This window comes from Hydrogenophaga sp. T66, from assembly GCF_057219855.1.
On record NZ_JBXVVX010000002.1, the window covers coordinates 666,995 to 718,182 of the forward strand.

A 51,188-nucleotide genomic window follows, 5' to 3' on the forward strand; every position below is an offset into this window, starting at 1 on the left:
GGGAGCCACTTGAGGTCCTGGAAGCCGCGCGTGATGTAGCCGCCTTTTTCCCAGGCCGAGCCGGGATAGCCGAACGTGGCGTAGGCCATGTCGTTGTCGTAGAGCGAGGTGATGCACTGGCCACGCACCGTGCCGAAGAAAGGCTGGCCTTCCAGCGACTTCACCGCAGCGAGCTTTTTCTGGGCATCGGCCTTGCGGAAGTTGCCGCCGGCGGCCTGGTCGAGCGCGGCCACGCCGTCCTTGAGCATCTTGGCGGCGCCGGCGTCGCCCGCGGCCTTCCCGTCGAGGTCTTTGGCCAGCAGGGCATAGACCGCATCGGGCAGTTTTTCGTGCGGATACAGCACGCGGCCCATGGCCATGAGCGTTTCCCCCTCGGCCTTGCTCAGGGCCTTGAGCTCCAGCGCCCACACCGGCGAGGGGGCGAGGGTGGCGAGCACGGTGCCGGTGGCCAGCGTGCCCATCAGGATGCCGGAGCCCTTGAGGAAATCGCGGCGCGCCAGGGGTAACGCCAGCCTGGGGACCTCGCCGTGGTCGTCGTCGCAGCCGCCGGCGCTGGGGGGCACTGCCCCTTGGATGGGAATGACGCGCATGTTGTCTCCTGTATTCACCGCCCGCTCGTGGCGGCGGGCGTGCAGGCAGTATTTCACCCACCCCCGGGGGGCGGGTGATACGGCGCTGTTTACAGGGAAAACCCGCGGCCGGGACGAAGGCGTCGCGGGTGGCGCCCTCGGCGGGCTCAGGCGCGGAAGGCGTGCAGGTGCATGCCGTGGGCGGGATCGTGGTCTTGCAGCCAGGGCCGCTCGCGCAGGGCGTGCTCGATGACCGCCAGTCCGGCCTGGCGCCGTGCCCGAATGCCGTGGGTGCTGAAGTCGATGTCCTTGTAGGCATCGTCGCCGGGCAAATGCCCCAGGCCCAGCGTCACCACGTGGATGTCGGTGTCGGCTCCCTCTTTGAGATGGGCGGCAATGTCGCCACGCTGCCGGTGGTCGGCCCCGACGACTTCGGCCAGCAGCCGGATCCGCCGGCGCAACCCATGCAGCTGGCGGTGCCGCTCGATGTGGCTGGCCACCCGGCTGGCGAACTGGATGTCCTTCAGGCGCAGCGCGGCGGCCGGCAGCGAGCCGGGGTCCTCGCCGGCGGCGGGCCACAGGTGCACGGCGAAGACCAGCAGGTTGCGCCGCGGCAGATCGTCCAGCACGCACTCGATGGGCGTGTTGGAGTAGAGGCCACCGTCCCAGTAAGGCTGGCCGTCGATGCGGACGGCCTCAAAGGCTGGTGCCAGCGCGCCAGACGCCATGACGTGCTCCAGGTTCAGCTCGTCACGGCGGTTGTCGAAGTACCGCATCTGGCCACTGCGCACATTCACCGCACCGAGGCTCACCCGCATCGGTCCACTGGCCAGTCGCTCGGTGTCCACCAGCTCGGCCAGGGTGCGGCGCATCGGTGTCGTGTCGTACATGGCTGCGCCGGCCATCCACGCCAGCGGCCGCGGCGTGAAGAAGCCGGGCAGGCCACCCGTCATGATGGCCAGCGGACGCAACCAGGCCGCCAGCGGCGAGCCGCCAAGCCCGGGCAACGCCATGCGGTCCCAGAAGGCATCGATGCGGTCCATGCGCTCCTGCGGCGGCCCTCCCGCCACCAGTGCGGCGTGGATGGCGCCAATCGAGGTCCCCACCACCCAATCGGGTTCGATGCCGGCGCGGTGAAGGCCTTCCAGCACGCCGGCCTGAAAGGCGCCGAGCGCACCCCCGCCCTGGAAGACGAGGGCCACCTCGGGATGGGAATGATGATCGTGGGTTTTGGACATGAGTCGGCTCCACGACGCGTCCACCGCGCGCCGTGCCGACATGGTCGGGATCAGCGACCAGACTGCCTATCCGGCCGGGCGCCCAGCCCGGTCCCGGCGCCCCACCCCGCGGGAGGCCGGTCGCCTCAGACCAGCAGCAGCGCGGCGGCCACGGTGGCCACGCCCAGGCCGAGGTTGATGCTCACCCAGGTGCGGATCGAGGCGAGGGCGGCGGCGCCGGCCGTCGCGTCGGCGGCTTCCACCGCGCGGCTCAGCCGGCGAAACAGCGCAAAGCGGATGTGGCCAAAGATGGCCACCATCAGCACCCCGGTGACCGCCATCACCGTCCAGCCCAGCGGCATGTTGAAGGACAGACCGGCCTGCACCGTCTCCTTGGCCACGCGACCGATCATCCACAGGCCGGTGACCAGCACCAGACCGGCCGCCACGGTGACGCCGCCGAAGAAGCGCTTGAGCGCGCCGTGCATGAGCCGCAGGCGCAGCGCGGGCTCGAGCTCGGCGGCGGCGGGGCGCAGGCACCAGTGGGCGAAGGCCATGCCGCCGACCCAGAAGACGATGGCGATGACGTGGATGAGTTTGAGGATGGCGTACAGCATGGTCGTTCAGAGGTGAGGTGTGACAAAAGGTTCAAGACGGGGGCACGGCGGCGTTCAGGCGGCGCGCCCGGGGGGGTCAGACATCGGCCAGCACGCCATTGACGCGGCGCTGCAAGCGGTAGGGTGGCAGGCCCTGCAGCATGCGCCGCCCGTAGGCCTGGCGCAGCAGCCGGGGGTCGTAGCAGACCACCACGGCCTCGTCGGTCTCGCTGCGCAGGGCGCGGCCGGTCCACTGCAGCAGGCGGGCGCCCGTGGCAGGCACCACGAGGTCGCTGAACGGGTCACGGCCCTGGCTCTTGAGCCAGTCGGCGCGGGCCTGGCCCACCGGGTCGCTGGGCGAGGCAAAGGGCAGCTTGGTGATGAACACCCACTCGCACAGCTCGCCGGGCAGGTCCAGCCCCTCGCCAAAGGACTGCAGCCCGAACAGGATGGAGGACTCGCCCGCGGCCACGCGGTCGGCGTGGCGGCGCAACAGCAGGCCGCGCGCGGCCTCGCCTTGCACCAGCACGCGCTGTCGCAGGTCGGCGTGTTCCCCGCGCTCCAGCAGGGCCTGGGCCTGCGCCATCTGCGCCCGCGAGGTGAACAACACCAGCGCCCCACGCCGCACCCCCCGCAGGTCGGCCATCAGCGCCGCCAGCACCTCGCGCGTGTAGGCCTCCACGTCGCGCGGGTCGGCGGCGGTCTGCACCACCACCAGACGGCCCTGGCGCGCGTGGTCAAAGGGGCTGGCCACCTCGCGCGTGCGCACGGCCGGGTCCCAGGCCAGACCGGCTTCGTGCAGGAAATGCTGAAAGCCGCCGCACGTGACGAGCGAGGCGGAGGTGACGACCGCGCCGCGCACCTGCTTCCACAGGTGGTGGGCCAGCAGGCTGCCCGGCTGCAGCGGGCTGGCGTGGGCGGTGAGGGTGACCAGACCGTGCTGCACCCCGGCCTCCAGCCACTTGGCCAGCGGCGGCTCGCCCCCGGCGGGCGCGGAGAGCCACAGGCGGGCGGTTTCCTCGGCGTGTTGCAGGCGCGGCGCAAAGCCGCCGATGCGGCTGTACAGCTGGGCGCAGCGCGTGGCCTCGCCGGGCTCCTCGCGGGCGATGGCCTTGAGCTGCGCGGCCAGCGCCTCCGCCACCTTGAGCAGGGCAGCGGCCAGCGCCGCCACGCGGCCGACCGGCTCCTCCCAGCCGGCGGGCAGCACGCCACCGGCCAGGCGGCGCACGGTGGGCGGCGCGTCGGGCCGGCGCTCGCCCCAGCCCGGCAGGCCGCCGATGTCGGCCATGGCCAGCCGCGCGAGGTCGCCGATGGCGGTCTTGAGGTCGCGGGCCAGCGTGGCCACGTCGGCGGCCGGGTGGTGGGCGATGGCGCTGGCCACCTCGTCCACCGCGCGCGGCAGGCGGTCAAGCCAGCCGCTGCGCATCAGGTCCATCTGCGCCGTGAACTGGCCCTGCGCCACCGCGCCGAGGTGGTGGGCTTCGTCGAACACGAGGAAACAGTCCTGCGGCGCCGGCAACGCGTGCAGGCCGAGGGTGGACAGCAGCAGGTCGTGGTTGACGACAATGACCTGCGCCTGGGCGAGCCGGGCGCGGGCCTGGTAGTAGCTGCAGCCGTGGTAGGCCGGGCAGTGGCGGGCGGTGCAGGTGTGGCGCTCGGCCGCCACGGGGGCCCAGAGCGCCGCGTCGGGCGGCTCGTCCAGGCGGTCGCGGTCGCCGTCCCAGTCGCCCTGGTCGAGCGCTTGCGCCCAGGTGGTGTACTGGCGGGCGCGTTGCTGCCAGGTGTCGGCGCTGGCGGTGGGCGCGCCCTCGTCGACGCCGAACAGGTCGGCGTGGGCGGTTTGCGCGGCATCGTCCCCGGCGAGCTGATCGAGCTTGAGGCGGCAGACGTAGCGGCCGCGGCCTTTGGCCAGCGCGAAGGCGAAGGGCACCGGCAGCGCGCGGCTGAGCGCGGGCAGGTCCTTGCCGACGAGCTGCTCCTGCAAAGCCACGGTGGCGGTGGACAGGATGACGCGCTTGTTCTGCGCCAGCGCCAGCGGAATCACCGTGGCCGCGTAAGCGGCCGACTTGCCCACGCCGGTCCCGGCCTGCACGACCGCGATCCCGCGCGCCGGCCAGGCCGACTCGCCCGACACCGTCTCATCCCCCGGCTGCACACCGGCCAGCGTTTCGGCGATGAAGGCCGCCATCTCTCGCTGGCCCGCGCGGGCGCGAAAGCCCGGTGTGCGGGCGACGGCGTGATCGAAGGCGCCGAGCGCCAGGGCCTCACGCGCCAGCGCCCCGCGGCCTTCCCCGCCGGCGCCCTCACCGGTGTCGTCGGCGCGGGGGTCGGCAGGGTCAGCGGGGGGCAGCGGGGGCGGCGCGGTCATGGGCGCCGGATTGTCCCAGAGGCGCCGCACCGGCGCCCCGGGGGGCAGGTCAGGCCTTGCTCGGCGCGGGGCTGGCCCGATCGCGGGTCTTGTACAGCGAGTACAGCACGCCACCGGCAATCAGCGCGCCGGTCACCGACAGGGAGATCACCGGCGGGATCTTGCCGATGATGCCGACCAGGAAAATCTTGGAGCCGATGAACACCAGCACCAGGGCCAGCGCGTACTTGAGGTACTGGAAGCGGTGGATCATGGCGGCCAGCGCGAAGTACAGCGCGCGCAGGCCCAGGATGGCGAAGATGTTGCTGGTGTAGACGATGAACGGGTCGGTGGTGATGGCGAAGATCGCCGGCACGGAGTCCACCGCAAAGATCAGGTCGGCGAACTCGACCAGGATCAGCGCCAGGAACAGCGGCGTGGCCCAGCGCACGGTGCGGCCGGTGGCCGGGTCGGGCCGGTGCACGAAGAAGGCGTTGCCGTGCAGTTCGTTGGTCACGCGCATGCGCTTGCGCAGGAAGCCCAGCAGCGGGTTGTTGGCGATGTCGGGCATGTTGTCCGCGACCATCCACATCTTCACGCCGGTGATGACCAGGAAGGCGCCAAAGAGGTAGAGGATCCAGCTGAACTGGCTCACCAGCGTGGCGCCCAGCGCGATCATGATGGCGCGCAGCACGATCACGCCCAGGATGCCCCAGAACAGCACGCGGTGCTGGTACTGCCGCGGCACGGCGAAGTAGCTGAAGATCAGCGCGATCACGAAGACGTTGTCCATGGACAGCGACTTCTCGATGAGGAAACCGGTGTAGTACTCCATGCCGCGCTGCGCGCCCATGTACCACCACACCCAGGCGCCGAAGATCAGCGCGATGGTGATGTAGCCGGCCGACAGCAGCAGGCTTTCGCGCACGCCGATCTCACGCTCTTTGCGGTGCAGCACGCCGAGGTCCAGCGCCAGCAGGGTGACGACGATGCCGAGGAAAGCGAGCCACAGCCAGGTGGCGTGGCCCAGGAAGGGGATGTACAGGAAATTCAGGAGGGCTTCCATGGTGGGAGTCACTGAAAAGTGGAATGAAGCGGCGAGTGTCCTGAAGCCGGTCAAACCGCGCCATCAGCCGCGCCCGGAGCGTGGTTCCGGTTTTTTCGAAGGGCGTAGCATTCGGCCATGCACCCCGCCTTGCGCCGACGCCTGCCTTTTCTCGACTGGCCGCGCCCCTCCGCCGGACTGCTGCGCCAGGAGGCGCTGGCCGGGCTGACGGTCGGGCTGATGATCATTCCGCAAGGCGTGGCCTACGCCGCGCTGGCCGGCATGCCGCTGATCACCGGCATCTATGCCTCGCTGCTGCCGGCGCTGATCGCGGTGTTGTTCAGCGCCTCGCCCCGCCTGTCGGTCGGCCCCACGGCGCTGACCTGCCTGCTGGTGAGCGCGTCGCTCACCGGGCTGGCCGCCCCCGGCAGCGCCCAGTGGGTGCAGTTGGCGATGTGGCTGGCGCTGCTCAGCGGCCTGCTGCAGGTGGTGCTGGGACTGGTGCGCTTTGGCTGGTTGCTCAACCTGGTGAACGCGCCGGTGCTGATGGCCTTCACCCAGGCGGCGGCGGTGCTGATCATCGCCTCGCAGTTGCCCGCGTTGCTGGGCCTGGCGTCGTGGGACCGCGCGCTGGACCCGGCGGCGTGGCATCTGCCGGCCGCGGCTTTTGGGCTGGGGACGATCGCGGTCTTGCTGCTGGCGCGGCGGCTGGGGCCGAAGGTACCGGCGGTGCTCGCGGTGGTGGTGGCGGGCGCGGCGATCAGCCACGTCACCGGCTTTGAAGCGGCGGGCGGCGCGGTGATCGGCAACCTGCCGCAGGGCCTGCCGGCGCTGGTGTGGCCGGGCTGGCCGGGCTGGGACGTGCTGGCCCAGCTCCTGCTGCCCACGCTGGTGATCACGCTGGTGAGCTTCCTGGAAACGGCCAGCAGCGCGCAGGTCGACAGCGCCCAGCGCGGCGCACGCTGGGACCAGGACCAGGACCTGATCGGCCAGGGCCTGGCCAAACTCGCGTCCGGCTTCAGCGGCGCCTTCCCCACCAGTTCGTCGTTCTCCCGCTCGGCGCTCAACCTCTACGCCGGCGCCCGCACCGGCTGGGCGGGCGTGGCCAGCGTGGTGGTGGTGCTGGTGGCGCTGCTGCTGTTCACGCCGGCGCTGCACGCCGTGCCGCGCGCCGTGCTGGCGGCCATCGTGGTGCTGCCGGTCGCAGGCCTGCTGCAGCCGCGGGCGTTCCTGCGGCTGTGGCGGCTGTCGCGGGTGGAGGCCAGCATCGCGGCGGTCACCGCGGCGGTCACGGTCCTGTCGGCGCCGCGCCTGTACTGGGGGGTACTGGCCGGCGTGGTGATGTCGCTGGCGCACTTCCTCTACCTGCGCCTGCACCCGCGCATCATCGAAGTCGGCCTGCACCCCGACGGCAGCCTGCGCGACCGCCACCTCTGGCAACTGCCGCCGCTGGCCGAGGCGCTGTACGCGCTGCGCATGGACGCGGCGCTGGACTTCGGCTCGGCCGCCGCCTTCGAGCGGGCCATCGCCGACCACCTCGCCGCCCACCCCGACACCCGCGCCGTGATGCTGATCGCGCACCCGATGAACTGGACCGACGCCACCGGCGCCGACGCCTTCGGTCGCGTGCGGCAGCAGCTGCGCGCGCGCGGCGTCACGCTCCACCTGGTCGGGCTGAAGCTGCCGGTCGAGCGCGTGTGGCGCAGCGCCGGCCACCTGGAGCCGGGCGATGACCTGCGCCTGCACCGCACGGAAACCGAGGCGCTGCAGGCCCTGACCGCGGGGGGACCGGCGTGAACGGCCACCACGACCACGACCACGACCACGACCACGACCACGACCACGGGCACGGGCACGGGCATCGGCCGGCAGCGCCTGGCCCTTCAGGCGGTCGGGTCTGCGACGTGGCGCGCTTCGACGAAGGCAACCCACTGGCCGAGCGCGGCACGCGCGCGGTGCTGTGGATCACGCTGGCGACGATGGTGCTGGAGATCGGCGCGGGCTGGTGGTTCAACTCCATGGCGCTGCTGGCCGATGGCTGGCACATGGGGTCGCACGCGCTGGCCATCGGGCTGGCCAGCGTGGCCTACGCGGCGGCGCGGCGGCTGGCGCGCGACCGGCGCTTCGCTTTTGGTCCGTGGAAGATCGAGGTGCTCGCGGGGTTTGCGAGCGCGGTGGCGCTGCTGGGCGTGGCCGGGCTCATGGTGGCCGGCTCGGTCGAGCGGCTGATCGAGCCGCAGCCCATCCGGTACCGCGAGGCCATCGCGGTCGCGGTGCTGGGCCTGGTGGTGAACCTGGTGTGTGCGCTCATCCTGCACCGCGCGGGCGGCCACGGTCATCACGGCCACGACCATCATGGCCATGACCACCATCATCACCACCACCACGAAGACCTGAACCTCAAGGCGGCCTACCTCCACGTGGTGACGGACGCGGCGACCTCGGTGCTGGCGATCGTGGCCCTGCTGGGCGGCTGGCTGCTGGGTTGGGCCTGGCTCGACCCGGCGATGGGCATCGCGGGCGCCGTGCTGGTGGCGCTGTGGGCGCGCGGGCTGATCGGCCAGACGGCCACCGTGTTGCTCGACCGGGAGATGGACCACCCGGTGGTGGACGCGGCGCGCCACGCGGTCGAGGCGCAGGGCCACCGCGTGACTGACCTGCATGTCTGGCGCGTGGGCCGGCAGGCCTACGCGGGGGCGCTCACCGTGGTGCCCGCGACTCCGCAGACCACGGCCGACGAGGTCCGCGCCGCCCTGCGCGACCTGCCCGAACTCGCCCACGCCACGATCGAGCTGCGGCCGCCGGGGGCCTGACCTCGCCGGCCCGACGGCCCGACGGCCCGGACCGCACCGGGATGGTGCAACCGGAACGCGCCCCTCAAGCCCGCGCCGCGGCTGCCGACATCACAACGACCCGCGCCCACGAGGCGCCCGTGCCCGAAAAGTTGTCATGTCGTTCCTCACCCGCTTCAGCATCCGCACCCGCATCGCTGCCGGCCTTGGCCTGATCCTGCTGCTGGCCGTCATCAGCGCCGGCCAGGCACTCTGGCAAAACAAGGTCATCAAGTACGAGACTGGCGAGGTCGCCAATTCCTGGATTCCCGCCATCGAGAACCTGGGCCACATGAAGGGCCACCTGGCCGAGCATTACCTGCTGGTGGGCGACCACCTCGCCGGGCGGCTCGGTGACAGCACCGACGCCGTGCGCCAGCGTCTCGGCGTCATCGAGGCCGACCTCGCCAAGGCCACCACCATCTACGCCGCCACGCTCGACACCTACGAGCCCGGCTCGGCGCAAGGCATCGCCGAGAAGAAGCTGTACGCCGACTACCAGTCCAGCCGCGACGCCTACCTGCGGCTGGCCGATGCCGCGCTGCAGAGCGCCAACGCGGCCACCACGTTTTCCACCGAAGGTCCGAAGGCGTTCCGCGCCGCCTACGACCAGATGAACACCATCCTGAAGTTCAACCTCGACGGCACCGCCGACGCCGCGCGCAAGGCGCTGGGCAAGGTGGTGAGCGCGGAGGTGGCGATGGTGGCCGCGCTGGTGGTGATCCTCGCGGTGGGCGTGGCGCTGATCGCCTGGCTGCCGGGCACGGTCACGCGCCCGGTGCGCGAGGCGGTGTCGCTCGCCCAGGCCATCGCCGGCGGCGATCTCACGCGCCGGGTGGAAGCGCGCGGGCGTGACGAACTGGCGGACCTGCTGGTCGCGCTGGGTCGCATGCAGGCGCAGCTCGCGGGCGTGGTTTCGCAGGTGCGAACGAGCGCCGAAGGCGTGGCGTCGGCCAGCGCGGAGATCGCCCAGGGCAACCACGACCTGTCCGCGCGCACCGAGAGCCAGGCCAGCGCGCTGCAGCAGACCGCGGCCAGCATGCAGGAACTCGGCGGCACGGTGAACCAGAACGCCCAGGCCGCGCAGCAGGCCAGCGAGCTGGCGCGCCAGGCCAGCAGCGAGGCCGTGCAGGGCGGCGAGCTGTTCGGCGAGGTGGTGCAGACGATGAAGGGCATCCACGAGTCCGCGCGCCGCATCGGCGACATCATCGGCGTGATCGACGGGATTGCCTTCCAGACCAACATCCTGGCGCTCAACGCCGCGGTGGAAGCCGCGCGCGCGGGCGAACAGGGCCGCGGCTTTGCGGTGGTGGCTGGCGAGGTGCGCAACCTCGCGCAGCGCAGCGCGCAGGCGGCCAAAGAGATCAAGGGCCTGATCGGCACCAGCGTGGACCGCGTGGAGCAGGGCACGGCGCTGGTGGACCGCGCGGGCGAGGCGATGACCGGCGTCGTGGCGTCGATCCAACGGGTGAGCCAGCTGGTGGCCGACATCAGCGGCTCCAGCCAGGAGCAGGCGTCGGGCGTGCGTCAGGTGGGGGACGCGGTCACCCAGATCGATGAAACCACCCAGCAGAACGCCGCGCTCGTGGAGGAAATGGCGGCCGCCACCACCGGCCTGAAAACCCAGGCCGACGAGCTGGTGAAGGCGGTGTCGGTGTTCCGCGTGTCGGGCGGGGCCTGAGAACAACCCAGCGGCGTGCGGGGGGGCTGGCGCGAGGTGGTGTGATGACCCTACATTTAGCGACACTTCATCCCGCCCGATCGACAACGGACCCCCGCGTGGAGACCCGCCGACTCAACGCCAGCGCCCTGGCGGAGCTGTCCCAGCTCGATGAGCTGTCGCAGCTCGTGCCGGGCGTGCTCTTGCGCTACCACACGCTGGGCAGCGGCCGCTCGCGGCTGGTGTATGTGAGCGAGGCCGCGCAGGACGTGTGGGGGCTGCCGGCCTCGCAGGTGCTGGCGAACGAGTCGCTGATCTGGGCCATGGCCTCGCGCGACCAGCGACAGGGCGTGCGGGCCGTGTTTCGGGAAGCGACGACCTACCGCCGTCCCTGGGCCCATGAGTGGCGCATCCGGGACGCGCGGGGCCGCGACAAATGGCTGCGCGGCACCGGCAAGCCCCGCGTGCAGGACGATGGCAGCGTGATCTGGACGGTGTTCGTCCACGACGTCACCGACAGCGTGCGCGCCCGGGAACTGGAACAGGCCAGCGACGACCGCTTCCGCCGCATTTTCGACAGCGTGCCCAGCATCGCGGTGCAGATGTACGGCCCCGACCTGATCGTGCGCTACTGGAACGAAGGCTCGGAGCGCCTGTACGGCTACACCGCGGCCGAAGCCATCGGGCGCAGCATCCTGGAGCTGATCATCCCGCCGGCGCTGCGCGCGGCCTTCGACCGCAACTTCCAGCACACGCACGATGGCCGCACCACGCTCAACACCGGCGTGCAGTGGCTCAACCGCAAGGACGGCTCGGCGGTGCAGGTGCAATGCAACGAAATCATCACCGAGCACCCGGACCGCGGGATCGAGATCTACTGCGTGGACTTTGACCTCACCGACCGCCACCGCGCCGAGGCGCAGCGCCTGACCTTGCAAGCCCAGCTGCGGCAGTCGCAGAAACTCGAAGCCCTGGGCACGCTGGCCGGCGGCATCGCACACGACTTCAACAACGTGCTGGCGGCCATCCTGGGCAACGCCCGGCTGGCGCAGGAAGACGCCCAGGACAGCCCGCTGGTGCTGCAAAGCCTGGGCGAAATCACCAAGGCGGGCCAGCGGGCGCGCGACATGGTGCAACGCATCCTGTCGTTCAGCCGCGGCCAGACGCTGCAGCGCCGAGTGGTGGCGCTGGCCGACGTGGTGGAGGAATCGGCCAACCTGCTGCGCGCGACGATCCCGCGCGGTGTGGTGCTGGACGTGACCTGCGCGCCCGACACGCCGCTGCTGCTGGGCGATCCCACCCAGCTGCACCAGGTGCTGATGAACCTGTGCACCAACGCCTGGCAGGCCATGCCCGACCGCTCCAAGGGCCGGCTGACGATCCGCCTGGCGCCCCACGCGGGGCCGCCACCGCGCGACGCCGACCTGCGGCTGGACGCCGGGGTGCCGGACGATGCGTGGCCCGCCGTCAACCTCTGCCTGACGGTGGGCGACGACGGCTGCGGCATGGACGCCGACACGCTGGCGCGGCTGTTTGAGCCCTTCTTCACGACCAAGGCCCCGGGCGAAGGCACCGGCCTCGGGCTGGCGGTGGTCCACGGCATCCTGCGCGACCACCAGGCCGCGGTGCGGGTGCACAGCGTGCCCGGCGAGGGCACCACGTTCTCGCTGTACTTCCGCGCGGCCGACTCGCAGCACGCCGACACGGGAAGCACCCTCGGGCCCGACAGCCAGCCGTGGCAGCCCAGCGGCCCCCACGCCATCACCGTGCTTTACGTCGACGATGACCCGCTCATCGTGGACCTGATGCGCCGGCTGCTGCAGCGCGCGGGCTACCAGGCGTTCGTGTTCAGCGAGCCACGCGCCGCGCTGGAGGCGGTGCAGAGCGGGCAGGTCGGCTACGACCTGGCGATCACCGATTTCTCCATGCCCGGCATGGACGGGCTGGCGCTGGCGCGGGCGCTGCGCGACGCGCGCCCCGGCCGCGAGGTGGCCATCACCTCAGGCTACATCAGCGCCGAGCTGCGGCGCGACGCGGCCGCCGCCGGCATCACCGAACTCATCGACAAGCCCAACACCGGCGACGAGCTGCTGGCCGCGATCGACCGCCTGGCGCGGCGACGGCGCTACCGCACGCCGCCCAAGAACGGCGCGGGCCGCTGAGACCCGCTGTCCCCGCCGGCCCTCAGTCCCAGCGCGCCTCGGCCTCGCGCGGCACAAAGGCGATCGCGTCGCCGCCGGCGAGCCACTGCTCGATGCGCACCGGCCGGCCCTCGTCGTCCAGTGCCACCCAGCCGACGCCCGCGCCATTGAGCAGACGACGGCCGTGCGGTGTGCCCACCGGCTTGCGCGGCACCACGCGCATGGCGCGGCGCCGGGTGAACCAGTTCAGCGGCGAGCGCGGCGCGTAGAGCCAGCGGTTGAGGTGATCAAGGGCGGCGAGCAGGCGGTCCGGGAAGGCGTTGCGCAGGCCGCTGGAGCAGACCTGCCAGATCGCCGGCCCCGGGCCGCGGTGGACGCGGCGCGGCCGCAGGCGCACGTCGTACACGAAGGAGTAGTGCACGTCGCCCGACAACACCACAAAGTGCTTCGGCGTGCGCGGATGGCGGAAGATGTTGAGGATGGCGGTGGCCGCGCCGGCGTGGCCCATCCAGTTCTCCGCGTCCACCATCAGCGGCCGCCCCAGCCAGCTGAACACGTGCTGCAGCGTCTCGATCAGCTTGACACCAAAGATCGGCGCCGACGACACCAGCAAGACCGACTCCCGACCGACCAGCGCCTGCTGCAGATCGGTCAGGCCCTCCCAGTCCATCAGGCCCGAAGGCTGGCGGGGCGAGACCTCGGAATGCCAGCGGTGGGTGCGGCTGTCGAGCACCACCAGCGCCGGCGCGGTGGGCCAGACGTAATGCCACTGGTCGAAACGACGCAGCCGTTCCAGGCAGTCGTCGTGGGCGGAGCTGCCCGGCGCCGCGAGCGCGCGCTGGGCGGCCGCCAGCAGGTCGGGCGGGAAGGCCTCGGGCCGGTTGCCCCAGCCCTGGTGGATCAGGTAACCGAGCAGGGCGTTGCCGATCACGCGGCGGGAGAACGGATGCGCCTGCGCGACCTGCTCCCACTCGGCGCTGAGGTTCCAGTCGTCGGTGATGTCGTGGTCGTCGAAGATCATGGCCACCGGCAGGTGGGCCAGCAGGCGGCGCGCCGCGCCCAGCCCGCCGACGAAGGACTCGATCGCGGCGCGTTCACGGGCGTAGCGCCGGGCCTCGGCCGGGCGCAGGCCGGGCGGCGGCGACAGGTCGAGCCCGGCCCACGGCACGGGCGACCACACCAGCAGGTACATGGCCAGCACCTCGGCCAGGGTGATGAGATGGTTGTGGGCGCTGTCGGTGGTGAACACCGGCTTGGCCACGCCGCCGAACAACAGGTCGATCAGGCCGGCGTTGGCCGCGTGGCGCGGCAGCAGGGTCTCGCGGCGGTAGTAACCGCGCGGGTGGCGGTACAGGGCCGCGCTGTCGGCCAGCCCGGTCAGTTCGGCCGCGGGCAGCGGCTCGGCGGGCAGGCCGAGTCGCGGGATCAGGGCGTGGATGGCGCGCAGCATCGGGCCGGCCACGTCGTCGGCGTAGATCTGGTCGCCGGAGAGCACGAGCAGGGCCGGCCAGGGCTCGCCGCGGGCCAGCAGAGCGGCGAGGCGCGCATCGGCCTCGGCCAGCCCGTCGCCGCCGCCGGTGTGGTGGGGCTTGCGGCAGGAGCCGTGCAGCAGCGCGCGCACCCGGGGCTGGAACACCACGCCGGGGCTGTCACGGCCGGGGTAGCACAGGCCGCTGTCGGGGCCGGTGAGATCGATGGTCTCGCCCGCCTCCTCGGCCAGCAAGCGGTAGCCCACCCACTGGCCCTCGGGCAAGGCGCGCGGCAGCGCGAGGTCGATGAGGTGATGGAACAGGCGCTCGCCGGCCTGCAGGATGGTGCCCTGGTCGGCGCCGGGCGCCAGGTCGATGGTGCCGTCGGGCGCCTCCAGGCGCAGGCGGCAGCGCACCGGGCGCGCGGTGGCCACCCAGAGGACCAGGCGCTGCGATTCCAGCCGGCGCACGACCGGGCCAGCGAGCAGCAGGGGGAGTTCTGCGGCAGGGGCGGTATCCGCGATGGCAGCGGTGCCAGTGCTGACGGTGCTGACGGTTATTGGGGCGGATGGGGTGCTCACGCGGCATTGTGGCCACGTCGCAGCGACCGGTGCCGGCCGCGGGCTTTGCCGGCGGCCACGGCGCCCAGCGGCGTCAACCGCCGCAGCGCCGGCGGTAGCGGGTCTGCACCAGACCGCTGGGCAGCACCTCGGCGCTGTCGGCGGCCCAGCCGCCGCCGAGACCCGGGCCAAACAGCGGCACGCCCTCGCCCAGCAACACCGGCGCCACCGACAGGGTGAGCGTGTCCACCAGACCGGCGGCCAGCCCCTGGCGCACGATCTGGCCGCCGTCCAGATACACCTCGCGCACGCCCTCGGCGTGCAGGCGCTGCAGCAGGTCGGCGAGCGCGGTCTCGGGCGCGCGCTGCGCGCGCTCGTCCTCAATCGGCCGGTGGCTCATCACCACGACGCGGTGGTCGGGGTAGGGCCACGGATCGAAGTCGAGCACCGCATCGAAGGTGCGGCGACCCATGACCAGCGCATCGACGCGGGCCATCAGGGCGCTGTAGCCGGTGCGCTCGGGCGGATCGCTGCTGAAAGGGAGCAGCCATTCGAGGTCGTCATCGGGTCCGGCGATGTAACCGTCGAGGCTGGTGGCGAGAAAGACGTGGACAAGGGGGCGCTGGCGCATGGCGGCGGATTGTTCCGCAGCGACGCGCGGGCCGGAGCCGACCGCGCAACGGCCCGGTGACCGCTCCGGTTATTCCGCGACGGGTCCGACCTCAACGCTCAACGCGCGGCGCGGGTCTGCGACGGCGTCTCGCCGAACAGGGCCTTGTAGTCGTGGGAAAAGTGGCCCATGTGCCAGAAACCCCAGCGCGCGGCGATGTCGGCAATGGTGTCGGGCGCCGGGTCTTCGCGCAGCGCGCGGCGCACCGCGTTGAGCCGCACCGTGCGCAGGTAGGTGGCCGGACTCATGCCCAGCACGTCCTGAAAACAGTTTTGCAGCGTGCGCCGGGTGACGTGCAGCTGCACGCACAGCTGCTCCACGCGCGGCGGCTGGTGCGGCTGGGCGAACACCAGGTCGCGCGCGCGCTCGACCAGTTCCTGACGGCGCCGCAGCGCCGCGGGGGCCGCCTCGCTCACCGTGTCGGGCGCCAGCGTGTCGGCCAGCACCGACAGAAGCATGTCGCGCAGCGCGGTGCGGCTGGCTTCGTGACGCAACACGCCGGGCTCGGCCTGCAGCGAGCGCAGCACCTCACGCACCATGCCCACCAGGCGCAGGCGCTGCAAAGGGCTCAGCGGCTGCACGCTGGGCCCCAACGCCGCGGCCTGCGGCCAGTCGCGGTGGTGGAGGTCTTGCAGGTGGCGCGCCAGCCGATCGCGGTGAAACACCATGCCGTACAGCCCGTGGCCGGCGGGTACCTGCAGGTCAAAGGGCTGCTCGCCGCTGGCCAGCATGAGCTGCATGCCGTGGGCCGGGCGACCCATGAAGCGCAGCCCCGGCGCCGCTTCCGGCACCGCCAGCCCGATCCACACGCCGCCGGGCCAGGGCTGGCAGTGCTGGCTGGTGGCACAGCTGGCTTCTTCCTCAAAGACCTGAATGTCGCCATCCACAAGCTCGCGCACCACGCCGTCAAAGCGCCCGTGGGAGGTCTGCTCGTAGCGTTGCTCCCACGCGGCCAGGTTGGTCGCGTGCACATGCACTTCCGACGTGCGCTTCACGCGGAACTCGGCAAGGGGCGAAGCGGTCGGTGGCACCGTCGGGAGGCAGGAAACGTCGGGAAGGCAGAAGTATCAAGTTTCGTGCCACGCCGCCGTCCTGCGGAAAACCCGCTGCGGCTATCCCGAATCGGAAAAAAACGCCCCGCGGCGGGGCGCTTGCCGAATCGGGATACCGCCGGCGCACCGGCGCGGCGCACCATCCGCGGCCTGGCTGCCTGAGCCGTTTCAGGCGCTTTGCGGGTGCAATTCCATGTCAACCACTTCTTCCACGGTGTCACGCGACCTCAAACCGGTGCTCGGTGCCTTCTCCCTGTGGGGCATCGCCGTCGGGCTGGTGATCTCGGGCGAATACTTCGGCTGGTCCTACGGCTGGGCCAGCGCCGGCACGCTGGGTTTCCTGGTCGCTACCGCCTTCGTGGCGGTGATGTACACCAGCTTCATCTTCAGCTTCACCGAGCTGTCGACCTCCATCCCTCACGCCGGCGGGCCGTTCGCGTACGCGCGGCGTGCCTTTGGCCCCACGGGCGGCTTCATTGCGGGCTACGCCACGCTGGTGGAGTTTGTGTTTGCGCCGCCGGCGATCTCGCTGGCCATCGGGGCGTACCTCAACGTGCAGTACCCGGTGCTCGACCCGAAAATCGTGGCGCTGGCGGCCTACGTCATCTTCATCACGCTCAACGCCCTGGGCGTGGGCATCGCGGCGATGTTCGAGCTGGTGGTGACGCTGCTGGCGGTGGTGGAACTGCTGGTGTTCGCCGGCGTGGTGGCGCCGGGCTGGTCGATGGCGAATTTCGTGGCCAACGGCTGGGCGGGCGAGAGCACCTTCACGATGGCCACCTGGGCCGGCATCTTCGCGTCCATCCCGTTCGCGATCTGGTTCTTTCTCGCCATCGAGGGCGCGGCCATGGCCGCCGAAGAGGCGAAGGACCCGAAACGCACCATCCCGATCGCCTACATCACCGGCATCCTCACCCTGGTGGCGCTGGCCTTCCTCGTCATGATCATGGCCGGCGGCGTGGGCGACTGGAAGCAGCTCTCCAACATCAACGACCCACTGCCGCAGGCGATGAAGATGGTCGTGGGCGACAACAGCGGCTGGCTGCACATGCTGGTGTGGATCGGTCTGTTTGGCCTGGTCGCCTCGTTCCACGGGATCATCCTGGGCTACTCGCGCCAGATGTACGCGCTGGCCCGCGCGGGCTACCTGCCGGCCTACTTCGCGCAGGTGCACCCGCGCTTCAAGACGCCCGTGCGCGCTCTGATCGGCGGTGGTGTGGTGGGCGTGATCGCGGTGTTCAGCGACCAGTTCATCACCATCGGCGGTCAACCGCTGACCGCCAACATCGTCACCATGGCGGTGCTTGGCGCGCTGGTGATGTATATCGTCTCCATGGCTTCCCTCTTCAAGCTGCGCGCCACCGAACCCGGGCTGCACCGGCCCTACCGCGCACCGATGTACCCGGTGCTGCCGGCGATCGCGCTGGTGTTCGGCCTCGTGTGCCTGGCCGCGCTGGTGTATTTCAACCCGGTCATCACCGGCCTCTTCCTGGGCCTGATGGCGCTGGCCTGGGTGTACTTCGCGCTGACGACCGCGCAGCGCGAAGCCGCCCCCGCCGACGAAATGCTGGGCACGGCCAAGTGAAACTCCACGCCACCCTGGGCGCACAGACGCACCGCTTCGGCAGCCTGCGCGAGGTGATGGCCAAGGCCACGCCGCTGCGCTCGGGCGACGCGCTGGCCGGGCTGGCGGCCGCCACCGAGCAGGAACGCATTGCCGCGCGGTGGGTGCTGGCCGATGTGCCACTGGCGCATTTCCTGCAGGAAGCGCTGGTGCCCTACGAGGATGACGAGGTCACTCGGCTGATCATCGACAGCCACGACACCGCGGCCTTCGCGCCGGTGAGCCATCTCACGGTGGGCGGCTTTCGCGACTGGCTGCTGTCGGAGCGCGCCACGCCGCGGGCGCTGGCTGCGCTCGCGCCCGGGCTCACGCCGGAGATGGTGGCGGCGGTCAGCAAGCTCATGCGCAACCAGGACCTGATGCTGGTGGCGCGGCGCTGCGAGGTCGTCACGCGCTTTCGCAATACGCAGGGCCTGCGCGGCCACCTGTCCGTGCGCCTGCAACCCAACCATCCCACCGACGACCCGGCGGGCATCGTGGCCAGCCTGATCGACGGGCTGATGCACGGCGCCGGCGACGCGGTGGTCGGCATCAACCCGGTGTCCGACAGCGTGCCCGACCTGGTGCGCCTGAACCATGTGCTGGCCGACGTGATCGAACGCGGCATCCCGACGCAGAGCTGCGTGCTGACCCACGTGACCAACACCATGCGCGCCATCGAGCTGGGCGCGCCCGTCGATCTCGTGTTCCAGTCGATCGCCGGCACGGAAGGCACCAACCGCTCCTTCGGCATCGACCTCGCCCTGCTCGATGAAGCCCACGCTATGGCCCAGTCGCTGGCGCGCGGTACGGTCGGACAGAACGTCATGTACTTCGAGACCGGCCAAGGCAGCGCGCTGTCGGCCAACGCCCACCACGGCGTGGACCAGCAGACCTGCGAAGCACGCGCTTACGCGGTGGCGCGGCGCTACCGCCCCTTGCTGGTCAACACCGTCGTCGGCTTCATCGGCCCGGAGTACCTGTTCGATGGCAAGCAGATCACCCGCGCCGGGCTGGAGGACCATTTCTGCGGCAAGCTGCTGGGCCTGCCCATGGGCTGCGACATCTGCTACACCAACCACGCCGAGGCCGACCAGAACGACATGGACAACCTGATGGTGCTGCTGGCCAGCGCCGGGTTGAATTTCCTCATCGGTGTGCCGGGCGCGGACGATGTCATGCTGAACTACCAGAGCACCTCGTTTCATGACGCGCTGGTGCTGCGCGAGCTCCTGGGCCTGAAGCGCGCGCCCGAGTTTGAGGCCTGGTTGCGGTCGATGGAGATCACCGACCCCAGCGGCCGCCTGCTGCCCGCCGCCCACGCCTGGCGGTCGGCCGCCGATCACCTGAGCCTGCCCGCGGCATGAGCGAGCCGCCCGACCGCCCGGCCGATCTGCCCGCCGAGCCGGCGACCGGCGACGACCCCTGGGCCCACCTGCGCCGCTACACCCCGGCCCGCATCGGCCTGGGGCGCAGCGGCGTGAGCGCCACCACCCGGGAGGTGCTGGCGTTCTCCCTGGCCCATGCTCAGGCCCGCGACGCCATCCACCTGCCGCTGGACACCGACGCCCTGGTGGCGGAGGTGCAGGCCCAGGGTTGGGCCGAAGTGCGGGTCCTGCGCAGCCGCGCCGGCAGCCGCCACGAATACCTGCTGCGCCCCGACCTGGGCCGTCGCCTGAGCCTCGCCGATGCCGAGGCGCTGCAAGCGCCCGAGACCGCCCCCGACCTGGTGCTGGTGGTGGGCGACGGCCTGTCGCCGCTGGGCATCCAGCGGCACGCCCCCGCGCTGCTGGCCGCGCTGCGCGAAGCGCTGGACCCCGCCTTGCGGCTCGGACCGCTGGTCATCGTGCGCGAGGCGCGGGTGGCGGTGGGCGACGAGGTGGGCGAGCGGCTGGGCGCGGGCATGGTCGCGATGCTCGTGGGCGAGCGACCGGGCCTGAGCTCACCCGACAGCGTGGGCATCTACCTCACCCACGCACCGCGCGTGGGCTGCAGCGATGCGCAGCGCAATTGCATCTCCAACGTGCGGCCGGCGGGGCAGGACCCGCTGACCGCCGCGCGCCGGCTGGCCTGGCTGGTGCGCGAGGGGCGGCGGCTGGGGCTCACCGGCGTGGGCCTGAAAGACCACTCCGGGCTGCCCCTCACCGGACTGCCGGCTTCGGCCGCGCCGGCACTGACGCCGGGGCCGGCGGCCGGCGGCTGACGCTCAGGGCCAGGCGGCCAGCAGCGCCTGCACCTCGGGGGTCCGCAGCGGCTTGACGCGGTACTGCGAGATCAGCGGGATCTCGGCAGCGCGGGCGCGGTCCTCGCGCCAGTCGGACGAGCTGAGCAGGTGCACCGCCAGTGGCGCCCGCGGGCGCAGCGCGGCGGTGAGGGCCCGCGCGACATCGAAGCCCGACATCTGGGGCATGTTGATGTCCAGCAGCACGCAGGTGGACCGCGAGATGCCGTCGTCCACCAGGAAGGCCAGACCGTCCTGCGGGCGCTCAAACACCAGGATTTCGCCGGTGAAGCCGGCGCGCTCGATGGCCAGGCGGTGGAAGAAGTTGTCCGCCTCGTTGTCGTCGATGAGGACAAAGCGCTCAAGCGGCATGGTCGTCCCCGGCGGGCAGGGCCAGCAAAAACCGCTGCACACGGCCATGGTCGTGTTCGTAGGCCAGCAGGCCGCCGTGGCCACGCACCACGTGCGCGGCGGTGGCCAGCGTGAGGCCCTCGAACGCGCGGTCACCGGCGCAGGCCGCGGCCCGCGCGCGCAGTGCCGCGGGGTCGGGCAGCGGCTCGGCGCGCTCCTGGTCCAGCACCCGGCACAACACGTCGGGGCCGCCCGGTTGCGCCAGCACCGCCAGCGGTGTTCGCCGGAAGCGCGATGCGCGGTGGGCGTGCAGCAGGATAGCGCGCAGGGCCAGCGTGAGCATGGCGGGATCGGCCCGCACGACGAGGGCGGGCGGGACGTCCACGACCACGTCGCGACCGCCCAGTTCGTCGGCCAGGCCCTGCACCGCGTCGTGCCACAGCGGGGCCAGCGGCACCGGCCGCAGCGACCAGCCCCGCAGGTCCTGCTCGCCGAGCAGGCGCAGGTCGTCCAGCAGGCGCGCCAGGCGGCGTCCGCCGCGGGCGACGTAGTCGAGGCAGCGCGCCTCCAGCGGGTCGGTCACGCCGCGGTCCTGCAGGACCGGGACCGCGTTGTTGATCGCGTTGACCGGCTCGCGCAGGTCGTGGGAGAGCGCCTGCAGGAATTTGCGGCGGATGGCTTCGCTGCGCTGCAGGTCGGCCAGCGCGCCGCGCAACTCATCGGCCTGGTGACGCAGGTCGGTCACGTCGCGGTGGCGCTCGACGACGCCGCGCACCGCGCCGTCGTCGCCGCGCGCCGGCACGTAGCGAACCTCCATGCTGCGCGGACCGGCGCCGGGGAAGTCGTGGTCGTAGGCCACCGATGAGGACTCGCCGGCCAGCGCGCGGTTGAGCGCCGGTGCGAGGGTGTCGTCGTAGAGGCGACGCCCGACCAGTTCGTGCAGGTGCATGCCCACGATGGCGTCGCGCGGCAGGCCCCAGTGCGCCTCGAACGCCGGGTTGACGAAGAGAAAGCGGTGTTCGCGGTCGAGGTAGGCCGCCATGTCGTGGCCCTGGTCCAGCACGTCCCGGATGACCTGCTCGTTGCGCTGCACCTGATCGAGGATCAGCCGGGCTTCGGTGCGGCGCACGGACTCGTTGGCGATGAGGTCCATTGCCAGCGCCGCGAGGTGGCGCAGCTGCTCCACCTGACCCTCGCTGAGCTGGCGGCTGCGCCGGTCGAGCACGCAGACGGCGCCCAGCGCGTGGCCGTCGGGGGTGACGATGGGCGCGCCGGCGTAGAAGGTGAAGCCCTCGTCGCGCACCAGCGGGAGGTCGGCAAAGCGGTCGTCGGTGCGCGCATCGGGCACCACGAGCACGCGGCGCTGGTCGAGGATGGTGTGGGCGCAGAAGGCGGCGTCGCGCGCGGTTTCGCTGACCGCCAGACCGAGGCGGGCCTTGAACCACTGCCGGTCGGTGTCCACCAGCGAGAGCAGCGCGATGGGCGTGCCGCAGATGGCGGCGGCCAGCTCGGTGACGTGGTCGAACACGCGGTGCGGCAGCGTGTCCAGGATGTTCAGGGCACGCAGCGCGCGCAGGCGCTCGGACTCGTTGGCGGGCAGAGGGACGTTCATACCAGGCGGGCGGCCGCCCCGCCACCGATCGGGCGGGGAGGTCGAAGACGATTGTGGATGGGGGGTGAAACCCGGCGTGGCGACGCGGTCATGGCGCCGGCAGGGCGCCACGGCTGGTCCAGCCGATGTCGGGCGCGGCGCCGGGCGCGGTCGGCCCGGCAGCGGGCACGGCGGTGGCGCGGGTGACCGGCTGGGTCGGCGCGTGGGGATCAATGGGCTGCTGGCGCGTGGGCGGCGGCGCGCTGGCGGCCGAGCCCCCGGCCCCACCGGCGGCCACCATCCGTCCGTCCCGGCTGGCCCGTTGCGACAGGTCGCGCAACGCGCGGGCGCTGGAGCCGGGTGCGGCCCACGCGGTGCTGCGCGGGGGCGGCGGCGCGCTCAGGCGCTCGCGCTGGGCGGCGTATTCCGCGGTGCGGCGCTGGACCTTGTCGCCCAGGGCGCGGCGCCCGGCCGGCGTGGAGAGCGCGGCGACGCAATCGGGCGTGAGCCAGAGTACGAGCTGGCCCGCCTGCGCGCGGCTGCACCCCGGGCCAAACGCGGGCGCCTCGGCGGCGGTCGCGGTCGCACCCGCCTCCAACAGGCAGGCGGCCACGGCGAAGCGGAGGGAGGCATGCATCGGGACTCCGGCGCGAAAGGCGGCCATGCGCGAAGGCGGCGCGCGTGGCCCGCTCGCCGCCGGTGTCGGCGCTGTGCGCCTTGATCGGTTTATCGGCCGTGGTGCGCCGAACTTGAATGCGGCGGCAGACCGCCCTCGGCGCGGGTGAGCCGCAGGCGGAACAGGCTGCCCTGGGGGCCGCTGTGGGCCAGCTCCAGGGTGCCGCCGTGCAGCCGGGCGATGCGCCGGCACAGGCTCAGGCCGAGTCCGGCGCCGTCGATGGGCTGGTGGCCCGGCAGCCGCACGAAGGGCTGGAAGATGGCCTCGGCCTGCGCGGCGGGCACGCCGCAGCCGTTGTCCTCAATGTCGACCACCACCGCGGCGCCGTCGGTGCGCGCGCTCACGCGCACCCGGGGTGGCACGCCGGGGCGGCTGTACTTCAGGGCGTTGACGATGAGGTTCTGCAGACACACGCGCAGCCACACGCCGTGGCCCAGCACCGCCACGGGCAGTTCGCCATCGATGGCGCCGCCGGTGCCGCGGACCAGGGCCTCCAGGTCCTCGCGCACCTCTTCCAGCAACCCGGCCAGGCACAAGGGCGCCAGGTCGACCGACCGGCCATCGGCCTTGAGGTAGTCCAGCAGCCCGCCGACCAGGTGGGACAGGCGGCGGCCGCCGCGCTGGGCGCGCTGCAGGAATTGCACGAGTTCGGCCTCGGCCGGCGGCAGATCCGGGTTTTGCAGGGCGAGGTCGAGGAAGGCGTTGATGGTGCGCAGGGGTTCGCGCACGTCGTGGGCCAGGACCTGGATGAATTGCTGCTGCTGCAGGTTGCGCTCGACGAGGGCGTCATGGGCGTGGACCAGCTCGTGGACGTCGCGCAGGCGCAACACCACGCCGCCCGCCGGCGCCGCCGGCAGCAGGGACACCTCGGTCCAGCGCGACTCGCCGTCGGCGCCGCGCAGGCGCTGACGCAGGTGCACCGGCTGACCCCCGAGGGCGTCGCCGAGCCGCTCGCCGACGAGCCGGGGCAGGTCGTGGCCGGGCAGGGCCGCGTCGGCCGCGCGCCCGACCAGCCCCTCCAGCGGCAGGCCCAGGTAGTCCAGGAAGGCCAGGTTGGCGTAGCCGTAGCAGCGGTCGGGGCCGATGTAGGCCTTCGGGTCCAGGCCGTGGGTCAGCATCAGCGCCATCGCGCGCTGTTGCGTGAGCGAGCGCTCGCGGTCGGCGCGTTCGCGGTCGGCGGTGTCGATGGCTTCGTCCAGGAGGGCCGCCGCCAGCCGGCCGAAGGCGCGCATCAGGTCGCGCTGTGCGGGGGTGAAGGGCCGTGGGTGGGTGTCGATGACGCAGAGCGTGCCGAAGACCACGCCCTGCCGGCTGGTCAGGGGCGCGCCAAGGTAGGCGCGGATACCCGGCGGGCCGGTGACCAGCGGGCTGTGGCACACCCGGGGGTCGGCGAGGGCGTCCTCCACAGCGAGCAGCTGCTGCGGCGTGGCCAGGGCGTGGCGGCAAAAAGACCAGCCCACCGGGGTTTCGACGAGGTCGGTGCCGTGGGCGGCCTTGAACCACTGGCGGCGATCGTCGAGCAGCGACACCAGGGCCACCTCGGCGCCGAGCGCGGCCGCCACGGTGGCGCACAGGGCGTCGAACGCGGGGGTGCGCGGGCTGTCCATCACCCCGCTGCCGGCCACCGCCGCCGCCCGCGGGTCGGTCGGCGCGGCGGGGGCATCAAGGGCGGACACGGCGGCGTTCATGGATGGGGCGAAGTGAACAGGAAGTTACAAGCCGCCGGCATGGCTCGTCCCCCATGGCCGCGACACGGCTGGGGGTATTTGGGGGAGAGCGTCCCACCGCACCGGGCCCCCACCGCGCGTCAGCCGAGCAGGACCGCGGCCGACGCTTCAAGCCGCTGGGCGGCGTCTTCGAAGCGCAGACCGTCGATCAGCTGGGCGATGGCGGCGGCTTCGTCCGTGCCAAGCCGGTGGTTCAGGCCCGCCTGCAGGCGCGCGTGCAGCGCCAGCGCATCGAGGTCCTGCGCGCGCAGCAGGCGGCACAGCGTGGTGAGGTCGGCCGGGGCCAACGGTTCGTCGGCCGGGCCGCTGGCCGCGGGCGTGGGGGCGTCGGGCAGGCGGCCGACGTGGTCGCGCAGCCGCTGGAGCGCGGCGCCCAGCGCGCGCCATTCGGCCACGACCAGGCCCTCGGCGGGGGCGCCATCGGACAAGGCCAGTTCGAGGCCGGCCGCGTGTTGCGCCACCTCGCCGGCCTCCAGCGACAGGGCGATGCCTTTGAGCTTGTGCAGCCGCGCCGCGGCCTGCCGCGCGTCGCCGGTGACCGACGGCGGCGGCTCGTGGGCCATGCCGCCGAATTCGTCGAGCAGGCGCTGCAGCGCCCGGCGCAGGAAAGCCTCGTCGTGGCCCACGCGCGCCAGGGCGCGCTCGGCGTCGAACACGGCGGTCTGCGACGGCGCGGGCACGGCCGGGGCGCCCGGCGCGGGCGCTGCCGGCAGGTCGATCGGCAGCCAGCGGCGCAGCACCGCCAGCAGCGCATCGGCCTCCAGCGGCTTGGGCAGCAGGGCGGACATCCCGGCGTCGCGCGCGCGGGCCTGTTGTCCGGCGTCGGTGGTCGCGCTCAGACCCACCACCGGCAGGTTGCCCAGCCGGGGGTCGTCGCGCAGGCGCCGGGTGGCCTCCAGACCGTCGATCTCGGGCATCTGGATGTCCATGAGCACCGCCGCGGGCCGCAGGCGCCGGCGCAGGTGCTCCAGCGCGGGGGCCGCGCGGTCGAAGGCGGTGCACACCGCCCCGAGCCGGGTGAGGACGTGCTCGGCCATTTCGCGGGCGATGTCGCTGTCGTCGACGACGACGATGGGCATGCCCGCGAGCGGGCCGCCCACCGGCGCCGCGGCCGGGGTGCGGGTGGGCGTCGGCTCGTCGGCCCCCTGGGCATCGAACTGGGCGAGCAGGGCCTTCATCGGCTCGACCGTGCTGGCCTTCAGCGCGGTCAGGGCGTCGCGCGTGGCGTCGCTGTGGGGATCGGTCTGCAGGCCGTGCTCGGCGGCGGCGGCCCGCTCGGCCAGGGCCGCGGCCCCCAGCATGCCAGCCAGTCCCTTGAGGGTGTGGGCCTCGCGCAGGGCGGTGGCGACGTCGCCGTGCGCGACGGCCGCGCTCAAGGCCACGAGCAGGCGGTCGTGCTCATCGATGAAGCGGGTGAGCAGCCGCCGGTAGGTGCCCCGGTTGCCGCCGAGGCGGCGCAGGGCGGCGGTGACGTCGATGGCCCGCGCATCGGCCACCGGCGCGGCCGCCACCGGCGTCCCGGGTGCGGTGTCGCGGCCGGTCCAGCGCTGCAACACCGCCACCAGCTGGTCCAGGTCGAAGGGCTTGCCGACGTGGTCGTTCATGCCGCCGGCCAGACAGGCGTCGCGGTCGCTGGCCATGGCGTTGGCGGTCATGGCCACGATCGGCAGCGCGGTCAGGCCCAGCGCGTCGCGGATGGCGCGCGTGGCGCTCAGGCCGTCCATCACCGGCATCTGCAGGTCCATCAGCACGGCATCAAACCGCCGCGGCTCGGCGCGCAGCCGATCGACCGCTTCCTGACCGTTGACCGCCTCCTCCACCCGCGCGCCCTGCTCGCGCAGCAACTCGGTGGCAACCAGGCGGTTCATCTCGTTGTCTTCCACCAGCAGCAGCGTCACGCCGGCCAGCGGCAGGGCGCCGGCCGGGGCGCTGGCGTGCGCGGAGGCCGGCACGGGCGCGGGCAGGGCCGGCGGCTGGTGGCGCGCCCGCGCGCTGCGCAGCGCATCGGCCAGAAGCGAGGCGGTGACGGGCTTGACGAGGTAGCCGTCGAGCAGGTCGCCGGTGCCGCTTTCGGCGTGGTTGTGCCAGTCGCGGGCGTGAGCGGTCACCATGACCACCGCCGCGGCGGCGGCGCGCAGCGCGGACTGGCGGATGCGCGTGGCGACCTGCAGACCGTCGAGCACCGGCATGCGCCAATCGAGGAAGACGGCTTCGTAGACATGGCCGTCGTGCAGCGCCTGCGCGAGCAGGGCCAGCGCCTGCGCGCCGCTGCGCGCCTCCTCGGTGCGCCAGCCGTTGGCCCGGGCCATGGAGACCATGGCGCTGCGCGCCAGATCGTTGTCGTCCACCACCATCACACGCGCACCCGGCAGCAGGCGGGCGGGCGCGAGATCGACGGTGCCGGCCTGGGGCGTGGGCAGGTCGAGGGTGAAGCGGAAGCAGGTGCCTTTGCCCAGTTCGCTTTGCAGGGTGAGTTCGCTGCCCATGAGCGCCACCAGCCGCTGGCTGATGGCCAGCCCCAGCCCGGTGCCGCCGAAGCGGCGCGTGGTGGATGCCTCGGCTTGCGTGAAGCCCTGGAAGATGCGGGCCTGGTTTTCCGGCGCGATGCCGATGCCGGTGTCGCGCACCGACAGCGCCAGTCGCGTGTGGCCGGCCGGTGCGCCGGGCTCGACGCGGATGGCCAGCACCACCTCGCCGTGGTCCGTGAACTTGATGGCGTTGCCGGCGAGGTTGACCAGGATCTGCCGCAGCCGCAGCGGATCGCCGATGACGGTGTCGGGCAGCGCGGGATCGAGGTCGTACAACACCTCGATGTCCTTGTCGCCGACGCTGGCCGACATCAGCACCGCCAGCTCACGCAACAGCCGATCGATCTCAAAGGGATGTTCGTCCAGGGTGAGCTTGCCGGCCTCCACCTTGGAGAAATCGAGGATATCGTTGAGCAGGCCGAGCAGCGAGCGCGCCGCGGCTTCGGTGTTGCGCGCGTAATCGAGCTGGCGGTCATTCAGCCCGGTGCGCTGCAGCAGCGCCAGCATGCCCAGGATCGCGTTCATGGGCGTGCGGATCTCGTGGCTCATGTTGGCCAGGAACTGGCTCTTGGCGCGCGAGGCGGCCTGCGCGGCCTCCGCCGAGCGCACGACCTCGGTGATGTCGAAGCGGAAACTCACCACGTGGCCGTCGGGCAGCGGCCGCTCCACCACGCGCAGCACCGTGCCATCCGGCAGGCGCCGCTCCCAGTCGCCGCCCTCGCGGTGCATGCGCAGCCGGTCGCGCAGCCAGTCTTCGTGGCGGCCCGCGGCCTCCGGCGGTTCGCTGAAGGTCAGGCTCGCCCGCGCCACGGTCTCGAAGTCGACGCCGGGCTGCAGCACATGGGCGATGTCCTTGTACATCCCGCGGTAGCGGTCGTTGCAGTACACGAGCCGGTCGTCCGGGTCGAAGATCACCAGACCGGCCCCGGTGACCTCCAGCGCGCTGATCATCATCGCGCTGGCGCGGCGGGCCTCTTCTTCGGCCGCGCGGCGGGCGGTGACGTCCTGGATGGCGCCAATCAGGCGCGGGTTGGCCGGATCGCGGTCGTCGCGTTCGCCCACCGCACGCACCCACAGGGAGCGCCCTTTGGCCGTGACGAACGGCAGTTCGAGGTCGAACGGTTCGCCGTGGTCGATGGCGCGCTGCACCGCCGACTCGATCAGCGGGCGGGCCTCGGGTTCGTAGTACGCGATGCCGTCGGCCAGCGTGGGCTGATGACCGGGCTCGACGTCGTGGATGCGGCAGGTCTGGTCGGTCCAGCGGATGGCCTGGGTGGAGAGGTTGAGCTCCCAGCCGCCGATGCCGCCGATGCGCCCGGTCTGGTCGAGGAACGACTGGCTGGCGCGCAGTGCCTCCTCGCTGCGGTGGCGCTCGGTGGTGTCGATCAGCACACCGACCAGCCGCGCGGCTTCGCCGTTGTCGCCGCGCACCACGTGGGCCGCGGCCAGCAGCTGGCGCTGGCTGCCATCGGGCAGGTCCACCGCGAACTCGATCGTGCAGATGCCGTCGCCGTTCACCGCCGCCTTCACCGCCTGGGTGATCCGGTGGCGGTCGTCGGCGCTGACCCGCCGGGTGAAGATGTCCACCTCGTCGCCGTCGCCGGGCCGCGCGCCGTACAGCTCCCAGGTGCGCGAATCCCACAGCGCCTCGCCGTGCTGCAGGTCCATCTCCCACACGCCCATGCGCGCCGCGGCACTGGCCAGCCGGAAGCGCTCGGTGTAGTCGGCCACCAGCCGTTCGCTGCGCTTGCGGTCGCTGATGTCGGACTCGATGGCCATGAAGCCGATGCGGGTGCCGGACTCGTCGAGCAGCGGCTGGATCTCCAGCTCGATCCAGTATTCGGTGCCGTCCTTGGCGCGGTTGAGCAGCTCGCCCTGAAACGACGCGCCAGACCGCAGCGCCTCCCGAAGGCGGTCCACTTCCTTCTGGTCGGTCTGGTCGAACTGCAGGATGTGGCCCGGGTTGCGTCCCAGCACCTCGGCGGCGGTGAAGCCGGTGATCCGCTCGAAGCCTTCGTTGACCCAGGTGATGCGCCGCTCGGTGTCGGTGATGACCACCGCGTTGGAGGTGCGGCGGGCCACCACCGCCAGCCGTTCCAGATCGGCCGTCATCGACCGGGCCATGGCTTCGGCGCGCTCCCGGGCGCGCGTGCCCTGCCAGGCCATCGCGCTCAGACCCCCGGTCAGCAGCAGGCCCAGCACGAGCACGATCCACGGGGTGTTGGACGCGGTGCTGCGGTCGAACAGCGGCGTCGTGCTGGCCACCAGCGTGAACGGCTGGCCGTACACATCCAGCCGCAGCGAGCGGGTGAAGCGCCCCGGGTCGGGCAGGCGCGCTTCGCGGGTCATGGCGATGCCTTCGCCGCCGCCGTGGGCGTGGAAACCGGCGATCCAGGCCGCCTCGTCGGGCGCCTCGTGGCCCGCGTACAGCTGAAACGTGACCTGATCGTCGGCCGCCGCCGGCACATCCACCAACAGGTCGCGCAGCACCAGCGGGGCCACCAGCAAGCCGGCCACCGCGGCCCGCCGGGCGTCGATCCGCATCGGATCGCTGCCCTGGTACACCGGCAGGAACATGATCAGGCTGGGCAGGCTCTGGCTGCCGCGCTGCAGCGTGATCGGCGATGACAACACGGGGCGGTTCTGGTCGATCGCCTGCTCGATCGCCGCGCGCGCGGCGGGCACACTGCCGGCATCAATACCGACCGAGTTGGGGTTGAGCGCGTACGGCTCCATGTACCGCACCACGTACAGCAGGTCGTTGCGGTTGTCGGGCGACTCCCGGAATTCAAAGGGTGGCTGCCCCTCGGCGCGCATGTCTGCCAGCAGCCGGGCCACGTCCCCGCGGCGCACCGGCTCGATCCAGCCAAAGCCGCGCACACCGGGAAACTCGCTGGCGAGATCGAGCGACCCGATCAGGGTGATGAACTCCCGGTAATCGACACGCTCGCTGGCCACAAAGGCACCGCGGGCGCCGCGCAGCCCGGCGCTGGGCAGGGTGAGCCGGCGCGTCACCTCGGTGGCCAGTTGCTCGCTCTTGCGCTCAAACGCCTGGCGCGCCAGGCTGTGCGCGCGGTCGCTGGCGAGAAAGGCGCCGGCGAGGGTGACCAGGCAGCCCGAGATCGCGATGGCCGTGGTCAGGCCCCAGCGGGCGTGATGGCCCGGCGAAGGCACCGTGTTGAACCAGACCATGGCGTGGCTTCCGAAAAAAGGGGGACCTTGGCATCATGCCCGCGGCCCGCCCGGGCGGTGACTGGAAAACCCGGCCCAATCGGGCGCTGTTCGCGCCCTCGCCGGGCGCGGCGGCTCATTCGTCGCGCGACATGGCGGCGCGGTGGCGCGCGACAAATTCCTGGTAGGTGTCGATCCCGCGCAGCTGCAGGATGGTGTTGCGCACCGCCGCCTCCACCAGCACGGCGATGTTGCGGCCGGCCACCACCTGGATCACTGCCTTGCGCACGGGCACGCCCAGCACGTCCTGGTAAAGCGGCTCGTACGGCATGCGCTCATAGTCGCGCTCCATGGTCTCGCGGCGGACCAGGTGCACGATGAGCTGCAGCCGCATCTTGCGCCGCACCGCCGTCTCGCCAAAGATGGCCTTGATGTCGAGCAGGCCGATGCCGCGCACCTCCAGCAGGTTCTGCAGCAGCTCCGGACAGCGGCCCTCGATGCTGGTCTGGTTGATGCGGTACAGGTCCACCGCGTCGTCGGCCACCAGACCGTGGCCGCGCGAGATCAGCTCCAGCCCCAGTTCGCTCTTGCCCAGGCCCGACTCGCCCGTGATCAGCACGCCCATGCCCAGGATGTCCATGAACACGCCGTGCATGGTGGAGCGGTCGGCGAAGTGGCGCGAGAGGTAGGCGCGCAGCACATCGATGACGAAGGCGGCCGACTCGCGCGTGGCGAACATCGGGATCTGCGCCCGCTCGCACATCGCCAGCAGCTCGTCGGGCGCGGGCTGGTCATCGGCCACCACCAGCACCGGCGGCTCGAGCGTGACGATGCGCGCCACGCGGCGGCGGTTGTCCTCGGGGCTGGGGCTGGTGAGGTAGGCCACCTCGCGCTCGCCGATCACCTGCAGGCGATAGGGGTGGATGTAGTTGAGGTAACCCACGAGGTCGGCGCCGGAGCGGGCGGCGCGGACCGCGACCTCGTCGAACCGGCGCTCGGAAGCGCCAAGCCCGGCGACCCATTGCCACTTGAGGGTGTCGCGGTGGTCCTCAAACAGGACATCGGCGCTGACGACGGTGGGCTTCATGCGGGCACCCTTTCAGACCGGGCCCGCGCGGTGGCGCAGCCCGGGTGCGTCACGCGGCGGCGTGGGCGGATTGCCAGGCGGCGATCAGGCCGTGCAGGGCTGCCGCGTCGACCGAAGCCTTCATGCGCTCACGCAGCGCGCTGTCGCTGAGCAACTCGGCAATCTCGGAGAGGATTTCCAGGTGCTTCTGGGTCGCCGCTTCAGGCACCAGCAGGAAGATCATCAGCTGCACCGGCAACTCGTCCGGTGCGTCAAAGCCGATCGGATTGGCCAGCTGGAACACCGCGGCCAGCGGCTGTTTCAGGCCCTTGATGCGGCCGTGCGGGATGGCCACGCCGTGGCCCAGGCCGGTGGAGCCCAGCCGCTCGCGGGCGAACAGGCTGTCGGTAATCAGGGCGCGGTTGAGGCCATGCAGGGTCTCGAACAGCAAGCCCGCTTCTTCGAACGCGCGTTTTTTGCTGGTGGCGTCCACGCTCACGAGCACTTGCGCGGCGGGCAAGATGGCAGATAGTCGGTTCATGAGGCCCCTTTCGGACCGCAAATTATGCCCATCTGCGTCAAACGGGCCAGAGAGCGGTCACAAAAAAGCCGCTTGACAAGGCAAGCGGCTTGTTGCAGCGCAACACGCGTGCGGGGCACAGCGGCCCGCACGGCGTGCGGGATGTCACATCAGGCGCTTGGACGCCGCGTGGTGGTGGTCCTGCGTCTTGTCTTTGTAGCGCAACACCTGACGGTCGAGCTTGTCGGCGAGTTCATCGACGGCGGCGTAGAGGTCGGCGTGCGCGCTTTCCGCGAACAGATCGCGGCCCTTGACGTGGATGTTGCACTCGGCGCGCTGGCGCAGGTCCTTTTCCTTGAGGTTGTCCACCGTGAGCAGCACCTTGATGTCGACCACCTGGTCGAAATGCCGGGAGATGCGTTCGAGCTTGGTGGTGACGTAGCCGCGCAGAGCGGGGGTGACCTCGAGGTGGTGACCGCTGATCGTCAGGTTCATCTGGGAGCCTCCTATGGCATCGGTGGGTGAATACCGCCGGCGAGCAATCCATCCGGCGGCGACGGGATGGCTTGAACCCACTATGCCCCCGATCGCGCGGCAGCGCAAGGCGCGCCGCCGCATCCCGTGACGCAGTGCCGGTCAGCCCCCTTCGGCGCGCCGGCGGTCGCCATCGGCGGCCCACACGTGATAGCTTTCGCCCATCACATCCCCCCGCCCCTGCCCATGTCGCTGGACACCGTGATCACCCACAGCCTGAGCGCGGCCACGCCGCTGCCCGACGAGGACGGCTGCGCGCTGGTGCTGATGGGCGGCGGCGCGCGCACCGCCTACCAGGCCGGCGTGATGCGCGCGGTGGCGCGGCTGCTGGGCAGCCAGCGCCCGGGCGCGCCCACGGCACCCTTTCCGTTCCGCTGGCTGTTCGGCACCTCGGCCGGCGCGCTCAACGCCACCTACCTCGCCAGCCTGGCCGACGAAGGCCTGCCCGCGCTGGAGCGGCTGGCCGCGTTCTGGGGCCGCCTGCGCTCGCACGACGTGTACCGCCTCGACGCGCCGGGCTGGGTGCGCGCCAACCGGCTGGTCGCCGGCTGGACGCTGGCGCGTCAGGTGCGCCGCCACCGCGCCCTGCTCGACACCCTGCCGCTGGTGGACACACTGCACCGCGGCATCGACCTGCAGCGGCTGGAAGCCGCGCTGACCGGCGGGCGGCTGCAAGCCCTGGGCGTGACCGCCTCCAGCTACACCACCGGGGAACACTGGACCTTCTGCCAGACGCGCCCCGGCCACCCGCTGCGCCCGTGGCACCGGCCCGGGCGGCGCGCCGATTTCCAGCCGATCACCATCGAACACCTGATGGCCTCCAGCGCCATCCCGTTCCTCTTCCCGTCCGTGCCGCTGTGGGTTGAAGGCCACCAGGAACACTTCGGCGACGGCTCCATGCGCCAGCTCTCGCCCCTGTCGCCCGCCATCCAGTTCGGTGCCCGCCGCATCCTGGTCATCGGCGTGGGGCAGCCGCAGCGCGCCGGCATGGCCGCCCGCACCAGCGGCCTGCCCACCGCCGGCACGATCGCCGGCCACGCCATGGCCAGCGTGTTCCACGACACCCTCCAATCCGACGTGGAGCAGACCCTGCGCGTCAGCCAGACGCTCGCCAGGCTGCCGCCCGGACTGGCCGGCGCGCTGCCCTACCGGCCGGTGGAGGTGCTGGCGATCCAGCCCAGCTTTTCGCTGGACGAACTCGCACGCAAGCACCTCGGCGAGCTGCCCGCCTCCACGCGCAACACCCTCGTGGGCCTGGGCGCGCTCGACACCCGCCGCGGCGCGGCCGGCAGCGCCGCCGCGCTGGCCAGCTACCTGCTCTTCGAGCCTGGCTTCACCCACGCCCTGATCGAACTCGGCGAGGCCGACGCCTGGCGCCGAAAGGACGAACTGGCGGCGTTTTTCGGCCTGGATGCCGTGCCGCCCAGCCATGCTGCGGTGCCATAATCCGCCCATCCCCACCCTGGAGTTCCGCATGGACAGCACGCCCCCCAGTTGCGTGCTTTCAGCCGCCCCCGCGATGGCCTGACCGGTTCGGGCCGGCGGCCGGCTGAAAGCGCCCACCGCCCCGCCCACGACTGACGACAGACCCCTTGCCGGGAGCCTCCCATGCTCAACGTCTTCACCCTGGCCAACGGCCGGCTCTTCCAGGAAGAGATCGAGTCGCTCGAAGAACTGGCCCGCTTCAAGCCCATCTGGGTCGATCTCGAAGCCCCCACGCCCGAGGAGCGGCGCTGGGTCAAGCAGCACTTCGGCCTGTCCATCCCCGACGACGCGATGGACGAGGACATCGAGGAATCCGCGCGCTTCTTTGAAGAGGACAACGGCGACCTGCACATCCGCAGCGACTTTCTGATCGCCGACGAGGAAGACCCGCGCGCGGTGCGCGTGGCCTTCATCCTCAACGAGCACAACGACCAGCTCAAGAGCCGCGGTGTGCTGTTCTCCATCCACGACGAGGACGTGCCGTCGTTCCGCCTGCTGCGCATGCGCGCGCGGCGCCTGCCAGGCCTGATCGACGATGCCAAGGACGTGCTGCTGATGCTGTTCGACGCCGACGCCGAGTACTGCGCCGACACGCTGGAGGACATCTACGACGACCTGGAAAACGTGAGCCGCCAGGTGCTCGCCGGCGAGGTGACGGACAACAAGGCCGGCGAGGTGCTGGCCGCCATCGCGCGCCACGAGGACATGTCCGGCCGCATCCGCCGCAACGTGATGGACACGCGCCGCGCGGTGAGCTTCATGATGCGCAGCCGCCTGCTGAGTGCCGAGCAGTTCGAGGACGCGCGCCAGATCCTGCGCGACCTCGATTCGCTGGACGGCCACACCGCCTTCCTGTTCGACAAGATCAACTTCCTGATGGACGCCACCGTCGGCTTCATCAACATCAACCAGAACAAGATCATCAAGATCTTCTCGGTGGCCAGCGTGGCGCTGCTGCCGCCCACGCTGGTGGCCAGCCTCTACGGCATGAACTTCCAGTACATGCCCGAACTGAGCCAGAAATGGGGCTATCCGTACGCGCTGGTGCTGATGGCGCTGTCGGCGCTGGTGCCGATGTGGTACTTCCGCCGCCGCGGCTGGCTGAAGTGAAGCGCTGCGGCGCTGCGGTGCGCGGGCTGGGCCCGGCTCAGCCGCGCAGCACGCGATCGAAAATCGCTTCGCTGTAGCGGCTAGCCACCTCGCGCAAAAAGCGCGGGAAATCCACGTGGGCCTCGTCGTCGGCGCGGTCCGACACGGTGCGCACCACCGCGAGCGGGACGCCGTGGTCGTGGCAGACCTGGGCAAAGGCCGCGCCTTCCATTTCCACCGCCAGCGCGTCGGGGAGCCGCGCGCGCAAAGCCCCGCTCTCGGCGGCGGTGGCGACGAAGCGGTCGCCGCTGAGCAGCAAGCCGCTGTGCACCCGGGCGGCAGGCGCGATCGCGGCCAGCGCCTGCGCGCTGGCATCGCGCAGCCGGGCGGTGAGCGCCGCGTCGGCGGCGAAACGCGAGCGGCCATAGCCCGGCACCTCGTGGCGCGGAAACAGCGGCTCGGCGTTCATGTCGTGCTGCAGCAGCTCGGTGGCCACCACCACGTCGCCGACCCGCACCCCCTCGCCCAGGCCCCCGGCCAGCCCGGTGAACACGATGGCGCTGGCGCCGAAGCGCTCGATCAGCAGCGTGGCCGTGGTGGCGGCGGCGACCTTGCCGATGCCGCTGAGCACCGCCACCACCGGCTGGCCGTGCAGCGTGCCGCGGTGGAAGGTGCGTGGGCCCACGCGCTCGGCGCGGGCACCGCCCGCCTGCAGGGCCAGCATCACCCCGGCCAGTTCGTCGGGCAGCGCGCTGACGAGGGCGAGGGTCACGGGCGTCGCCTCCCTGCGAGCGGCATCACTTCGCGTCGCGCAGTTCGCGGCGCAGGATCTTGCCCACCGGTGTCTTGGGCAGTTCGGCGCGGAACTCGACCACCTTGGGCTGCTTGTAGCCGGTGAGGTGGGCCTTGCAGTAGTCGCGCACCTGCGCCTCGGTGAGCGCCGGGTCTTTCTTGACGATGACCAGCTTCACCGCCTCGCCCGACTTCTCATCGGGCACCCCCACCACCGCGCACTCCAGCACACCCGGCAGCTGCGCCACGACGTCCTCGACCTCGTTGGGATACACGTTGAAGCCGCTGACCAGCACCATGTCCTTCTTGCGGTCCACGATCTTGAAGAAACCGCGCTCGTCCATCACACCGATGTCGCCGGTCTTGAACCAGCCGTCGGCGGTCATGACCTTGGCCGTCTCGTCCGGGCGCTGCCAGTAACCGGCCATGACCTGCGGTCCGTGGATCGCGATCTCGCCCGGCTGGCCGAGCGGCACCTCGCGGCCGTCGTCATCGAGGCATTTCATGCGCGTGCCCGGCAGCGGCACGCCGATCGTGCCGGTGTAGGCCGTGCTGGTGGTCGGGTTGCAGCTGGCCGACGGGCTGGTCTCCGACAGACCGTAGCCCTCGCAGATCGGGCAGCCGGTCTTCTCCAGCCATCGTTGCGCCACCGCGCCCTGCACCGCCATGCCACCGCCCACCGACACCTTCAGGTGGCTCCAGTCCACGGTGGCGAAGTCCGGGTGGTTGGCCAGACCGTTGAACAGGGTGTTGACCGCGGGGAAGCTGTGGAAGCGGTGTTTGGACAATTCTTTGAGCACCGCGGGCAGGTCACGCGGGTTGGGAATGAGGATGGTTTTGCCGCCCACGCGCAGGCCCAGCATCATGTTCACCGTGAAGGCGAAGATGTGATAGAGCGGCAGCGCGCACACGCTGGTGGGCTGTTCGCCGGCGGGCACCTTCTTCATCACCGGGTCGTTCCAGGCCTCGGACTGCAGCAGGTTGGCGATGATGTTGCGATGCAGCAGCACCGCGCCCTTGCTCACGCCGGTGGTGCCCCCGGTGTACTGCAGCACGGCCATGTCGTCATGGCCCAGCGGCGGGGTCTTGAGGGTGCCGCGGGTGCCGCGGGCGATGGCGTCGTTGAAACGCACCGCGCCCGGCAGGTCGAAGACCGGCACCATCTTCTTGACGTTGCGCACCACGTAGTTCACCAGCGAGCCCTTGAGCAGGCCCAGCAGATCGCCCATGGCGGCCAGCACGACGTGCTTCACCGGCGTGTGGGCGATGCATTCCTGCAGCGTGCGGGCGAAGTTCTCGATGATGATGATCGCCTTGGCGCCCGAGTCCTTGAGCTGGTGCTCCAGCTCGCGGGCGGTGTAGAGCGGGTTGACGTTCACCACCACGAAGCCGGCGCGCAGGATGGCGGCCACCGCCACCGGGTACTGCGGCACGTTGGGCATCATGATCGCCACGCGGTCGCCCTTGACCAGCCCCAGCCCCTGCAGGTAGGCCGCCAGCGCCTGCGACAGGCTGTCGGTCTGGGCGTAGGTCAGTTCCTTGCCCATGAAGCTGTAGGCCGGGCGGCTGCCGAAGCGGCGGAAGCTGTCCTCCATCAAATGGACCAGGGAGCGGTACTGCGACACATCGATGTCGGCGGGGACGCCCTCGGGGTAGGCGGACAGCCAGGGACGGTCGGCGGTGGCGGCGTTCATGCGGTTCATCTCCTCGAATCGGCAAACAGCGCGCATTCTCTCCGGACGACCGGGCGGCCGCTCTCGTGTCTTTCCCTGACGCGACTCTGACGGAACGACCGCAGCGCCGCAACAGCGGGCCGATGCCGCTACAAAAAAGAAAGCCGGCCCAGGGCCGGCTTCGGGTGCAAGCGACGGGTCAGGCGCGCGTCACTCGATGGCCTTGGTCATGTCCTCGACCACCTTCTTCGCATCGCCGAAGACCATCATGGTCTTGTCCATGTAGAACAGCTCGTTGTCCAGACCGGCGTATCCGGCGGCCATGGAACGCTTGTTCACGATCACCGTCTTGGCCTTGTAAGCCTCCAGGATCGGCATGCCGTAGATCGGCGAGCCCTTCTGCAGCGCCGCCGGGTTCACCACGTCGTTGGCACCCAGGATGATGGCCACGTCGGCCTGGCCGAACTCGCCGTTGATGTCCTCCATCTCGAACACCTGGTCGTACGGCACCTCAGCCTCGGCCAGCAGCACGTTCATGTGGCCCGGCATGCGGCCAGCCACCGGGTGGATGGCGTACTTCACCGTGATGCCTTTTTCGGTGAGCTTGTGGGCGAGTTCCTTGACCGCGTGCTGCGCGCGCGCCACGGCCAGGCCGTAACCCGGCACGATGACCACCGTCTCGGCGTTGCCCAGGATGAAGGCCGCATCGTCGGCGCTGCCGCTCTTGGCCGTGCGCTGCACACCGCCTCCGGCCGCCGCCGCGCCGGCATCGCCCCCGAAACCACCCAGGATCACGTTGAGGAACGAGCGGTTCATCGCCTTGCACATGATGTAGCTCAGGATCGCGCCCGAGCTGCCCACCAGCGAGCCGGCGATGATCAGCATGCTGTTGTTGAGCGAGAAGCCGATGCCCGCCGCCGCCCAGCCCGAGTAGCTGTTGAGCATGGACACCACCACCGGCATGTCGGCGCCGCCGATGGGGATGATGATCAGCACGCCCAGCACGAAGCTCAGCGCCACCATCACGAAGAACGCGGTCCAGTTCTCGGTGAACGCGAAAAACACGCCCAGGCCGATGGTGACGAGGCCCAGCACGAGGTTGAGCATGTGCTGGCCGGAAAAAACCACCGGCGCGCCCTGGAACAGGCGGAACTTGTACTTGCCGCTGAGTTTGCCGAAGGCGATCACCGAGCCGCTGAAGGTGATGGCGCCGATCGCTGCGCCGAGGAACAGCTCGATCTTGTTGCCGAAGGGGATCGGCGTGCCTTTGGCGGCAATGCCGAACGCCCAGGGCTCGGCCACCGCGGCCACGGCGATGAACACCGCGGCCAGACCGATCATGCTGTGCATGAACGCCACCAGCTCGGGCATCTTGGTCATCTCGACGCGGTTGGCCATGACCGCACCGGCCACACCGCCCACCACCAGACCACCCAGCACATAGACCATGCCCTCGGCCTGGCCGCCGGAGAGCTGGACGATCAGCGCGGCGGTGGTGAGCACGGCGATCGCCATGCCCGTCATGCCGAAGACGTTGCCGCGGATCGAAGTCGTCGGGTGCGACAGGCCCTTGAGCGCCTGAATGAAACAGACCGAGGCGATCAGGTACAGAAGAACGACGAGGTTCATGCTCATTTGGCGTCACCCCCGGCGGCCGGTGCCTTGCGTTCTTTTTTCTTGAACATCTCCAGCATGCGCCGGGTGACCAGGAAGCCGCCGAACACGTTGACCGCGGCCAGGGCCACGGCCAGCACGCCCATGGTCTTGCCCAGCGGCGTTTCGGTGAGCGCGGCCGCCAGCATGGCGCCCACGATCACGATGGCCGACACGGCGTTGGTCACCGCCATGAGCGGCGTGTGCAGCGCGGGCGTGACGTTCCACACCACGTGGTAGCCCACGTAGATGGCCAGCACGAAGATGATGAGGTTGATGAGGGTCGGGGAAACGGCTTCCATGTCACTTCCTTTTGACTTCACCGGCTTGGGTCATGAGACAGGCCACGACGATGTCGTCGTCCAGGGGCACCTGCACGGCGGTGGCGTCCTTGGGGCAAACCAGCTTGAGGAAATCCAGCACGTTGCGGGCGTAGAGCGCGGAGGCATCGGCGGCCACCAGCGCCGGCAGGTTGGTCTCGCCGATCAGCGTGACGCCATGCTTCACCACGGTCCGGTCGGCTTCGGTCAGCGGGCAGTTGCCGCCCACGCCGCCCGGGCCCTTGCCGGCGGCGATGTCCACGATCACCGAGCCCGGCTTCATGCTCTTGACCATGTCTTCGGTGATCAGCGTGGGCGCGGCGCGGCCGGGAATCAGCGCGGTGGAGATCACCACGTCGGCCTGCGCGACCCGCTTGGCCACTTCGGCCTGCTGGCGCGTGAGCCAGCTCGGCGGCATGGGCCGGGCGTAACCGCCCACGCCCTCGGCCGCCTCTTTCTCTTCCGCGGTCTCGTACGGCACATCAATGAACTTGCCGCCCAGCGACTCGACCTGCTCTTTCACGCTCGGCCGCACGTCGCTGGCCTCGATGACCGCGCCCAGCCGCTTGGCGGTGGCGATCGCCTGCAGGCCCGCCACGCCCACGCCCAGGATCACCACCCGCGCGGCCTTGACCGTGCCGGCGGCGGTCATGAGCATGGGGAAAAACTTGGGGTAGGCGTTGGCGGCCAGCATCACCGCCTTGTAGCCGGCGATGTTGGCCTGGGAGGACAACACGTCCATGCTCTGCGCGCGGGTGGTGCGCGGCGCCGCCTCCAGCGCGAAGCTGGTGAGGCCGGCGGCGGCGAGCCGGGCCAGGCCGTCGGCGTCGAACGGGTTGAGCATGCCGACCAGCGTGGCGCCGGCCTTGAAGTGGGGCAGTTCGTCCGCGGCGGGGCTGCGAACCTTCAACACCAGGTCGGCGCCGAAGGCGCCAGCGGCGTCGGTGATGTCCGCGCCGGCGGCGCGGTAGGCCTCGTCGGTGGCGCTGGCGCGCAGGCCGGCGCCCGACTGCACGCGCACCGTGTGCCCTTGGGCCACCAGTTTCTTCGCCGTCTCGGGCGTGACGGCCACCCGGGTCTCACCCGCCGTGGTCTCGGTGGGTACGCCGATCAACATGAAGGTCTCCTCGCTCGCGGGGGTTGGCAATGGCGGGGAAGAATACCCCAAAGGCGCAGCCGTCCCGCGTCGCGCGGGGCGCAGCCCCGGGTTTGCCCACCCCATAATGGGTCGATGGACACCCGATGGAAACCCAGCGTGACGGTGGCGGCCGTCATCGAGCGCGACGGCCGCTATCTGCTGGTCGAAGAACACACCCCCGAAGGCCTGCGCCTGAACAACCCCGCCGGCCACCTCGACCCCGGGGAAAGCCCGGCCGATGGCGTGGCGCGCGAGGCGCTGGAGGAAACCGCCCACCGGTTCACCCCCACCGCGCTGGTGGGCGTGTACCTCTCCCGCTTCCAGCGCGGCGATGAGGACATCACCTACCTGCGCCTGGCCTTCTGCGGCGCGCTCGGCGAAGCCGAACCCGGCCGGGCGCTGGACCACGGCATCGTGCGCACGCTGTGGATGACGCCCCAGGAGATCCGTGACAGCGCGGCCCGCCACCGCAGCCCGCTGGTGCTGCGCTGCCTGGAGGACCACCTCGCCGGGCGACGGTTTCCGCTCGATCTGGTGTATACCGATCCCTCGGTGCTGCGGCCCTGATGGCCGGCGCCGCCGCCATGACCGACCTCGCCCCGCTGGCCTCCGCCGCCCTGCCGCCCGACGACGCGTTGCGCGAAACCCTGCACAACGAGGTCCACGCCCGTCCGCCAGCGCGCATCCGCCTGCCGGCGCTGGTGGTGTACGTGGCGGTCCTCAACGAGGGGGTGAGCCGCGAGCAGGAGTGGGCGCACCTGCGCGAACTCCCCGGGCAGGACGGCCTGGCGCTCGGCGACCTCTCGGGCAACTTCCTGCGCCTGTCGCTGGACGCCCACACGCTGAAGTGGGAGCGCCACACCGAATTCACCCGCTACTCGATCGTGGCCTCGCTGCCCGAGGACACCCGGCTGGACCGGGCCGACCCGGCCGCGCTCGAGCGGCTCATCGTGTCGGCCGACTGGCTGCGCCGCATCCCCGGGCGCACGGTGGCGGCCATCCGCATGGTCATGATCCACGCCGAGCTGCCCGACGCCACGCCCGCCGCGCAGGCCGCTCTCATGGAGCCGGCCCAGCGCTGGTTCGGCGACCGCATGGTCGTGGCCTCCCAGCTCGGCGGTGGGCACTCGTGGGCCGTGACCGACTTCCGCCTGCGGCCGGACGGTTTTGAACGCATGTTGGTGCTGGCGCCGCCGGGCACCACCGAGACCCGCGCCGGGCGCATTTCGCAGCGGCTCCTGGAACTGGAAACCTACCGCCTGATGGCGCTGCGCGGCCTGCCGGTGACCAAGGCCCTGGGCCCACTGCTGGCGCAGGCCGAGGCGCAGCTCGCGGCCATCACCGCCGACCTGGAGAACAAGGGCAGCAGCGAACAGGCCCTGCTCGACCAGCTGGTCGCCCTGGCCGCCGGCATCGAGCGCGCCACCGCAGAACACAGCTACCGCTTTGCCGCCACGCGCGCCTACGACGCGCTGGTCACGCAACGCATTCACGAGCTGCGCGAAAAGCCGATTCCCGGCACGCAGACCATCGGCGAATTCATGCAGCGACGGCTCTCGCCGGCGATCGCTACTGTGGCGGCCACCGAACGGCGGCTGGCCTCGCTGGCCGAGCGCGTGTCGCGCGCCAGCGCGCTGCTGCGCACGCGCGTGGACATCGTCACCGAGGCCCAGAACCAGCAACTGCTCGCGCAGCTCACCCGCGGACAGGAACTGCAGCTGCAACTGCAAACCACCGTGGAAGGCCTGTCGATCGCGGCGATCTCGTACTACGTGATCAGCCTGCTGCTCTACGCCGCCAAGGGCGCGAAGTCGCTGGGCTTGCCGATCCAGCCGGAACTCGCGGCCGGCGCGATGGTGCCGCTGGTGTTGTGGGCCGTCTGGCGCACCACACGGCGCATCCACGCGCGGCTCAACCGCCGCTGAGGAACCCGGCCCAGGCCGCCTGCGCCGCCAGCGCCGAGCTCAGCCGGCCGTGGCGGCATCGGTGGTGATCACGCCACCGCCCAGACACACCTCGCCGTCGTACAGCACCGCGCTCTGACCCGGCGTCACCGCCCATTGCGGCGCGCGAAACGCCAGCGAGAAGCCCGGGCTGCCGTCGGCCGCCGCCGCGGGCGTGAACACGCACGGCGCGTCGCTCTGGCGGTAGCGCGTCTTGGCGCCCAGGTCGCCCGCGCGCGGCGGCTCGTCCGCGACCCAGCTCACGTCCTGCGCGCGCAGCCGCGGCGACAGCAGCCACGGGTGGTCATGGCCCTGAACCACCCACAGCGTGTTGGCCGCCACATCCTTGCGCGCCACAAACCACGGCGCGTGCTCACCGCCGCCGCGCGCCGCGCCCCGGGCCTTCACCCCGCCAATGCCCAGCCCCTGCCGCTGACCCAGCGTGTAGAAGCTCAACCCCTGGTGCTGGCCGACCACGCGACCGCGCTCGTCCTTGATCGGCCCGGGCTCCTTGGCGATGTAGCGGTTGAGAAACTCGCGGAACGGACGCTCGCCGATGAAGCAGATGCCGGTGCTGTCCTTCTTCTTCGCATTCGGCAGACCGATCTCGGCGGCGATGCGGCGCACCTCGGTTTTCGGCAGCTCGCCCACCGGAAACATCGTCGTGGCCAGCTGCGCCTGGTTCAGCCGGTGCAGGAAATAGCTCTGGTCCTTCAGCGGGTCCAGCCCCTTGAGCAACTCGACGCGCCCGCCGCGCTCGCGCACCCGCGCGTAGTGGCCGGTGGCGATCTTCTCGGCCCCCAGGCGCATGGCGTGATCCAGGAAGGCCTTGAACTTGATCTCGGCGTTGCACAGCACGTCGGGGTTGGGCGTGCGGCCCGCCTGGTACTCGCGCAGAAACTCGGCGAACACGCGGTCCTTGTATTCGGCGGCGAAGTTCACGTGCTCGATGTCGATGCCCAGCACGTCGGCCACGCTGGCGGCGTCAAGCCAGTCCTGGCGACTGGAGCAGTAGGCCGAGTCGTCGTCGTCCTCCCAGTTTTTCATGAAGATCGCCACGACCTCGTGCCCCTGCTGCTTGAGCAGGTGCGCGCTCACGGCGGAGTCGACCCCGCCGCTGAGGCCGACGACCACGCGGTGCTTGTTTCCCATGGTCACATTATCCCGGGGCGGCTTTAAGGCTCGTTTCAAGTCGGGCCTTTGCAATCGGGGCACCCACCACCCGGTGGGCCACCCACGACAAGGAAACCCCATGAAAGCCCTCGCTGTCTCCACCCTGCTGATCGCCCTCGGCTGCGCCACCACCGGCGCCTTCGCCGGCCCCACCTGCACCGCGCCGAAAGACCAATGGAAACCCCAGGACGCCTTCCAGCAGGATCTCAAAAACCAGGGCTACCAGATCCGCACCTTCAAAGTGACCAAGGGCAACTGCTACGAGATCTATGGCACCGACAAGACCGGCAAGAAGGTCGAGATCTATTTCGACCCGGCCACCGGCGCCGTGCTGAAGTCCGAATGAGCACCGCCCCCGACCACGCAGCGCCGGTGCGCGTGTGGGACCCGTTCGTGCGGGTCTTTCACTGGTCGCTGGTGGCCTGCGTGCTGCTCAACGGCTTTGTGCTCGAAGAAGGCGAGGACCCCCACCGCTGGGCCGGGTACGCGGCCAGCGCGCTGGTCGGCCTGCGCCTGCTGTGGGGCGTCGTGGGCAGCCGCCATGCGCGCTTTGCCGACTGGTTCCCCACGCCGGCGCGCCTGCGGGCCCACGTGGGGGCGCTGGTGCGGGGCGAAAGCCCGCACCACGATGGCCACAATCCGCTGGGCGCGGTGATGATGCTGGCGCTGATGGGCCTGGTCCTGGCACTGGGCCTGACCGGGTGGCTGCAGGAGACCGACGCTTTCTGGGGCGACGAAGCCCTCGAAGAGTTGCACGAAGGCCTGGCCGAGGTGTTGCTCTGGTGCGCCGGGCTGCACGCCGCGGCCGCCCTGGTGATGGGCCGGCTGGAACGCACCCGGCTGATCAAGGCCATGTTCACCGGCCGCAAGGAACGGTACTGAACCGGGGGCCCCAACGCCGGCGGCCGTTTAAGCATTTTTTAGGAACGCTTTAAGCGCGTTTTAGCGGCGCCCTGACGCGCTGGCGGGAATACTGGGGAACCGAGGAGAGACGCCCATTCGGGGCGTCGCCCGTTCACCAAGACGGCCACCGGCCGCTGACCCAGGAGTTCCCCATGATTCACCACCCCGCCGAACTGGCCCATGTGGCCATCGCCGCTGGCGAAGGCCGATTCAACGCTTACGCCGGCATCCACAAAGCGCTGCGCGCGGCCCTCGCCCACGCGCTCGTCACGCTCGGGCGGACCGACCCCGCCGACGACAGCGCACGCCGGCGCACCGCCACCGAAGTGGCAGGTGTGCTGACGCTGATGCAGCGGCACGTGCTGCACGAGGACGCTTTTCTGCATCCGGCACTGCAGACGCGCTGCCCTGGTGTCTGCGACGCCGCGCAGCGCGAGCACCGGGCGCACGACGAGACGCTGGACCAGCTGGTCGGGGCGCTGGACCGCTGGGCGCGCGAGGACCGCAGCGCCGGGGGGCAGCAGGCCCTCTACCTCGGGCTGGCGCGGTGGGTGGGCGAAAACCTCGAGCACATGCACCGCGAGGAGACCGACCACAACACGGCGCTGTGGTCTGCCTACACGGACGAGGAGCTGATCGCGCTGCACGACGCGCTGGTGGCCAGCATCGCGCCCGAGGAAATGATGGCCTACGCGCGCTGGCTGCTGCCCGCGATGAACGCCCCGGAGCGGGCGGCGATGCTCGCCGACATGCGGGCGAAGGCGCCGCCGGCGGCGTGGGAAGCCATGCTGGGGGTGGCCCGCGAGCGCCTGGACGAGGGCGACTGGGCGCGGCTGGCGCGCGATCTCGGGGTGCCGCCGGTGCCGGGGCTGGTGACGGCCTGATTCAGGCGACGTCTTCGAGCACCAGCGGCGCACCCGCCTCGAAGCGCAGGCATCCCCGGCCGGTCTTGCGCAGCACGAGCAGCGGGCATTGCTCGGCCAGCCGGCGCTGCAACAGCAGCAGCCGCGCCTCGAGGTTGTCGCTCACATCGGGCAGCCCGAGCGAGCTGTCGAGGCGAAGTTCGCGGTTGGTGAAATCGCGCCGCCCGGCCTCGTGATCGTTGAGGAGGCGCCAGAGGATGGCGCCGGCAACACCCTTGATCAGGTAAGCGTTGTTGACGAACACGCTGTCGTCGCGCCGGAAGCGCCGCACGCGCAGCGGCTCCAGCGCCGGCGGCCGCGGCACGGGCGCCGGCGGGAGGGTGTCGGCGCACGGCGCGTCGGCCTCGCGCATGAGATCGATCCCGGCGGCGAGGTGGCCGCCCAGCGCCACCAGCAGGTCCTCGTCCTCGCCGCTGAACCGCATGTCCTCGTCGCTTTCGACAAAGAGGACACCGACCAGGCAGTTGACGGACAGCAGCGGCACCGCGAGCTGGCTGCGTGGCTGCGGCAAGCCGGGGTACGGGATGTGATCGCCCAGCGGCTCGCCCGCTCCCTGCCGCATGGCGTGGTTGTAGCGCTGGGCGGTGGTCATGTGGTTGATGCGGATCGGCACACGCTCCCGCGCGGCCACGCCCACCACGCCGTCGCCCACCGCGATCTCCGAGCCCACACCGGAGCGGGCGTAGCCGTGGCTGGCCAGCGTGTAGAGGCGCGCGCTGGCTGCGTCGTGGATGAGCACCATGGCGTGGCGGATGCCCCACTCGTCCGCAAGGGTGTCCAGGGCCGCACGCAGCAGCGCATCGAGCGAGCAGGCTTCGCCCAGCCGGCGGCTGCTGCGCCGCAACAAGGCGAGGGCGTCCGGTCGCGCCGGCGGCGGGGGCAGGGACACCGCGGACTCGGGCGGCGGCGAGGGGGGCAGCCGTTCGATGGCGAGGACGCGGTGGATATCGGCGCCGCGCAGCCGGAACACCTCGGCCATGCCCTCGTGGGAAGCGATGCCGGCCAGCTGGGCCTTCATGCGTTCGAACACGGGCCCCTGCGCCTCGGTGCGCTCGAACCGCAAATGAAAACGGTAGTAGCGCGCGGTGAAGGGGTGAAGCACCAGCACGGTGGAGCGCGGGTTGGCCTGCAGGTTCTGGCGGGTCTTGTTGAAGAACTGGAACGACAGGGCCACGTGATCGTCGTCCACCGGGTAGACCTGCGACAGGTAGGCCACGTTGGGCGTGCCGTCGGGCGCCACGGTGGCCATGATCGACGGCACCAGTCCCTCCAGGCACGGGCGCACCTCCTCCATGCCCGCCAGGTCCATGCCCGCCACGTCCAGCCCGGGCGGCTGCCAGGCGCTCACGCGGCCCCCACGCGCGCGCCCGCGCGCAGACCCGGCGTCTGGTCAAACGCCTCGTCGGGCTGGAATTCAACGGCCACCAGATCGTCCCGGCGATGCGCCAGCATCACGGTGGCGAGGTCGCGCGGGTAGCCGAGCGCGGCCAGCTCGTCCTGCATGGACCTCAGGTAGGCCGCCAGCGGTGCTGCGTCGGAGGCGTCGGCCTCGCGCAGACGCACGCGGCGGCTCTTGAGCTGCAGGGTGAGGTGGGTGCTGGGCTGGCTGAACACGGCAGCCAGCCGGCCGCTGCGGGCGATGTCGCGCAGCAGGGTAGTCGATTGGGACCGCGACAGGTAGGCCGTGATCCGGCGCCCGCCGTCGTCCACCCGGGATCCCACCGCCCGCATCACGCTGGGCACCAGGTCGGGGCCGGCGCTGCTGACGATGAGCGAGACGCCCTTCTCGATCATCGCGAGGAAGGCGGGGTTCAGGTCTGGCGGCTCGGTCACAGGGGGCTCCGGCGGTGCGGCGCATGATAGCCAGCCATCGGGCCGGCGCCAATCGCGCGCCCCGGGGACGGAACGCGCGACCTCAGCGGACAGCGGCGTCGCTCGGCGCGCGGCTGAGGTCGTTGTTTTCGTCGACCAGGGTGCGCAGCAGCTTCATGAACTGCTCACGCTGCCGCGGCGTGAGCGGGGCCAGGATGCGCTCTTGCGCGCGCAGCATGGCGGGCACCGCGCTGTGCAGCGCGTCGCGGCCGGCGTCGGTGAGCCAGAGTGTGCGGGCGCGGCGGTCGGTGGGCGACGTGCGCCGCTCCAGCGCACCGCGCTGTTCGAGCCGGTCGACCACGCCGCCGGTGGTGGAGGCGTCGAGCGCGATCAGGCGGGCCAGCGTGCGCTGGTCGATGCCCGGCTGGTTGGCAACGGTCTGCAGCGCCGCGTACTGCACCGGCGTGACGCCCAGTTCGCCCACTTCCTGCAGGAACACACCCACGGAGATCTGGTGCAGGCGGCGAATGTGGTGACCGGGCTGGTCGTCAATCTGGACGTCGGGCGGCGAACGGCGGCTCATGGGCGGGCGGCGGGGGATGGACAGGATGCTAGCACCGGGCATATGATGAGCATACTTATCATATGCACACCCGCGAAACGGCAGCGGGCGAGGAGACAGGCATGGACACGGCAACCACCGCGCCCTTCATCGTGGCGGGCGGCGGCATCGGCGGTCTGGCGGCGGCGCTGGCGCTTTCGCGCCAGGGTCATGCGGTGACGGTGCTGGAGCAGGCCGCCGAGATCGGCGAGATCGGCGCGGGCATGCAGCTCGGGCCGAACGCGTTTGCCGCGTTTGATGCGCTGGGCGTGGGTGACGCGGCACGCGCGCGGGCGGTGTACGTCGACGAACTGGTGATGACCGACGCGGTCGACGGGCAGACCGTGGGTCGCCTGCCCACGGGCGAGGCGTTCCGCCAGCGCTTCGGCAATCCCTACGCCGTGATCCACCGCGCCGACGCCCATCTGTCGCTGCTGGAAGGCGCGCGGGCCAGCGACCGCGTGCGCTTCCTGACCGGCACGCGGGTGGAGCGCATCGAGCAGGACGCGGCGGGCGTGGTCGTGACGGACCAGCGTGGCGACACGCACCGCGGCGTCGCGCTGATCGGCGCCGACGGGGTGAAGTCGGTGGTGCGGCAATGCTTCGTCGGCGACCCGGCGCGCGTGACGGGCCACGTGGTGTATCGCGCGGTGGTCGACAAGGCCGATTTCCCCGAGGACCTGCGGTGGAACGCCGCCAGCCTGTGGGCCGGCCCGAACTGCCACCTGGTCCATTACCCGCTGCGCGGCGGCGAGCAGTACAACGTGGTTGTCACCTTCCACAGCCGCGAGACCGAGGAATGGGGCGTGCGCGACGGCAGCCGCGACGAGGTGGAGAGCTACTTCCAGGGCATCTGTCCGCAGGCGCGCCAGCTCATCGAATTGCCCAAAAGCTGGAAGCGCTGGGCCACGGCCGATCGCGATCCGGTGGAGCGCTGGAGCTTTGGCCGGGTGACGCTGCTGGGTGACGCGGCCCACCCCACGACGCAATACATGGCGCAAGGCGCGTGCATGGCGATGGAGGACGCGGTGACGCTGGGCGAGGCTTTGCGCGCGCATGGCGGTGACATCGAGCGCGCGCTCGACCGGTACCAGCGCTCACGCATCGCGCGCACCGCACGCATCGTGCTCTCGTCGCGGGAGATGGGGCGCCTGTACCACGCCAAAGGCGTGGAGCGGCTGGTGCGCAACGACCTCTGGCGCGGGCGCAGCCCGGAGCGCTTCTACGATGCCGTCGAATGGCTGTACGGCTGGACGGTGGAACGCTGCCTGGCCCCGGCCTGAACCCAAGGAGACCCGCATGAACGACCTCGGCCGCCTTGAAGACCTGCCCGCCGACTACGTCGCCGCGCTGCGCGAGCGCAACCTGGTGCCACTGTGGCCCAGCCTGCGCGGCGTGCTGCCGCCGCAGATTCCCACCCGCCAGACGAAACCCACCCACTGGGCCTATGCGGACATCAAGCCGCTGCTGCTGCAAGCCGGCGAGCTCACGCCGATCGAGAAGGCCGAGCGGCGCGTGCTGGTGCTGGCCAACCCGGGCCACACGCTGGAGAAGATGCAGGCCAGTGCTGCGCTGTACCTGGGCATGCAGCTGCTGCTGCCCGGCGAGTGGGCGCCCAGCCACCGCCACACGCCCAACGCGGTGCGCATGGTGGTCGAAGGCGAGGGCGCCTGGACCACGGTGGATGGCGAGAAATGCCCCATGAGCCGCGGCGACCTGATCCTCACGCCCACCGGCCGCTGGCACGAACACGGCCACGACGGCTCCGAGCCGGTCATCTGGCTCGACGTGTTGGACCTGCCGCTCATGTACTACCTGGAGGTGAGCTACCACCTCAACGGCGGTCGCCAGGAGGTCAGGCCCGGCCGCGGCGATCAGGTCTATGCCCACGGTGGCCTGGTGCCCACGCCGGTGTTCGGCCGAAGCGGCCAGCGCTACCCGATGCTGCGCTACCCCTGGGCCGAGGCCAAGGCCGCGCTGCTGGCGATGGCCGCCGACCGGCCCGACCAGACCCCTGTGCAGCTCACCTACACCAACCCCGAGACCGGCGAAGACGCCGAGAACGTGCTGGGCTTTCACGCGCTCCTGCTGCGCCCGGGCCAGACGCTCACGCTGCCCGCGCGCTCGCCGGCCTGCGTGTACCACGCCATCGAAGGCCGGGCGCGCGTGAGCGCGGCCGGCCACGACTTCGACCTGCAGGAAGCCGACACCTGCTGCATCCCTGGCTACACGCCAACCACGCTGGTCAACGCTTCGGCCAGCGCGCCCGCGTTCCTGTTCATCGCCGACGAATCCCCGCTGCACCGCAAGCTCGGCGTCTACGAAGTGCGCCCTGACCAACAACCCGCGATGCCCTGACACCCATGACCGCCTACCTCTTCGATCCGCCCCCCGTCGCCGCCCTGCCCGTCCGTGGCGAGACCGCGCTGTTTCCCGTGCGCCGCCTGTTCTTCGTCGGGCGCAACTACCACGCCCACGCCATCGAGATGGGCAAGCCGGTCGACAAATCGGTCGAGCGGCCGTTCTACTTCACCAAGTCGCTCACCACCCTCACGCCGTCGGGCGCCACCGTGCCCTACCCGAGCGAGACCGGCAACTACCACTTCGAGATGGAGCTGGTGGTGGCCATTGGCCGCGCCGGCTTTCGGGTTCCCGCGGCCGATGCACACGCGCTGATTTACGGCTACGCCGCCGGGCTGGACATGACGCGCCGCGATCTGCAACTCGTGGCGCGCGACAAGGGACGCCCCTGGGACCTCGGCAAGGACATCGAGCACGGCTCGGTGTGCAGCGAGATCGTGCCCCGGCCCGGCGTGGTCATCGAGCGCGGCGCGATTGAGTTGCAGGTCAATGGCCAGACCCGGCAGCGGTCCGACGTCGACCGCCTGATCTGGAACATCCCCGAGATCCTCGAGGACCTCTCGCGCTTCTACCACCTGCAGCCCGGCGATCTGATCTACACGGGCACGCCCGAAGGTGTGGGGGCCGTGGTCAGCGGGGACCGGCTGCACGGCCACGTCGACGGCGTGGGGAGTGTGTCACTCACCATCGGCCCGGCCGCCTGAGCACACGGGGCACGGGGCGCTCTGGCTATCATGGCCGCCACATGCCCTCCCCCGACAACACCCCCCGCGCCCTGCGCTGGCTGCTCTGGCTGGCCGGGACGGTGTCGCTGGGTCTGGGCATCTTGGGCGTGGTGCTGCCGGGTCTGCCCACCACCCCGTTCGTGCTGCTCGCCGCGGCCTGCTACGCCAAGGCCTCGCCCCGGCTGCACGCCTGGCTGCGCGCCCACCGGCTGTTCGGCCCCATGGTGCGCGACTGGGAGGCGCACCGCAGCCTCACGCGGCAGACCAAGCGCATCGCCCAAGGCACCATGCTCGTGATGGTGGGCATTTCCGCCTGGGGCCTGCGCGAACAGCCCGTGCTGCTCGCCGTGGTGCTGGTGGCCGCGCTGGTCGGCGTGTGGGTGGTGGCGCGCATTCCCACGCGGAGTTGACGGCCCCCACGCTCCGCCGCTGCGCGGGTCGCTGCCCCCCGA

The 51,188-nt window shown here is 71.2% G+C and carries 43 protein-coding genes (1 of these 43 cut by a window edge); 18 read left to right on the forward strand and 25 right to left on the reverse strand.

The annotated features are described in order from the left end of the window. From AC2D80_RS12130 to AC2D80_RS12150, 5 genes are all read right to left on the reverse strand, one after another. Positions 1–590: the 5' portion of a twin-arginine translocation signal domain-containing protein gene (locus AC2D80_RS12130; RefSeq protein ID WP_484633273.1), read on the reverse strand. Its footprint begins 40 nt before the window's first position; the window shows 590 of its 630 coding nt (coding positions 1–590); it begins with the start codon at positions 588–590; its stop codon lies off the left edge, out of view. Positions 591–736: 146 nt separating this feature from the next. Beyond that, complete coding sequence (locus AC2D80_RS12135; RefSeq protein ID WP_484633274.1) at positions 737–1,807, reverse strand: patatin-like phospholipase family protein; 1,071 nt, start codon at positions 1,805–1,807, stop codon at positions 737–739. 125 nt (positions 1,808–1,932) lie between these two features. Continuing rightward, positions 1,933–2,403: a CopD family protein gene (locus AC2D80_RS12140; RefSeq protein WP_484633275.1), complete on the reverse strand. Its 471-nt coding sequence runs from the start codon at positions 2,401–2,403 to the stop codon at positions 1,933–1,935. Positions 2,404–2,479: 76 nt separating this feature from the next. Further along, complete coding sequence (gene dinG / locus AC2D80_RS12145) at positions 2,480–4,750, reverse strand: ATP-dependent DNA helicase DinG (protein WP_484633276.1); 2,271 nt, start codon at positions 4,748–4,750, stop codon at positions 2,480–2,482. Between the two features lie 49 nt (positions 4,751–4,799). Then, positions 4,800–5,795, reverse strand: a complete 996-nt coding sequence (locus tag AC2D80_RS12150; RefSeq protein WP_484633277.1) for a TerC family protein — start codon at positions 5,793–5,795, stop codon at positions 4,800–4,802. Positions 5,796–5,912: 117 nt separating this feature from the next. Between AC2D80_RS12150 and AC2D80_RS12155 the strand changes: the two genes are divergently transcribed. The 4 genes from AC2D80_RS12155 to AC2D80_RS12170 all read left to right on the forward strand — a co-directional run bounded on the left by AC2D80_RS12155 (position 5,913) and on the right by AC2D80_RS12170 (position 12,427). Beyond that, positions 5,913–7,571 (forward strand): SulP family inorganic anion transporter, encoded by a 1,659-nt coding sequence (locus tag AC2D80_RS12155; RefSeq protein ID WP_484633278.1) that lies wholly within the window; start codon positions 5,913–5,915, stop codon positions 7,569–7,571. A gap of 107 nt (positions 7,572–7,678) precedes the next feature. Then, the gene (dmeF, locus tag AC2D80_RS12160) at positions 7,679–8,587 is read left to right on the forward strand and encodes a CDF family Co(II)/Ni(II) efflux transporter DmeF (RefSeq protein WP_484633330.1); all 909 of its coding nucleotides are present in this window, start codon (positions 7,679–7,681) and stop codon (positions 8,585–8,587) included. Between the two features lie 136 nt (positions 8,588–8,723). Continuing rightward, entirely contained in the window at positions 8,724–10,286 is a 1,563-nt protein-coding gene (locus tag AC2D80_RS12165; RefSeq protein ID WP_484633279.1) for a methyl-accepting chemotaxis protein, read from the forward strand. Between the two features lie 98 nt (positions 10,287–10,384). After that, the gene (locus AC2D80_RS12170) at positions 10,385–12,427 is read left to right on the forward strand and encodes a hybrid sensor histidine kinase/response regulator (RefSeq protein WP_484633280.1); all 2,043 of its coding nucleotides are present in this window, start codon (positions 10,385–10,387) and stop codon (positions 12,425–12,427) included. A gap of 22 nt (positions 12,428–12,449) precedes the next feature. Here the strand turns inward: AC2D80_RS12170 and AC2D80_RS12175 are convergent, their stop codons facing one another. The 3 genes from AC2D80_RS12175 to AC2D80_RS12185 form a co-directional block, all read right to left on the reverse strand. Then, positions 12,450–14,456 (reverse strand): alkaline phosphatase D family protein, encoded by a 2,007-nt coding sequence (locus AC2D80_RS12175; protein ID WP_484633281.1) that lies wholly within the window; start codon positions 14,454–14,456, stop codon positions 12,450–12,452. Positions 14,457–14,529: 73 nt separating this feature from the next. Beyond that, positions 14,530–15,066, reverse strand: coding sequence for a dihydrofolate reductase family protein (locus AC2D80_RS12180; protein ID WP_484633282.1), 537 nt, complete (start codon positions 15,064–15,066; stop codon positions 14,530–14,532). A 98-nt stretch (positions 15,067–15,164) separates the two neighbouring features. Further along, positions 15,165–16,100, reverse strand: a complete 936-nt coding sequence (locus AC2D80_RS12185; RefSeq protein ID WP_484633283.1) for a helix-turn-helix domain-containing protein — start codon at positions 16,098–16,100, stop codon at positions 15,165–15,167. Positions 16,101–16,350: 250 nt separating this feature from the next. On the opposite strand from AC2D80_RS12185, the gene eat reads away from it, so the two are divergent. From eat to eutC, 3 genes are read left to right on the forward strand one after another with little or no spacing between them, the layout of a single operon-like run. Beyond that, positions 16,351–17,742 carry an ethanolamine permease gene (gene eat / locus AC2D80_RS12190; protein WP_484633284.1) on the forward strand — a complete coding sequence of 464 codons (1,392 nt, stop codon included), beginning with the start codon at positions 16,351–16,353 and terminating at the stop codon, positions 17,740–17,742. After that, positions 17,739–19,127: an ethanolamine ammonia-lyase subunit EutB gene (locus tag AC2D80_RS12195; protein ID WP_484633285.1), complete on the forward strand. Its 1,389-nt coding sequence runs from the start codon at positions 17,739–17,741 to the stop codon at positions 19,125–19,127. Before eat ends, AC2D80_RS12195 begins: the two co-directional genes overlap by 4 nt. After that, a complete protein-coding gene (eutC, locus tag AC2D80_RS12200; RefSeq protein WP_484633286.1) occupies positions 19,124–19,963 on the forward strand; it encodes an ethanolamine ammonia-lyase subunit EutC in 840 nt (279 codons plus the stop codon). The genes AC2D80_RS12195 and eutC overlap by 4 nt, the downstream gene beginning before the upstream one ends. A gap of 3 nt (positions 19,964–19,966) precedes the next feature. On the opposite strand, the gene AC2D80_RS12205 is transcribed toward eutC, so the two are convergent. The 8 genes from AC2D80_RS12205 to hpf form a co-directional block, all read right to left on the reverse strand. Next, positions 19,967–20,353 carry a response regulator gene (locus AC2D80_RS12205; RefSeq protein WP_484633287.1) on the reverse strand — a complete coding sequence of 129 codons (387 nt, stop codon included), beginning with the start codon at positions 20,351–20,353 and terminating at the stop codon, positions 19,967–19,969. Next, a complete protein-coding gene (locus AC2D80_RS12210; RefSeq protein WP_484633288.1) occupies positions 20,343–21,944 on the reverse strand; it encodes a PAS domain-containing protein in 1,602 nt (533 codons plus the stop codon). The genes AC2D80_RS12205 and AC2D80_RS12210 overlap by 11 nt, the downstream gene beginning before the upstream one ends. An 88-nt stretch (positions 21,945–22,032) precedes the next feature. After that, positions 22,033–22,560: a hypothetical protein gene (locus AC2D80_RS12215; RefSeq protein WP_484633289.1), complete on the reverse strand. Its 528-nt coding sequence runs from the start codon at positions 22,558–22,560 to the stop codon at positions 22,033–22,035. Between the two features lie 89 nt (positions 22,561–22,649). After that, positions 22,650–24,287: a sensor histidine kinase gene (locus tag AC2D80_RS12220; protein WP_484633290.1), complete on the reverse strand. Its 1,638-nt coding sequence runs from the start codon at positions 24,285–24,287 to the stop codon at positions 22,650–22,652. 119 nt (positions 24,288–24,406) lie between these two features. Beyond that, positions 24,407–30,046: a response regulator gene (locus tag AC2D80_RS12225; RefSeq protein ID WP_484633291.1), complete on the reverse strand. Its 5,640-nt coding sequence runs from the start codon at positions 30,044–30,046 to the stop codon at positions 24,407–24,409. 115 nt (positions 30,047–30,161) lie between these two features. After that, positions 30,162–31,112: an HPr(Ser) kinase/phosphatase gene (gene hprK / locus AC2D80_RS12230; protein ID WP_484633292.1), complete on the reverse strand. Its 951-nt coding sequence runs from the start codon at positions 31,110–31,112 to the stop codon at positions 30,162–30,164. 49 nt (positions 31,113–31,161) lie between these two features. Continuing rightward, positions 31,162–31,632, reverse strand: a complete 471-nt coding sequence (locus AC2D80_RS12235; RefSeq protein WP_484633293.1) for a PTS sugar transporter subunit IIA — start codon at positions 31,630–31,632, stop codon at positions 31,162–31,164. A 144-nt stretch (positions 31,633–31,776) separates the two neighbouring features. Beyond that, positions 31,777–32,106, reverse strand: a complete 330-nt coding sequence (hpf, locus tag AC2D80_RS12240) for a ribosome hibernation-promoting factor, HPF/YfiA family (RefSeq protein ID WP_484633294.1) — start codon at positions 32,104–32,106, stop codon at positions 31,777–31,779. Between the two features lie 225 nt (positions 32,107–32,331). Here hpf and AC2D80_RS12245 point away from each other — a divergent pair, with 225 nt between their 5' ends. Together AC2D80_RS12245 and corA are read left to right on the forward strand one after the other, a co-directional pair. Further along, positions 32,332–33,591: a patatin-like phospholipase family protein gene (locus AC2D80_RS12245; RefSeq protein WP_484633295.1), complete on the forward strand. Its 1,260-nt coding sequence runs from the start codon at positions 32,332–32,334 to the stop codon at positions 33,589–33,591. Positions 33,592–33,753: 162 nt separating this feature from the next. Next, positions 33,754–34,740 carry a magnesium/cobalt transporter CorA gene (gene corA, locus AC2D80_RS12250; protein ID WP_484633296.1) on the forward strand — a complete coding sequence of 329 codons (987 nt, stop codon included), beginning with the start codon at positions 33,754–33,756 and terminating at the stop codon, positions 34,738–34,740. 37 nt (positions 34,741–34,777) lie between these two features. On the opposite strand, the gene AC2D80_RS12255 is transcribed toward corA, so the two are convergent. The 5 genes from AC2D80_RS12255 to AC2D80_RS12275 all read right to left on the reverse strand — a co-directional run bounded on the left by AC2D80_RS12255 (position 34,778) and on the right by AC2D80_RS12275 (position 40,274). After that, on the reverse strand, positions 34,778–35,491 hold the full coding sequence (locus AC2D80_RS12255; RefSeq protein WP_484633297.1) for a 5'-methylthioadenosine/adenosylhomocysteine nucleosidase: 714 nt from the start codon (positions 35,489–35,491) through the stop codon (positions 34,778–34,780). Between the two features lie 25 nt (positions 35,492–35,516). Then, positions 35,517–37,205, reverse strand: coding sequence for a long-chain-fatty-acid--CoA ligase (locus AC2D80_RS12260; RefSeq protein WP_484633298.1), 1,689 nt, complete (start codon positions 37,203–37,205; stop codon positions 35,517–35,519). Positions 37,206–37,394: 189 nt separating this feature from the next. Further along, complete coding sequence (locus AC2D80_RS12265; protein WP_484633299.1) at positions 37,395–38,819, reverse strand: NAD(P)(+) transhydrogenase (Re/Si-specific) subunit beta; 1,425 nt, start codon at positions 38,817–38,819, stop codon at positions 37,395–37,397. After that, positions 38,816–39,139 carry an NAD(P) transhydrogenase subunit alpha part 2 gene (locus AC2D80_RS12270; protein WP_484633300.1) on the reverse strand — a complete coding sequence of 108 codons (324 nt, stop codon included), beginning with the start codon at positions 39,137–39,139 and terminating at the stop codon, positions 38,816–38,818. The genes AC2D80_RS12265 and AC2D80_RS12270 overlap by 4 nt, the downstream gene beginning before the upstream one ends. A 1-nt stretch (position 39,140) precedes the next feature. Further along, entirely contained in the window at positions 39,141–40,274 is a 1,134-nt protein-coding gene (locus AC2D80_RS12275; protein WP_484633301.1) for a Re/Si-specific NAD(P)(+) transhydrogenase subunit alpha, read from the reverse strand. Between the two features lie 114 nt (positions 40,275–40,388). On the opposite strand from AC2D80_RS12275, the gene AC2D80_RS12280 reads away from it, so the two are divergent. Continuing rightward, positions 40,389–40,862: an NUDIX hydrolase gene (locus AC2D80_RS12280; RefSeq protein ID WP_484633302.1), complete on the forward strand. Its 474-nt coding sequence runs from the start codon at positions 40,389–40,391 to the stop codon at positions 40,860–40,862. Positions 40,863–40,879: 17 nt separating this feature from the next. Further along, entirely contained in the window at positions 40,880–42,220 is a 1,341-nt protein-coding gene (locus AC2D80_RS12285) for a DUF3422 family protein (RefSeq protein WP_484633303.1), read from the forward strand. Positions 42,221–42,259: 39 nt separating this feature from the next. Here the strand turns inward: AC2D80_RS12285 and mnmA are convergent, their stop codons facing one another. Continuing rightward, positions 42,260–43,390: a tRNA 2-thiouridine(34) synthase MnmA gene (gene mnmA / locus AC2D80_RS12290; RefSeq protein WP_484633304.1), complete on the reverse strand. Its 1,131-nt coding sequence runs from the start codon at positions 43,388–43,390 to the stop codon at positions 42,260–42,262. 100 nt (positions 43,391–43,490) lie between these two features. Between mnmA and AC2D80_RS12295 the strand changes: the two genes are divergently transcribed. The 3 genes from AC2D80_RS12295 to AC2D80_RS12305 all read left to right on the forward strand — a co-directional run bounded on the left by AC2D80_RS12295 (position 43,491) and on the right by AC2D80_RS12305 (position 45,198). Next, entirely contained in the window at positions 43,491–43,757 is a 267-nt protein-coding gene (locus tag AC2D80_RS12295; RefSeq protein ID WP_484633305.1) for a PepSY domain-containing protein, read from the forward strand. After that, on the forward strand, positions 43,754–44,293 hold the full coding sequence (locus AC2D80_RS12300; protein ID WP_484633306.1) for a cytochrome b/b6 domain-containing protein: 540 nt from the start codon (positions 43,754–43,756) through the stop codon (positions 44,291–44,293). Before AC2D80_RS12295 ends, AC2D80_RS12300 begins: the two co-directional genes overlap by 4 nt. Positions 44,294–44,466: 173 nt before the next feature. After that, positions 44,467–45,198 (forward strand): hemerythrin domain-containing protein, encoded by a 732-nt coding sequence (locus AC2D80_RS12305; protein ID WP_484633307.1) that lies wholly within the window; start codon positions 44,467–44,469, stop codon positions 45,196–45,198. Between the two features lies 1 nt (position 45,199). Here the strand turns inward: AC2D80_RS12305 and AC2D80_RS12310 are convergent, their stop codons facing one another. The 3 genes from AC2D80_RS12310 to AC2D80_RS12320 form a co-directional block, all read right to left on the reverse strand. Then, positions 45,200–46,585, reverse strand: a complete 1,386-nt coding sequence (locus AC2D80_RS12310; protein ID WP_484633308.1) for a GAF domain-containing protein — start codon at positions 46,583–46,585, stop codon at positions 45,200–45,202. Beyond that, positions 46,582–47,070 carry a hypothetical protein gene (locus AC2D80_RS12315; RefSeq protein WP_484633309.1) on the reverse strand — a complete coding sequence of 163 codons (489 nt, stop codon included), beginning with the start codon at positions 47,068–47,070 and terminating at the stop codon, positions 46,582–46,584. The genes AC2D80_RS12310 and AC2D80_RS12315 overlap by 4 nt, the downstream gene beginning before the upstream one ends. Before the next feature lie 82 nt (positions 47,071–47,152). Then, positions 47,153–47,632, reverse strand: a complete 480-nt coding sequence (locus tag AC2D80_RS12320) for a MarR family winged helix-turn-helix transcriptional regulator (RefSeq protein ID WP_484633310.1) — start codon at positions 47,630–47,632, stop codon at positions 47,153–47,155. Positions 47,633–47,733: 101 nt separating this feature from the next. On the opposite strand from AC2D80_RS12320, the gene AC2D80_RS12325 reads away from it, so the two are divergent. Genes AC2D80_RS12325 through AC2D80_RS12340 form a run of 4 tightly spaced genes read left to right on the forward strand, consistent with a single transcriptional unit; the run spans position 47,734 to position 51,146 of the window. Next, positions 47,734–48,933: a 3-hydroxybenzoate 6-monooxygenase gene (locus AC2D80_RS12325; RefSeq protein WP_484633311.1), complete on the forward strand. Its 1,200-nt coding sequence runs from the start codon at positions 47,734–47,736 to the stop codon at positions 48,931–48,933. 16 nt (positions 48,934–48,949) lie between these two features. Further along, positions 48,950–50,008: a cupin domain-containing protein gene (locus tag AC2D80_RS12330; RefSeq protein WP_484633312.1), complete on the forward strand. Its 1,059-nt coding sequence runs from the start codon at positions 48,950–48,952 to the stop codon at positions 50,006–50,008. Between the two features lie 5 nt (positions 50,009–50,013). Continuing rightward, a complete protein-coding gene (locus AC2D80_RS12335) occupies positions 50,014–50,715 on the forward strand; it encodes a fumarylacetoacetate hydrolase family protein (protein WP_484633313.1) in 702 nt (233 codons plus the stop codon). Positions 50,716–50,756: 41 nt separating this feature from the next. Further along, positions 50,757–51,146, forward strand: coding sequence for a YbaN family protein (locus AC2D80_RS12340; protein WP_484633314.1), 390 nt, complete (start codon positions 50,757–50,759; stop codon positions 51,144–51,146). Positions 51,147–51,188 lie beyond the last annotated feature (42 nt).

What these genes read in the sequence shown, in the direction of transcription:
- AC2D80_RS12335 (WP_484633313.1), top strand. Translation starts at nt 50,014, where the DNA reads ATGACCGCCTACCTCTTCGATCCGCCCCCCGTCGCCGCCCTGCCCGTC.
- corA (WP_484633296.1), top strand. Translation starts at nt 33,754, where the DNA reads ATGCTCAACGTCTTCACCCTGGCCAACGGCCGGCTCTTCCAGGAAGAG.
- AC2D80_RS12180 (WP_484633282.1), bottom strand. Translation starts at nt 15,066, where the DNA reads ATGCGCCAGCGCCCCCTTGTCCACGTCTTTCTCGCCACCAGCCTCGAC.
- AC2D80_RS12140 (WP_484633275.1), bottom strand. Translation starts at nt 2,403, where the DNA reads ATGCTGTACGCCATCCTCAAACTCATCCACGTCATCGCCATCGTCTTC.
- AC2D80_RS12270 (WP_484633300.1), bottom strand. Translation starts at nt 39,139, where the DNA reads ATGGAAGCCGTTTCCCCGACCCTCATCAACCTCATCATCTTCGTGCTG.
- AC2D80_RS12150 (WP_484633277.1), bottom strand. Translation starts at nt 5,795, where the DNA reads ATGGAAGCCCTCCTGAATTTCCTGTACATCCCCTTCCTGGGCCACGCC.
- dinG (WP_484633276.1), bottom strand. Translation starts at nt 4,750, where the DNA reads ATGACCGCGCCGCCCCCGCTGCCCCCCGCTGACCCTGCCGACCCCCGC.
- AC2D80_RS12320 (WP_484633310.1), bottom strand. Translation starts at nt 47,632, where the DNA reads ATGAGCCGCCGTTCGCCGCCCGACGTCCAGATTGACGACCAGCCCGGT.
- AC2D80_RS12280 (WP_484633302.1), top strand. Translation starts at nt 40,389, where the DNA reads ATGGACACCCGATGGAAACCCAGCGTGACGGTGGCGGCCGTCATCGAG.
- AC2D80_RS12155 (WP_484633278.1), top strand. Translation starts at nt 5,913, where the DNA reads ATGCACCCCGCCTTGCGCCGACGCCTGCCTTTTCTCGACTGGCCGCGC.
- AC2D80_RS12305 (WP_484633307.1), top strand. Translation starts at nt 44,467, where the DNA reads ATGATTCACCACCCCGCCGAACTGGCCCATGTGGCCATCGCCGCTGGC.
- AC2D80_RS12325 (WP_484633311.1), top strand. Translation starts at nt 47,734, where the DNA reads ATGGACACGGCAACCACCGCGCCCTTCATCGTGGCGGGCGGCGGCATC.
- AC2D80_RS12295 (WP_484633305.1), top strand. Translation starts at nt 43,491, where the DNA reads ATGAAAGCCCTCGCTGTCTCCACCCTGCTGATCGCCCTCGGCTGCGCC.
- AC2D80_RS12330 (WP_484633312.1), top strand. Translation starts at nt 48,950, where the DNA reads ATGAACGACCTCGGCCGCCTTGAAGACCTGCCCGCCGACTACGTCGCC.
- AC2D80_RS12225 (WP_484633291.1), bottom strand. Translation starts at nt 30,046, where the DNA reads ATGGTCTGGTTCAACACGGTGCCTTCGCCGGGCCATCACGCCCGCTGG.
- AC2D80_RS12165 (WP_484633279.1), top strand. Translation starts at nt 8,724, where the DNA reads ATGTCGTTCCTCACCCGCTTCAGCATCCGCACCCGCATCGCTGCCGGC.
- AC2D80_RS12300 (WP_484633306.1), top strand. Translation starts at nt 43,754, where the DNA reads ATGAGCACCGCCCCCGACCACGCAGCGCCGGTGCGCGTGTGGGACCCG.
- AC2D80_RS12275 (WP_484633301.1), bottom strand. Translation starts at nt 40,274, where the DNA reads ATGTTGATCGGCGTACCCACCGAGACCACGGCGGGTGAGACCCGGGTG.
- AC2D80_RS12215 (WP_484633289.1), bottom strand. Translation starts at nt 22,560, where the DNA reads ATGCATGCCTCCCTCCGCTTCGCCGTGGCCGCCTGCCTGTTGGAGGCG.
- AC2D80_RS12205 (WP_484633287.1), bottom strand. Translation starts at nt 20,353, where the DNA reads ATGCCGCTTGAGCGCTTTGTCCTCATCGACGACAACGAGGCGGACAAC.
- AC2D80_RS12135 (WP_484633274.1), bottom strand. Translation starts at nt 1,807, where the DNA reads ATGTCCAAAACCCACGATCATCATTCCCATCCCGAGGTGGCCCTCGTC.
- AC2D80_RS12340 (WP_484633314.1), top strand. Translation starts at nt 50,757, where the DNA reads ATGCCCTCCCCCGACAACACCCCCCGCGCCCTGCGCTGGCTGCTCTGG.
- AC2D80_RS12210 (WP_484633288.1), bottom strand. Translation starts at nt 21,944, where the DNA reads ATGAACGTCCCTCTGCCCGCCAACGAGTCCGAGCGCCTGCGCGCGCTG.
- AC2D80_RS12220 (WP_484633290.1), bottom strand. Translation starts at nt 24,287, where the DNA reads ATGAACGCCGCCGTGTCCGCCCTTGATGCCCCCGCCGCGCCGACCGAC.
- eat (WP_484633284.1), top strand. Translation starts at nt 16,351, where the DNA reads ATGTCAACCACTTCTTCCACGGTGTCACGCGACCTCAAACCGGTGCTC.
- hprK (WP_484633292.1), bottom strand. Translation starts at nt 31,112, where the DNA reads ATGAAGCCCACCGTCGTCAGCGCCGATGTCCTGTTTGAGGACCACCGC.
- hpf (WP_484633294.1), bottom strand. Translation starts at nt 32,106, where the DNA reads ATGAACCTGACGATCAGCGGTCACCACCTCGAGGTCACCCCCGCTCTG.
- mnmA (WP_484633304.1), bottom strand. Translation starts at nt 43,390, where the DNA reads ATGGGAAACAAGCACCGCGTGGTCGTCGGCCTCAGCGGCGGGGTCGAC.
- AC2D80_RS12260 (WP_484633298.1), bottom strand. Translation starts at nt 37,205, where the DNA reads ATGAACGCCGCCACCGCCGACCGTCCCTGGCTGTCCGCCTACCCCGAG.
- AC2D80_RS12245 (WP_484633295.1), top strand. Translation starts at nt 32,332, where the DNA reads ATGTCGCTGGACACCGTGATCACCCACAGCCTGAGCGCGGCCACGCCG.
- eutC (WP_484633286.1), top strand. Translation starts at nt 19,124, where the DNA reads ATGAGCGAGCCGCCCGACCGCCCGGCCGATCTGCCCGCCGAGCCGGCG.
- AC2D80_RS12265 (WP_484633299.1), bottom strand. Translation starts at nt 38,819, where the DNA reads ATGAGCATGAACCTCGTCGTTCTTCTGTACCTGATCGCCTCGGTCTGT.
- AC2D80_RS12235 (WP_484633293.1), bottom strand. Translation starts at nt 31,632, where the DNA reads ATGAACCGACTATCTGCCATCTTGCCCGCCGCGCAAGTGCTCGTGAGC.
- AC2D80_RS12285 (WP_484633303.1), top strand. Translation starts at nt 40,880, where the DNA reads ATGACCGACCTCGCCCCGCTGGCCTCCGCCGCCCTGCCGCCCGACGAC.